The organism is Methylobacterium sp. WSM2598, from assembly GCF_000379105.1.
In the GTDB taxonomy this organism is placed as follows: Bacteria; Pseudomonadota; Alphaproteobacteria; order Rhizobiales; family Beijerinckiaceae; genus Methylobacterium.
This window is the reverse complement of record NZ_KB900609.1, coordinates 1358723-1415010: the sequence shown is the minus strand read 5'-3', so window position 1 is coordinate 1415010 and position 56288 is coordinate 1358723. Positions and strand designations below refer to the sequence as shown.

Genomic DNA, 56288 nt, shown 5'->3' with positions numbered 1-56288 from the left:
TAGAGGCTGTGATGGAGCGCGGACGGGCGTGGCGTCGCGTCGGCGACGTCCGGCCCGCCGGGAGGCCCGCTTCCGGCTGCTCTCGGCCCCTGCCCGGCGCTCAACCCGGGCCCGCACAACACCTGTCTGCGCTCCATCACAGCCTCTCAGCATCATTCCGCCGGCCGGGACCGGCCGGTGCCGAAGCGGTCACCGCTTCGGCGGCGAAAATCGATGCGAAACCAAGAGACCAAGCGGAAGTGCCCCTTGCAAGTCTGCCTAGAGCATTTTCCGACGAAGTGGATGCCGGTTCGTCGCGGAAAATGCGGCAAGATCTAGAGCGGCACCCGGTTGCAACGTGATCGGGTGCCGCTCTAGCGCCGAGGCAGGCGGGCGTGGTCCTGGGGCTGCGCGTCCGGCCCGCGGAGATAGAGGGGGCGCGGCAGCGCGTGCTCCGGATCGGCGACGAGGCCGAGCGAGGCGACCCAGGCGATCTCCGGGGCGATGTGCCCCTCCGGCACGACCGCCCGGCCGCCCGCCGCGTTGGCGGCCGCCGCGAGGGCGGGCGCCGCCGAGCCGGCGAGCGCCGCCGGGCCGACCAGGTGCTGCGCCGCCTCGGCGGCCGGGATCAGGGCCGGCGGCACCACGATGCCGCCGTCCGGGCTCAGGGCCTGGAAGTAGACCTGGCCGTGGCGGGCGTCGATCGCGGCGGCGAGGAGGTAGCCCTGGCCGAGGAAATCCTCGGGCGAGGCGAGGAGCGGCGCCAGCAGGGCCGAGAGCGTGGTGACGCCGACCACCGGCACCCCGCAGGCGAGGCCCACCGCCCGCGCCGCCGCGAGCCCGACGCGCAGGCCCGTATAGCTGCCCGGGCCGACCGTGACGGCGACCCGGTCGAGGCTCGCGAAGCCGCCCTCGACCCGGGCCACCACCCGCTCGACCAGGGGCAGCAGCGCCTCGGCATGGCCGCGCAGCAGCGCGAGGCTCTCCTGCGCCAGGGGCTCGGCCTCCTCGTCCGAGGAGATGCAGGCCGCGCAGGTTTCGAGCGCCGTGTCGATGGCCAGGATACGCAAGGATCGCCGACTCCGCTGCCGGGCGGGGCCCTTCCGCCGCCCGACGTTGCGCGCACACTCTACCTCATGCGCCCGGCCCCGTCAGCGCGAAGCGTGGCCGCTGTGGACAGGGCCTCAGACGGCCTGGACCTCCCGCACCTCGGGCAGGAAGTGCCGGAACAGGTTCTGCACGCCCTGGCGCAGGGTGGCGGTGGAGGACGGGCAGCCCGAGCAGGCGCCCTTCATCTCCAGGTAGACGACGCCCTCCCGGTAGCCCCGGAAGGTGATGTCGCCGCCGTCGCCCGCCACCGCCGGGCGCACCCGGGTCTCGAGCAGGTCCTTGATGGTCGCGACCGTGTCGGCATCCGCCTCGGCGAAGAACTCCTCGGCGGGGGCCGCGGGCGCGGCGCCGGCGTCGAGCACGGGCGCTCCCGACAGGAAATGCTCCATGATGGCGCCGAGCACGGCCGGCTTCACCTGCGGCCATTCCGAACCGTCCTCGGCCTTGGTGACCGAGATGAAGTCGTGGCCGAAATAGACGCCGGCCACGCCCGGCACCGCGAAGAGGGCGCGGGCGAGGGGCGAGGGCGCCGCCTGGTCGGGGGAGCGCGCCTCGAAGGTGCCGTCCGTGAGCACGACCTTCCCGGGCAGGAACTTCAGGGTGGCGGGGTTCGGCGTCGCTTCGGTCTGGATGAACATGCGGGTTCCTCGGGTTCTCAGCGCCGGTTCAAGGCCGGCCGGGAACGGCGCGTGGCGCCACGGCTGATGTGGACCCGGGCGGCGAAAACCGCAACGCCGAAGGGGCCTCAGCCGGCGAGCGCGGTGATCTCGGCCTCGGTCAGCGCCCCCGGCACGATCACCACGGGCACCGGGAAGGATCCGGCGGCCCGGCCGGCGATGCTCGCCACGAGCGGCCCCGGCCCGTCCGTGCCGGTCGCCGCGGCGAGGACCAGGAAACCGATATCCTCGTCCTCGCGGATCAGGCGCAGGATCTCGTCGGCGCGCTCGCCCGTGCGCACGAGGCATTCCGGATCGACCCCGGCGGCGTGGCGTGCGCCGGCCGCGAGGGCGTCGAGGCGCTCCCGGATCTCGGCCTCGGCCTCTTCCCGCATCGCGTCCCCGACGCCGAGCCACTCGAAACTCTCGGGCGGCTCGGCCACCGCCAGCATCACCACCCGGGCATTGAGCCGCGCGGCCCGCCGCACGGCGAAGTGCAGCGCGCGGTCGCATTCGGGCGTCCCGTCGACGAGGACCAGGAACTTGAGCCGGTGACCCGGCTCGAAGGACCGGCGCCGCTTGATCTCGGCCATGATGGGACGCGCTCCGCCGCCCGGATGCTGCCGTCCCGCGGCCCGGGCCGCAAGGCCGCCTCACCCATCGACAAGGCCCGTGCCATCCTGTAGAGAGCCGGCCAACTCACAACAGGACGCCGAAATCCTGCGTCGGACCGCATCCCGCGGCGAGGCGTGACGGCAGGAGCTTGACCCATGAACATCATCCAGCAGCTTGAGCAGGAAGAGATCGCCAAGCTCAACAAGACCATTCCGGACTTCGAGCCGGGCGACACGGTCATCGTCAACGTCAAGGTGAAGGAAGGCGAGCGCACCCGCGTGCAGGCCTACGAGGGCGTCTGCATCGGCCGGTCCGGCTCGGGCCTCAACGAGAACTTCACCGTCCGCAAGATCTCGTACGGCGAGGGCGTCGAGCGCGTCTTCCCGATCTACTCGCCGATGATCGACTCGATCAAGGTGACCCGCCGCGGCAAGGTGCGTCGCGCCAAGCTCTACTACCTGCGCGACCGGCGCGGGAAGTCCGCCCGCATCGCCGAGCGGGCCGAGCGCGGCGGCGACAAGGGCAAGGCCGCGCCGGCCGCCGCCGAGTGAGCGCCCCGCGCCGCTGACGACCAGGACCCCTCCCCTCCCGGGCGAGGGGTTTTTCGTGTCGGGAGCGCGCCCGAGACCCGCCTCATGCCACATCCGCTTGATCCCTTCGGGATGGCGGATGGGGGCTTCGCTCAGGCGCCGCGCGGGCTCCTGATCCGCTTGATCCCTTCGGGATGGCGGATGGGGACCTCGCTCACGCGCCGCGCGGGCGCGGGCTCCTGATCCGCTTGGATCGACCGGATCCCGGATCAGGCCCGCACCAGCCCCTCGCGCGCCGCGAAGGTCCAGAGCTTGTTGCCGGAGAAGTTCCAGAACACCACCAGCCCCGTGGTGACGACCTGCGCGGGCAGGTAGGTCAGGCCGGCCCAGCGGATGAGCAGCGCCATCAGGACCCAGGTCAGGACGAGGCCGCACCCCGCCACGACCACGAAGCGCCACAGCGCTTCCCCGTGCGGCCGGTCGCTCGCGTAAGTGTGGCGGCGGTTGAGCGTGTAGGACACGAACCCGCCCGCCACGTAGCCGAGGATCGCCGCCGGCACCGGGTCGACCCGGCCGAGTTCGACCAGCAGCACCAGAAGGCCGTAATGCACCGCGAGGGCGCCGAAGCCGATCGTCACGTAGGTGGTGAATTGCCGCGCCAGCGCCACGAGCGGGTGCTGGCGCAGGCGCGCCAGCGCCGTGCGAAGATCCTGATCCGTGCCCACGCGGTCCATCCGTCGCGACGCCCGTCGCCCTGCCCTCCTATCTAGCGCGGATCACTGAACCGAAGATGACCCGGGCACGCGCTGCATGCGGCCCGCGAGCTTGCGGGCGAGCCGGCGCGGCAGCAGGCGCAGGAGCGCCACCGTCGCGCGGTTGCCGGCCCCCGGCACCACCACGGCATCCCCGCGCAGGTAGGCCTCCACCGCGAGGCGGGCGACCGCCTCGGCCGCCATGCCGGGCCCGTTGAAGCGCTTCGTGCCCTCGACATCGGCCCGGGCCGGGAACTCGGTGTCGGTCACGCCCGGGCAGACGGCCGTGACGGTGACGCCGAAGGGCCGCGCCTCCTCGTGGAGCGCCTCCGACAGGGAGAGCAGGTAGGCCTTGCTGGCGTAGTAGGCGGCCATCTTCGGCCCCGCCACGTAGGCCCCCACCGAGGCGACGTTGAGGATGCCGCCCCGGCGGCGCGCGATCAGCCCGGGCAGCACGCCGCGCGCCAGCGCGGTCGGCGCCGCCACGTTGACGGCCAGCATCGCCGAGAGATCCTCGGCCGGCAGGGTGGCGAAGCGCCCGCGCAGGCCGAACCCCGCATTGTTGACGAGGCCGTGCAGGACGATGCCGCGCGCCTCGACGGCCGCGAGCAGCTGCGCGGGCGCCTCCGGCCGGGCGAGGTCGGCCGGGATCACCGCGACGGGCACGCGTCCGGCGAGGTCCGCGGCGAGGGCCCGCAGCCGCTCCTCCCGGCGGGCCGTGAGGACGAGGGCGTGGCCCCGGCCCGCGAAGGCGCGCGCCAGGGCGGCGCCGATGCCGCTCGACGCCCCCGTGACCAGGGTCCAGTCGGGCGCCCCGCTCAAGCCTGATGCGCGCGGACCCGCCGCGGCCTTTCATTCTTCCGCCAGCGCGTGTTACACGCGCCCGAGATCCATCCCCCCGCGCCCGGCCTGCCCAGCCCGCCTCCGCGCCCGAGCGGTGCGACGCGGACGAGGCCGGACGCGCGCTGCGAGAGTCCGACGCGTCCGATGCCCAAGCGCACCGATATCTCCTCCATCCTCATCATCGGCGCGGGTCCGATCGTCATCGGGCAGGCTTGCGAGTTCGATTATTCGGGCACGCAGGCCTGCAAGGCGCTGCGTCAGGAAGGCTACCGGATCATCCTGGTCAATTCCAACCCGGCCACGATCATGACCGATCCGGAGCTGGCGGACGCGACCTACGTCGAGCCGATCACGCCCGAGATCGTCGCCAAGATCATCGCCAAGGAGCGCCCCGACGCGCTGCTGCCGACCATGGGCGGGCAGACCGCGCTGAACTGCGCCCTCTCGCTCAAGCGCATGGGCGTGCTCGACGAGTTCGGCGTGCAGATGATCGGCGCCACCGCGGAGGCGATCGACAAGGCCGAGGACCGGCACCTCTTCCGCGACGCGATGACGAAGATCGGCCTGGAGACGCCGCGCTCGGCGCTGGCCAACGCCTCGGCGGCCAAGAAGGCCGACCGCGAGAAGTACCTCGCCGAGGTCGCCCGGATCGAGGCGGCGACTCCCGATCCGGAGGCGCGCAGGGCCGCCCTCGCGGCCTTCGAGAAGAAGTGGGCCGCCGGCGAGGCGGACCGGCGCAAGCGCTACGGCGAGCACGCCCTCGGCCAGGCGCTGATCGCGCTCGCCGAGATCGGCCTGCCGGCGATCATTCGCCCCTCCTTCACCCTCGGCGGCACGGGCGGCGGCATCGCCTACAACCGCGAGGAATTTCTCGACATCGTCGAGCGCGGCATCGACGCCTCGCCGACCAACGAGGTGCTGATCGAGGAATCGGTGCTCGGCTGGAAGGAGTACGAGATGGAGGTGGTCCGCGACAGGGCGGACAACTGCATCATCGTCTGCTCGATCGAGAACATCGACCCGATGGGCGTGCACACGGGCGATTCGATCACCGTCGCCCCGGCGCTGACGCTCACCGACAAGGAATACCAGGTGATGCGCGACGCCTCGCTGGCGGTCCTGCGCGAGATCGGCGTCGAGACCGGCGGCTCGAACGTGCAATTCGCCATCGACCCGGAGACGGGCCGCATGGTGGTGATCGAGATGAACCCGCGCGTCTCGCGCTCCTCGGCCCTGGCCTCGAAGGCGACCGGCTTCCCGATCGCCAAGGTCGCGGCGAAGCTCGCGGTCGGCTACACGCTCGACGAGATCGCCAACGACATCACGGGCGGGGCGACGCCGGCCTCCTTCGAGCCGACGATCGACTACGTCGTCACCAAGATCCCCCGCTTCGCCTTCGAGAAGTTCCCGGGCGCCGAGCCGACCCTGACGACCTCGATGAAGTCGGTGGGCGAGGCGATGGCGATCGGGCGCTGCTTCGCCGAGTCGCTGCAGAAGGCCCTGCGCTCCCTCGAGACCGGGCTCACCGGCCTCGACGACGTCGAGATCGAGGGGCTCGGCAAGGGCGACGACCGCAACGCCATCAAGGCGGCCCTCGGCACGCCGACCCCGGACCGGCTGCTCAAGGTGGCCCAGGCCCTGCGGCTCGGCGTCAGCCACGCCGACGTGCACGCCTCCTGCCGGATCGACCCCTGGTTCCTGGAGCAGCTCCAGGCGATCATCGACCTTGAGACCAAGGTGAAGCGGTTCGGCCTGCCGCGCAGCCCGGGCGCCTTCCGGCAGCTCAAGGCGGCGGGCTTCTCGGACGCGCGGCTCGCGGTGCTGGCCGGCACCGACGAGGCGAGCGTGCGCGCCGCCCGCCGGGCCCTGGCGGTGCGCCCGGTCTTCAAGCGCATCGACACCTGCGCGGCCGAGTTCGCCTCGCCCACCGCCTACATGTACTCGACCTACGTGGCGCCCTTCGCCGGCACCGTCGCGGACGAGGCCCAGCCCTCCGGCGCCCGCAAGGTGATCATCCTGGGCGGCGGCCCCAACCGCATCGGCCAGGGCATCGAGTTCGACTATTGCTGCTGCCACGCCTGCTTCGCGCTGAGCGAGGCCGGCTTCGAGACGATCATGGTCAACTGCAACCCGGAGACGGTGTCGACCGACTACGACACGTCGGACCGGCTCTACTTCGAGCCGCTGACCGCCGAGGATGTGCTGGAGATCGTCGAGACCGAGCGGCAGGCCGGCACCCTGCACGGGGTCATCGTGCAGTTCGGCGGCCAGACGCCGCTCAAGCTCGCCCGCGCCCTGGAGGAGGCGGGGGTGCCGATCCTCGGCACCTCGCCCGACGCGATCGACCTCGCGGAGGACCGCGACCAGTTCAAGCGGCTCCTCGACAAGCTCCACCTCAAGCAGCCGAAGAACGGCATCGCCTTCTCGGTCGAGCAGAGCCGGCTCGTCGCGGCCGATCTCGGCCTGCCCTTCGTGGTGCGGCCCTCCTACGTGCTCGGCGGGCGGGCCATGGCGATCATCCGGGACGAGACGCAGTTCGCCGACTACCTCCTCGACACGCTGCCGAGCCTGATCCCCTCGGACGTCAAGGCCCGCTACCCGAACGACAAGACCGGGCAGATCAACACGGTGCTGGGCAAGAACCCGCTCCTGTTCGACCGCTACCTGACCGACGCGACCGAGGTCGACGTCGACGCGGTGGCGGACGGCGCGGACGTCTTCATCGCCGGCATCATGGAGCACATCGAGGAGGCGGGCATCCACTCGGGCGATTCCGCCTGCACGCTGCCGCCGCGCTCGCTCTCGCCGGAGACGATCGCGGAACTGGAGCGCCAGACCCGCGACCTCGCGCTCGCCCTCAAGGTCGGCGGGCTGATGAACGTGCAGTACGCGATCAAGGACGGCACGATCTACGTGCTGGAGGTGAACCCGCGCGCCTCGCGCACGGTGCCCTTCGTCGCCAAGGTGATCGGCGAGCCGATCGCCAAGATCGCCGCCCACGTGATGGCCGGCGAGCCTCTGGCGCAGTTCGGGCTCGAGCCCAAGACCCTGCCGCATATCGGCGTGAAGGAGGCGGTCTTCCCCTTCGCGCGCTTCCCCGGGGTCGACGTGCTGCTCGGCCCGGAGATGCGCTCGACCGGCGAGGTGATCGGCCTCGACCGCAGCTTCGGCGTCGCCTTCGCCAAGAGCCAGCTCGGCTCCGGCACCCAGGTGCCGCGGGCCGGCACGGTCTTCGTCTCGGTGCGGGACGCCGACAAGGCCCGCATCCTGCCGGCGGTGCGCATGCTGGCCGAGATCGGCTTCGCGATCCTGGCCACCGGGGGCACGCAGCGCTTCCTGGCCGAGAACGGGGTCGCGGCCACCCGCATCAACAAGGTGCTGGAGGGACGCCCCCACGTCGTCGACGCGATCAAGAACGGCGAGATCCACCTCGTCTTCAACACGACCGAGGGGGCGGGCGCCCTCTCCGACTCGCGCTCGCTGCGCCGGGCGGCCCTCTTGCATAAAGTGCCGTACTACACCACTCTCGCGGGCGCGATGGCGGCCGCGGAAGGGATCAGGGCCTATCTCGGCGATGACCTCGAAGTGCGCGCCCTGCAGGAATACTTCGCGGCCTGACGCGCGGCCGTTGCGGCGCGGTCCGCGCGCCTAATCCTCGCCTTGCGCGAGACGGTGAGACCAGGCCCGGTGGAGCGTGTGATCACGTTTTGCCGGGCCGATTGCTATGGTGTGAGACGAGCACGATGGACAAGGTTCCGATCACGATCCGGGGGTACGCGGCGCTGGAGGAGGAGCTCAAGCACCGCCAGCAGGTGGAGCGCCCGCGGATCATCCAGGCGATCGCCGAGGCCCGGGCGCTCGGCGATCTCTCGGAGAATGCCGAGTATCACGCCGCCAAGGAGGCGCAGTCCCTCAACGAGGGCCGCGTGCTCGAACTGGAGAGCCTGATCTCCCGGGCGGAGATCATCGACGTCTCGAAGCTCTCGGGCACGAAGGTGAAGTTCGGCGCCACGGTCCAGCTCATCGACGAGGACACCGAGGAGGAGAAGACCTACCAGATCGTCGGCGAGCCGGAGGCGGACGTGCGCTCGGGCCGCGTCTCGATCACCTCGCCGGTGGCGCGCGCGCTGATCGGCAAGGGCGTCGGCGACACGGTCGAGGTGACGACCCCCGGCGGCGGCAAGTCCTACGAGATCGTCGGCATCCGGTACGTCGGCTGAGCGCGCCGCGCCCCGCCCGCGTCGGGCCGAGGGGTGCTGCGCGTCGGCGGGAGGCGGGGCATGCGTCCATGGATCACGGCCCTGGCGGTCGCGCTCGCCGCCCCGGCGGCGGCGGCGCCCCTCGACGGGGGGACCCGGTTCTCGGCGGTGCGGGTCGATGTCGAGACGTTGCGGGCGCGCGGGCTCGGCGGCTTCGCCGACGCGGTGGCGCGCGACCTGCAGGGCGCGCTCGCCCGCAGCCTCGCGGACCGGCTCGGCGGTCCGGGGCCGGTCCTGGTCGTGCGGGTCTCGGGCGTGTCCCTGACCGCCTTCGCGGGCGGCGGCGGGCGCCGCGCCGGGCGCGCCACCGACACCGACTACCTCGACGGCGAGGCCCTGGTAGTGGGGCGCGGCGGCGAGGTGCTGGCGCGCCATCCCCAGCTCTCGGCAGTGCCGGCGAGTTCGGGCGGCGCGTGGTACGACCCGGATTCCGAGCGGCGCCGGGTCACGGCGCTCGCCGAGCACTACGCGTGGTGGCTCAGGCGGGGGCTCGGGCTGGAGTGAGGGCGGGACCGGCCGGGAGGCGCCGCCCCGCCCGGGTCGCTCAGAGCGCGAGCAGCTCCCGCACCTCGGCCGGCCAGCCCGCGAGGTCGAGCCCGTGCGTGGCGAACAGGGCCACCGCGAGCCGGTCGATGCCGAAGGCGACGCAGCCCGTGTGGGCCGGCTCGCCGGACGCGTCGCGCAGGTTCCAGGTCGTCCCGAAATGCTCGCGGTGGTAGTTGAAGCTCATGCAGGCCGTCGCCGGCCCGTCGCCGCGCAGCGGCACCAGCAGCTCGAATTTCAGCGCCTGTTCCAGCTGGTTGAGGGCCATCAGCTGGCCGACGCGGCCGAAGAACGGGTCGCTCGCCTGCGCCACCTCGTAGGTCAGGCCGAGCCGGTCGGCCAGGGCCGTCGCCTTGTCGAGCCAGCGCTGGCGGAAGGCCTGGATCTGCTCCGGCGTGCCCACGCAGACGTATTCCCGCATCCGGAAGGATTGCAGCCGGTCGAGGTCCTTGGACGGCTCGCGGCGGAAGCAGTCGCAGGCGACGTCGAAGCGGTAGCCCTCCGCCGGCACCGCCCCGCGGGCCGCCGCGATCGGGTAGACCGGGTAGCAGGCCGCCGGCGTCAGCACGAGGTCGGCGGAGTCGAGCGCCTCGGTCCAGTCGCCGCCGGCGTAGTGCCGGTCGACGGCGCCGCGGATCTCCGCCTCGCTGCCCTCCAGGCAGGAGACGCAGCCGAGCAGGTTCGGGAAGCTCTTGAGGTAGCCGTGGGTCTCGATCTGGCGCCGGCTCATCACCGGCGGGAAGCGGAAGACCTCCGTCCCCTCCTCCCGCTGGCGCGAGACCAGGGCCTGCAGGGCCTCCGCCACCGCCTCGTAGCGGCCGGTGCGGGCATAGACCCCGTCCGCGCCCATCGGGCGGAACAGCCCGTCGAACAGCCGGTCGAGGGCATCCACCGCCGGCGGGGCCGGCTTCTTCCAACGCATGTTCATGGCGTCACCGCGCGTGTCGAATCGGGTCGGGGGGCGGGGGTCAGTCCCGGAGCGAGGCCGGAACCGTCGAGAGCAGGGCCGTCGCCGCGAGATTCGCGGTGATGCGGTCGTTGTGGATCATGATCGGCGCCGACAGGATGTCGCGCAGCGCCCGGCCGATGCTGAACGGCCCGTCCTGGCGGTAGCCCGCGAGGCCGCAGGCCCGCATGGCGCTCGACACCGCCGCGAGCGCGAGTTCCGAGGTGTCGACCTTCAGCATCGTGATGGCGGTCTGGAAATCGAGGCTGCCGAGGCTGCCGGCCTCGCCGGCGGCCGCGTAGCGGGCGATGCCCTCGGTGATCAGGGCGCGCAGGCTGCGCAGCGAGGCCGCCGCCCGGCCGTAATGCGCCGCCCCCGGCGGCATCTGCCCGCCGGCCCCGCGGGCCGCCTGGCGCGTGAAGGCCTGCGCCCGCTCCACTGCCCCGGCGGCGATGCCGGCCCAGGCGCTCGACCACAGGATGTGCGAGACCGGCGTCATCGACTCGGCGTGGATGCGCGCGTAGGGCACCGCCAGGATCTGGTCCGCCCCCCCGCGCGCCCGCAGCCGGAAGCCGATGCTGCTGGTGCCGCGCATGCCGAGCGTCTCCCAGCCGCTCAGGCGCTCCAGGGTGTAATCCTCCTTCAGGAAGACCGCGAGCACCTGGTCGGAGGCGGCCGCGTCCGGGGCGCGCCGGGCCGTGGTCACGATCCCGTCCGCCTCGGCCCCGTAGGAGATCACGGTCGCGGCCCGGTCGAGGGTGACCGCGTCCCCGTCCCGCTCGATGGCGGCGGCGCTGGAGCGGACGTTGCCGCCGCCCTGCCCCTCGGTGGTCGAGGAGGCGAGGAGCAGCTGCTCGGCGCAGAGGCGGCGCAGCAGCCCCTCCTGCCAGGGCTGGCCGCGCCCGTGATCGACGATGCAGGCGACCTTGGTCAGGTGCATCGCGTAGATCATCGCCGTCGAGGCGCAGGCGCGGCCGAGCGCGTAGCAGACATCCGCGGCCGCCGCGAGGCTCGCGCCCTCGCCGCCCAGCTCCCGCGGCACGGTCAGCCCCAGCAGCCGCTGCTGCTTGGCCGCCGCCATCGCCTCGGCCGGGTAGCGGGCGTCGCGGTCCACCGCCTCCGCGTGGGCGGCGGCGATGCCCGCCACCACGAGGGCGCGCAGGCCCGGCTCGACCGAGGCGGCCGCCTCCGCCGCGGAGGCGGCCGCCTGCGCGGCGAGCGCGCCGCCGGCCGGGATGCTCTGGATGGTCATGCACAACCCCTCTGGTTCGATGCTGCGGGCGCCGCGTCCGCTCTCCCGGCGGATCGCCGCGCCTCTCCTCTGCGGCAGGACAAGTACCGGCGAAAACCTAAGACATCCTGAGCGCCGAGCACGAGATCACGCCGCCCACTTGGCCTGCGAACGGAAATGCAAAGATCATTAAGTCTAATTTTGCGGAAATCCTTGGACCGCCATCCGACGGGAATGCGTGCACCAAGTCGTAAGGCGGGTGCCGCATCCTGGCGCCCGATACCGCTCAGCGCACCGGAGGATCGTCGATGACCGCATTCCCGCCGACCGACATCGCGGCCCGCACGGCCGGCCTCGTCCAGGGCATCCTGGCCCAGAAGGGCATCGAGAGCCGGCCCGCGCCCGACACCTTCCTGACCGAGGCGGGTCTCACCTCCCTCGACCTCGTCAACCTGATGCTGGCGATCGAGGCCGAATTCGACATCACGATCCCGGCGAGCCATCTCAACCCGGCGAGCTTCCGCACCCTCGCCTCGATCAGCGAGATGGTGCGCGCCGTCGGGGCCGGGTCGGTGGCGGCCTGAGGCGAAGCGGGTCGGCGCGCCGCTCGGGCCGGCCTCCGGGACCCGCCCCCACCCGCCCACTCGCCGCACCTGGCTCATTCCGACCCCTCCGCGCAGGGTGCCCCGGGAACCCGTCCCGCTCCGGTCCGGCCGGCCGCGCCGGCTGTCCCGCGATGGCGCGAAACGGCTGCCGCGGCAGCGCCTGTCGCCGCTACCCTGCAAGTGTGGGCCCACCCGCAAGGGCGGGCCCCCCCGGACCGGCCCGTTGCGCCGCGGCGGCGCCCGCGGCGCCGCGCGGCCGGACCCGGAGCGTGGGCGGTCCCGAAATGGACCAGTTTCCTTTCCGGCGGGACGGCCGGCGACCGGTTTTCGTTCCTAACCCTACGGAATGAGTGCCGGAACACGACATTTTCCGGCATCCCGACTTGGTTTCCAATTTGCTGCGATCGGGGCACGGGGAGCCGGCGAGGCTCCCGGAAGGGTCGCCCCGATGCCCGCTTCCTCGATGCCCAGTCCGTTTTCCGCGCCGCTCGGAGCCGCTCCGCGGCGGCCCGGCGGCGGTCGCCGAGCGCGGGGAACCGGGATGCGCGTCGACCTCCTCGGCCTCTCCGTGGACCTCCTCGGGCGCGACGAGACCCTGGCGCGGGCCCTCGCCGCCATGGCGGGCGAGGCGCCGCCGCTGCGCCACGCGGCCCTCGACGTCGCGACCCTGGTGGCGGCGCGCCGCGACGCGGTGCTCGCCCGCGACCTGCGGGAGAGCGACCTCGTGAGCGTGGCCGGGAGCGGGATCGCCCTCGCGCTCTGGCTCGCCGGCCGCGGCGCGCGCCCGCGCGTGGCGGGGATCGACCTGTTCGACGGGGTCCTGGAGGGCTGCGAGCGGCGCGGCCTGCGGCCCTTCCTGCTGGGGGAGGCGCCGGACGTCGTCGCGGACGCGGCCCGCGCCCTGCGGCGGCGCCACCCGCGCCTGCGCCTCGCGGGCCGCCACCACGGCCATTTCCGCCCCGACCAGGAACCGGAGATCTGCCGCCGGATCGCGGCGAGCGGCGCGGACGGACTCGTCCTGTCGCTGCCCGCCGGCCTGCGCCACGGCTTCCTGCGCCGCAACCGGGAGCGCCTCGCCGTGCCGCTCGTGCTGAGCGCGGAGGGGGCCTTCGCGCTCACCGCCGGGCGGATGCACCGGGCGCCCCCCCTCGTCCGGCGCGTCGGGGCCGAATGGGCCTACCGGGCGGCCCAGGATCCGCGCCGGCTCGCCGGGCGGGCGCTGCGCAGCAACGCCGCCTTCGCCGGGCTCCTGCTCGCGGCGCTCCTGCGCCGCGTCGCCGATCCCCGCCTCCCGGCGGGGTCGGGCCTGCGGGCCTGAAGCCCGCCCCCGCCCCTTCCCGTGACCCGCCGACAGGAGACCACCGTGATCGCCCTCGACGTCGCCACCGGCGCCCTCGAACGCCTGCCCCACGGCGCCCGGGACCGGTTCGCCCGCGCGTGGCGCAGCCTGCCGGCCGGCCTGCGCTACGGGCGGGCCTACGGGCGCTGGCGCGCCCGCATCCGGCGCGCCGCGGCGGATCCGGCCTTCGCGTGCGCGGCGCAGGACGAAGCCCTCGCGGCCCTGGTCGCGCGGGCGCGCGCCGACAGCCCGGCCCATCGCGAGCGCCTCGACCCCGTCCTGGGCGCCGGCGCCCTCGACGGCGCGGCGCTGCGCGCCGTCTGGCCGCGGATCCCGATCCTCACCCGCGAGGAACTCGCCCGGGACGCGACCCGCTTCTGCACCACGGATCCCGGGCGGCTGCGCGACTGCATCCTGGTCGACCGCAGCGGGCAGAGCGCGCGGATCTTCCTCGATCGCGGCCTCGACCCGGTAGCGCTGGCCTTCCGGCACGAGGCATGGGCGCGGGCCGGCTTCACGCCGCAGGCGATGCGGGCGGTGTTCCGGGGGCTCGATCTCGGCGCGCCGAGCTACATGCAGGAGGCGCCCGGCGAGGGCGAGCTGCGCTGCTCGGTCCTGCATCTCTCGGACGCGGTCATGGCGGGCTACCTGGAGGCGATCCGGCGCTGGGGCATCGCCTTCCTGCAGGGGCTGCCCTCGGCGCTCTGCGTCTTCGCCGCCCACGTGCTGCGCGAGGAGGGGCCGCTCCCGCAGGTCACCGGGGTGCTGCCGACCTCCGAACCGCTCTCGGGCCCGTCGCGGGCGACCCTGGAACGGGCCTTTCCCCGGGCCCGCCTCGTCCCGGTCTACGGGCTGCGCGAGCAGGTCGCCTTCGCGGCCGAACGGCCCGGGGCGCCGGATTGCTACGTCTTCGACCCGCTCCACGGCCTCGCCGAGATCGTCGACGGCTCCGGTCGGCCCCTGACCCGGCCCGGCGCGCGCGGGCGGCTGGTCGCGACGGGGCTCCTCGGCGCGGGGATGCCGCTGATCCGCTACGAAACCGGGGACGAGGCCGAACTCGTCGAGGCGCCGGACGACCGCAACGGGCGGCGCCTCACCGTCCGGCGGATCCGCCCCCGCAGCGCGCCCGAGACGCTGCTCGGCCGCTCCGGGCTCAAGGTGCCGCTCGCGGACATGATCCAGCTCGATCCGGCGCTCCTCGGCGTCGGGGCCTTCCAGTTCGTGCAGGAGGAGCCCGGCCAAGTGACCCTGCGCGTCGTCCCGAGCACCGGGCCGCTGCCCGACTTCACCGGCTTCCTGCTGCGGATGGGGCGCCGGCTCGCGGGGGAGCTCGACCTCACCCTGGAGATCGTCGACCGGCTCCCCACCTCCCTGGCCGGCAAGCGCCCGATCGTCGCGCGATGCCTGCGGGCCGATCCCGCCGGGCCGCGCGCCGCGGCGCAGGCGCGGCTCCCGGCCTGAGGCGCGCCCGGGCGCGGCTTGTCACCCGCGCGTCGCGCGTGCTCAATCTCCCGATGTCCCCGCCCCTCGACATGGCCGACCCGCCCGCCGCGCCGGAGGCGCCCCCGCGCCAGACCAGGCGCTACGCCCAGAAGCGGGATGCGATCCTGCAGGCCGCCGTCGCGCTCTTCAACGAGGCGGGGGTCAAGGGCGCGACCCTCTCTGAGGTCGCCCGGCGGGTCGGCCTGATGACGAACAGCGTCACCTACTATTTCCGCCGCAAGGAGGATCTGGCGGCCGCCTGCTTCCTGCACACGATCGCGGTCCTCGACGCGCTGGTGGCCGAGGCCGAGGCGGCGCCCGACCCGGCGGCGCGGCTGCGCCGCCTCCTCGACCTCACCCTCGCCAAGCGCGCCGCGGTCGCCACCGGCGCCGAGCCGGACACCGCGGTCCTCAACGACGTGCGCGCCCTGCCCGAGCCGCAGGCCGAGGCGGTGTTCTCGGCCTACGCCGACCTGTTCCGGCGCCTGCGCGGGCTGTTCGACGAGGCCGGGCTCGACCGCGCCGAGCGCAACGCGCGCACCCACCTGCTCCTCTGCGTGATCCACTCGACCCGCCTGTGGATCGACCGCTACGAGCCGCGCGACTACGGCCGGGTCGCCGCCCTGGTGAGCGACCTGCTGCTGGGCGGCCTCGCCGGCCCGGCCGCCGCCTGGTCCCCGGCGATCCTGCCCGAGCCGGCGCGCCCGCCCGAGAGCGAGGTCTCCCCCGAGGCGTTCCTGCGCGCCGCCACCATCCTGATCAACCAGCAGGGCTACCGGGGCGCCTCGGTGGAGAAGATCTCGGGGCTGCTCAAGGTCACCAAGGGCTCGTTCTACCACCACAACGACAACAAGGACGACCTCGTCGCCCATTGCTTCTCGCGCAGCTTCGCGCAGATCCGCGCCGTGCAGGACGCCGCCGACGCGGCGGGCGGCAGCGGCTGGGCGCGGCTCTGCACCGTCTCGGCGACGCTGGTGCGGCGCCAGCTCGGCCCGGCCGGGCCGCTCCTGCGCGTCACCGCCTTCAGCGCCCTGCCGGAGGCCCTGCGCACGCAGACCCGCCTGACCATGAACCGCCTCGCCGAGCGCTTCACCTTCTGCCTCGTCGAGGGCATGGCGGACGGGTCGGTGCGGGCCCACGACCCCGGCATCGCCGCGCAGCTCGTCAGCAGCATGATCAACGGGGCCGCCGAACTGCCCGCCTGGGTGCCCGGCGTGACGCCCGAGACCGCCGCCGACCTCTACGCCAGGCCGCTCTTCCTCGGCCTCTTCGCGCCGCCCGCGTAGAAAGAGCGGTACGCCGCCCCCGCCCGGGGTCTGCCCCCGACGGGCCGCGCTTTCGAAAACCGGGTTCTGCGCGCAGGGTTTTCCCGCCGCGGGACTCGGCGCTAGGGTGTGGGACGATGCCGGGGCGCTCCGACCCCGGCCCGGGAGGAGCACGCCGATGGACTTCACCCTCTCCGAGCGGCAGCGGCACTGGCGCGACCGGGTCGTCGCCTTCATGGACGAGCACGTCCGGCCGAACGTCCCGACCTACAAGGCCGAGATGGAGGGGTTCGGCAGCGACCGCTGGCAGCCGGTGCCGGTGATCGAGCGCCTGAAGCCCCTCGCCCGCGCGGCCGGCCTCTGGAACCTGTTCCTGCCGCCCTCCCCGGCGCACGACACGCCCGAGTATCGCGGCGCGGGCCTCACCAACCTCGACTACGCGCTCTGCGCCGAGGAGATGGGCCGCGTGCCCTGGGCCTCCGAGGTGTTCAACTGCTCGGCGCCCGACACCGGCAACATGGAGGTGCTGCACCGCTACGGCTCCCCGGCCCAGAAGGCGCGCTGGCTCGCGCCCCTGATGGCGGGCGAGATCCGCTCGGCCTTCCTGATGACCGAGCCCGACGTCGCCTCCTCGGACGCCACCAACATCGAGACCCGGATCCGCCGCGACGGCGACCATTACGTGCTCAGCGGGCGCAAATGGTGGTCCTCGGGCGTGGGCGACCCGCGCTGCGCCGTCGCCATCGTGATGGGCAAGACCGACACCGACGCCCCCCTGCACCAGCAGCAATCGCAGATCCTCGTGCCCCTCGACGCGCCCGGAATCAGGGTGGTGCGGATGCTGCCGGTCTTCGGCTACGACGACGCGCCGCACGGCCACGCCGAGGTGATCCTCGAGGAGGTGCGGGTGCCGGCCGAGAACCTGATCCTCGGCGAGGGCCGCGGCTTCGAGATCGCGCAGGGCCGGCTCGGGCCGGGGCGGATCCACCATTGCATGCGCACGATCGGCGTCGCCGAGGAGGCGCTCGCGGCGATGTGCCGGCGGCTCCTCTCGCGTGTCGCCTTCGGCAAGCGCATCGCCGACCACTCGGTCTGGGAGCAGCGCATCGCCGAGGCCCGCATCGACATCGAGATGACGCGGCTGCTCTGCCTGAAGGCCGCCGACATGATGGACAAGGTCGGCAACAAGGGCGCCAAGCTCGAGATCGCCATGATCAAGGTCGCGGCGCCCCGCATCGCCCTCAAGGTCATCGACGACGCCATCCAGGCCTTCGGCGGCGCGGGCGTCAGCAGCGACGCGGGCCTCGCCTACGCCTACGCGCGGATCCGCACGCTGCGCCTCGCGGACGGGCCGGACGAGGTCCACAACCGCTCGATCGCCCGGCTGGAGCTGGCGCAGTACGGCAACCGCGAGCGGGCCAAGGCCTGAGAGAAGGGCCCGATCAGCCGGCGAAGCCGCAGGCGGCGAGGCCGGCCCGCATGTGCGGCGGGACCGGGGCCTCGGCGGTGACGGGCGGCTTCCTCGGGTAGAGCGGCAGGCTCAGGCTGCGGGCGTGCAGCTGCAGGCCGGGCCCGCCGCGGCGGGGCGCCGCCCCGTAGACGGCGTCGCCCCGGATCGGCCAGCCCATGGCGGCGCAGTGGACCCGCAGCTGGTGGGTGCGGCCCGTGACCGGCTCCAGTTCGAGCCACGCGCCGCCCTCCGGGGAGCGCCCGCGCAGGCGCCAGCGGGTCAGGGCCGGGTCGCCGGCCGGGTCCGCCCGCATCCACCAGCTGCGCGGATCCTCCGAGCGGCGCGCGAGGGCGAGGTCGATCTCCCCCTCCTCGGCGGCGGGCGCGCCGTCGACGAGCGCCCAGTAGGTCTTGCGGGCATGCCCCTGCGCGAAGAGCTGACCGAGCCGGGCCAGCGCCTTGGCGTGCCGGCCGAGGGCGAGGCAGCCCGAGGTGTCGCGGTCGAGGCGGTGGGCCGCCTCCGGCCGGCGCGGCAGGCCGAAGCGCAGCGCGTCGAGGTGCTGGACCAGGGTCTCGCCCCCCTTCGGCCCCGGATGCACCGGCAGACCCGCCGGCTTGTCGATGACGAGCACCAGGGCATCGCGGTAGAGCACCCGCGAGACTATGTCTTCGACGATCATGGCAGCGCGTTCGCCGTGGTTGGGGTTCAGGAGGTCCGGTCGCATCGTCCGGACGGTGTGGAGCAGGCGCGGATGAGCGACAACACCAAGCCGGGCTGGTTCGGGCGCCTGTTCGGACGCCGGGGCGAGGCCAGGGAGGCGCCGGAGGCGCCGCCGACCGTCACGCCGTCCGAGGGCGAACCCGATTATGCCGGGGCGGCGCAGAGCCCGCCCGCGGCCCCGCCGACCATCACCGAGGCCTCCCCCGACACGGAGCCGGAGCGCGACCTCGCGCCGGAGCTCGCGGGCGCCGACCTGCAGCCGATCGACGGCGCCCCCGAGGCGCCCCCGGCCGGCACCGCCGGGCAGGAGCCGGCGACGCCGGAGGAGCCCGACGGCGGCGTCGAGCCCGAGGCGTCCGGTCCGCGCGGCTGGGAGACGAGCGCCCTCGCCCATCCCGGGGCCGACCTCGCCGGGGCCGACCTCGCCGGGGCCGACCTCGCCGAGCCAGACCTCGCCGAGCCCGAGACCGACGAGCCCGATCTCGCCGAGCCCGAGACCGCGCCGCCTCCGGAGGCGCCGGGCGAGAAGCGCGGCTGGTGGAGCCGGCTCACCGGCGGCCTGCGCCGCACCTCCTCGGCCCTGTCCGAGCGGGTCACCGGGCTCTTCACCAAGCGCAAGCTCGACGCGACGACCCTGGAGGAGCTGGAGGACGCGCTGATCCAGGCGGATTTCGGCGTCGAGACGGCGACGCGGATCGCCGAGGCGGTGGGCAAGGGCCGCTACGAGAAGGGGATCTCGCCCGACGAGGTGCGGGCGATCCTGGCCGCCGAGGTCGAGCGGGCGCTGGAGCCGGTGGCGCGGCCGCTCGCGCTCGAGGGCGCTGCCAAGCCCTTCGTGCTGCTGATGGTGGGCGTGAACGGGGCCGGCAAGACGACGACGATCGGCAAGCTCGCCCAGAAGTTCCGGGCGCAGGGGCGCAGCGTGATGCTCGCCGCCGGCGACACGTTCCGGGCCGCGGCGATCGAGCAGCTCAAGGTCTGGGGCGAGCGCACCGGCGCGCCGGTCCTCAGCCGCCCGCAGGGGGCGGACGCGGCCGGCCTCGCCTTCGACGCCCTCCAGGCCGCCCGCGAGGCCGGCACCGACGTGCTGATGATCGACACGGCCGGCCGGCTCCAGAACAAGGCCGGGCTGATGGCCGAGCTGGAGAAGATCGTCCGGGTGATCCGCAAGCTCGACGAGACGGCGCCGCACGCGGTGCTGCTCGTCCTCGACGCCACGGTCGGCCAGAACGCGATCAGCCAGGTCGAGCTGTTCCAGAAGACCGCGGGCGTGAGCGGGCTGGTGATGACGAAACTCGACGGCACCGCCCGCGGTGGTATCCTGGTGGCGCTCGCGGCGAAGTTCGGCCTGCCGGTCCACTTCATCGGCGTCGGCGAGGGGGTGGACGACCTCGAACCCTTCACGGCCCGGGACTTCGCCCGCGCCATCGCCGGCCTGGACAAGGACGGCTGAGCCCCGGGGGAGCGCGGGGGCTTCGGCCCCTCGCGGCAGGGATGCGGCGGCGGCGCGGACGGTCTAATGCTCGGGCGGCGCGAGCGCGACGTTCCGCGCGCTCCGCGGCCGCAAGGCTCTGGACTAGACCCCGCCCATGATCACCGAACCCGTCCCGCCCAAGGCCCACCTGCCGCCGCTCGTCAAGCTCGCCCTGGAACTCGGCCCGCTCGGCCTGTTCTTCCTCGGCAACGCCTACGCGGATCGCTTCGGCGTCGCCGCCGACAAGAAGCTCTTCGCGGCGACCGGCCTGTTCATCGCCGCGACCCTGGTGGCGCTCGCCGTGCACTACCTGCTGGTGCGGCGCCTGCCGATCATGCCGCTCGTCTCCGGCGTCGTGGTGGTGGTGTTCGGCGGGCTGACCCTGGTGCTCCAGGACGAACTCTTCATCAAGCTGAAGCCCACCATCGTGAACAGCCTGTTCGGGGCCGTCCTGCTCGGCGGGCTCGCCGTCGGCAAGCCGCTGCTCTCCCTCGTCCTCGACAGCGTCTTCGACCTCGACGACGAGGGCTGGCGCAAGCTGACCTTCCGGTGGGGCCTGTTCTTCTTCGTGCTGGCGGCGCTGAACGAGGTGGTCTGGCGCACCCAGAGCACCGATTTCTGGGTGAGCTTCAAGGTCTTCGGGATCATGCCGCTCACCATCGCCTTCGCGCTGGCCCAGACCCCGCTCCTCCTGCGCCACGAGCGCAAGACCGCCGACGAGACCTGACCGGCGGGAACCGGCGGGCGGGACAGCGGATTCCCGCCCTCATGAGCCAGACCCTGCCCGAGACAGCGCTCGTCATCCATCGCCGGCTCTGCGCGGCCTATGGCTGCCCGATCGCGTATTTCCACGACCTCGACCCCTTGAGCGAACTCGTCTCCTCGCTCCTCTCCCACCGCACCCGCAACGCGGAATCCGGCCGCGCCTTCAAGGCGCTGCGCGCCCGCTACCCGGACTGGGCGGAACTGATCGCGGCGCCGGTCGCGGAGGTCGAGGCGGTGATCGCGGGCGTGACCTGGCCCGAGCAGAAGGCGCCCCGCCTGCAAGCGGTGCTGCGGGCGGTGCGCGAGCGGCACGGGAGCCTGAGCCTCGACTTCCTGCGCGACCTCGACGTCGCTTCCGCCCGCGCCTGGCTCGAGGCCATCCCGGGGATCGGGCCGAAGACGAGCGCGGCGGTGCTCAGCTTCTCGACCCTGCGCAGGCCGGCCCTGCCGGTCGACAGCCACCACCACCGGGTCGCGCAGCGCCTGGGGCTGATCGGGCCGAAGGTCGATGTCGGACCCGCCCACGCCATCCTGCGCGCCCAGCTGCCGGAAGCGTGGAGCGCGCAGGACCTCTACGACAATCACGAGGTCATGATGCTGCACGGGCAGCGCTGCTGCTTCCACCGCGCCCCGGCCTGCGGGACCTGCGTGCTCCTCGACCTCTGCCCGACCGGCCAGGGCCGGCGGGCCGCGTCCCCCGCCCGCGCGACCGAGCCGGCCTGACCGCCGCCGCGATGCCGCGGCCCCGACGCCTTGACCCGCCCGAAGCCTTGGGTCAGAACGCCGCGCCCGTCGGGCCGCCCGCCCTTCCGGATTCCGTCCCCCGGCCCGCCACGAGACGCTGATGCCCGCGTTCCAGGAACTCGTCTTCTCCGGCGTCCAGCCGACCGGAAACCTGCACCTCGGCAATTACCTCGGCGCGATCAAGCGCTTCGTCGCCCTGCAGCCGACCTACGCGACCTGCCTCTACTGCGTGGTCGACCTCCACGCGATCACCGTGTGGCAGAACCCGACCGAGCTGACGAACCAGATCCGCGAGGTCACGGCGGCCTTCCTGGCCGCCGGCATCGACCCGGCGCGCTCCGTCGTCTTCAACCAGAGCCAAGTGCCCCAGCACGCGGAGCTGGCCTGGATCTTCAACTGCGTGGCCCGGCTCGGCTGGCTCAACCGGATGACGCAGTTCAAGGAGAAGGCCGGCAAGGACCGCGAGAACGCGAGCATCGGCCTCTACGATTACCCGGTCCTGATGGCGGCCGACATCCTGGCCTACCGGGCGACCCACGTCCCGGTCGGCGAGGACCAGAAGCAGCACCTCGAACTCACCCGCGACATCGCCCAGAAGTTCAACACCGACTTCGCGGCCTCGATCGCGGCGCGGGGGCACGGCGAGGCCTTCTTCCCGCTCACCGAGCCGCTGATCGGCGGGCCGGCGGCCCGGGTCATGTCGCTGCGCGACGGCACCAAGAAGATGTCGAAGTCGGACCCCTCCGACTATTCGCGCATCAACCTCACGGACGATGCCGACGCCATCGCCCAGAAGGTGCGCAAGGCCAAGACCGACGCCGAGCCCCTCCCCTCCGAGGTCGCGGGCCTGGCCGGCCGGCCCGAGGCGGACAACCTCGTGGGCATTTTCGCGGCCCTGCGCGACGTCAGCCGCGAGGACGTGCTGCGCGATTTCGGCGGCGCCCAGTTCTCGGCCTTCAAGGGCGCGCTGGTCGACCTCGCGGTCGAGACGCTCGGGCCGATCGGCGGCGAGATGAAGCGCCGCGTCGCCGACCCGGCCCATATCGACCGCGTGCTCGCGGAGGGCGCCGCCCGGGCCGAGGCCATCGCCGCGCCGAACCTCGCGGCCGTCAAGGACATCGTGGGCTTCGTGCGGACGCGGTGAGGGCCCGGGAGAGCCCGGCGGGAGGGAGCGGGATGGCCGTCCAGGCGCTGATCTTCGACGTGTTCGGCACCCTGCTCGACTGGCACGGCGGGGTCGCCCGCGAGGCCGAGCGCCTGCTGAGGCCGCTCCGCCCGGACCTCGACGGGAGTGCCTTCGCGCGGGCGTGGCGGGCGCGCTACCAGCCCGGCATGGAGCCGATCCGGCAGGGAACGCGCCCCTTCGCGGATCTCGACGCGCTCCACGCCGAGAGCCTGGAGGATCTGCTCGCCGCCGAGGGCCTCGCCGGCATCCCGTCCGAGACCAAGCGCGCGCTCGTCCTCGCCTGGCACCGCCTCGACGCGTGGCCCGACGTGGCCGAGGGGCTCGCCCGCCTGCGGCCGCACTTCCTGCTCGCCCCCTGCTCGAACGCCCATATCCGGCTCGCCATCGCGCATGCGCGCCGCAACCGCCTGCCCTGGGACGCCGTGCTCGGGGCCGAACTCGCGCGCGACTACAAGCCGAAGCCGGCCGTGTACCTCGCCGCCGCGCAGGCGCTGCGCCTCGCGCCGGAGGAGGTCGTGATGGTGGCGGCCCATTCCTCGGACCTCGCCGCCGCGGCCGCCTGCGGGCTCGGGACCGCGCACATCGCCCGTCCCGACGAGACGGGACCGGGCGGCGGCGAGGCCGGGCCGAGCGTGCCGGTGGACGTCTCCGCGGCGGATCTCGGCGACCTCGCCCGCCAGCTCGGCTGCTGAGGCGGGGGCACCGGCCAGCCCTCAGCCCTCGCCGCGCAGGACCCGGGCGGTGTCATACGAAATCCGGCTGATTGCTTCGCCATGCGGATTTCGGCCTCGCTCACGCGCCGCGCGGGCGTGTCATCCGCTGTCCGGACGTAATCGTCCGGACAGCGGGTCATATCGACGGTCATGTCTCATGACCCCTGGTTCCATTCTCGCATTCTCGTCAAGCCATTCTGTGTCAAGCCATAGGGTTGCCTCGAAGTCGCGAGGCGATCCGCCGTGGCGAGAGAGGGAATCGGGAAGGCGGAGATCGCCCGCCGGCTCGGGATCGGCCGGGCGAGCGTCGGCCGGTCGCCGGTGAAGGGCGCGCCCTCCGATGTGAAGAATCGGACATTTACGTCCGAATCCGGTTGACCATCGGACGGACGCGTCCGATATTGCCTTCGCCGCAACGGAGACGGAGGGATGAAGCGGGACGACCTGATCCGGGACCTTCGCCGATATGCTCGAAAGAACGGACTTGACTTCGAGGTGGATAAGCGAGGCGGGACCGGCTCCCACTACAAAATCAGGGTCGGAGACAAGTTCACGATCCTGCAGAGCGGAGAGCTGGATCCCTACAAAGTCCAAAGGATCTGCAAGCAACTCAGCATCGATCCCACGCGGATCTAGGACTGGGTCACCCGCTTCTGACCCGAGAGGCCTCACGGAGAGTCGACACGATGGAGCATGGATGGATTTACGGCTACGTGGTGCGGCAGGAGGAGGGCGCCTTCCATGCCTACTCCTCGGCAGCGCCGGATGCGGTCGCATGGGGTGAGACCTACGACGACGCGATGCGCCAGATGGAGCAGGGTCTCGTCGCGGTCGTCGAGGGGCGCATGAAGTTCGGTCTCGACCTCTCACCGCCTGCCCCGCCCGCGGCCGACGAACCGGAGCGGTTTCTTCTGCCCGCGTCGGTCGCCGTCAAGGCGGCCGTCTATGCGGCCTGGAAGGCGTCAGGCCTATCGAAGGTCGCGTTGGCGGCCCGCCTCGGCTGCGCCGAGAAGGAAGTGCGGCGCATCCTCGACCCCTACTATCCGACCGGACTCGCGCGGATGGAGCAGGCAGCGCGCGCGCTCGGCGTCGCTCTCGTGATCGGCGCGCGACCGGCGCCCACGGCGGAGGCGGCCTGAGGGGCCCCTGTTAGGAAAGAGTTAACCTATAGTTATCGATGCGGGAAGCCTGCCGATGGAGGCCACGGGCATCGCACCCGCCGCGATCTGGAGACGCGTCTCGTGATCTGTCTTGAGGCGGCAAGAGCCCGTGAGAACATCGATGCTCTGCTCAACCGGCACTGCTTCGGGAGAAGAACGACGCCTTTCGATCCAAGAATTACTTCAATCGAGCGATTCAGACCGACTGAACACTAGCGATGAACGGTGCCTTGTCGCCGCCGTCAACTACGACCGGCTCAACGCGGGGTTAGAGACGTACCAGGCGATTGACCACCGTCACGCCTCCCTCCTGATCCCGAACATCGGCAGGCGTCGCCGTGACAGCCGGCAGGCGCCCTCCGCTGTCCACCGCCGCGTGCCGCGTGCGGCCGTGCAGGGCTCCCCCTCCGTGTTCCGATCGGGCCGCGTCGCGGCGGGCCTGCGGGCATGAAAAAGGCCGGCCCCGCGGGGGGCCGGCCGGTGCGAGGCGCGCGGGGCGCGGCTCAGTTCTTGGTCTTGTCGACCAGCGCCTTCTCCTTGATCCACGGCATCATGCCGCGCAGCCGCTCGCCGACCTCCTCGATCGGGTGGGCGGCGTTGCGGGCGCGCGTCGCCTTGAACGAGGTCTGGTTGACCTTGTTCTCCAGCATCCAGTTGCGCGTGAAGGTGCCCGACTGGATGTCGGTCAGCACCCGCTTCATCTCGGCTTTGGTCTCGGGCGTGATGATGCGCGGGCCGGTGACGTACTCGCCGTACTCGGCGGTGTTCGAGATCGAGTAGTTCATGTTGGCGATGCCGCCCTCGTAGATGAGGTCGACGATCAGCTTCACCTCGTGGAGGCACTCGAAATAGGCCATCTCGGGGGCGTAGCCCGCCTCGACCAGGGTCTCGAAGCCGGCCTTGATCAGCTCGACGAGGCCGCCGCAGAGCACGACCTGCTCGCCGAAGAGGTCGGTCTCGCACTCCTCCTTGAAGGTGGTCTCGATGATGCCGGCGCGGCCGCCGCCATTCGCCGAGGCGTAGGACAGGCCGAGGTCGTGCGCGTTGCCGGACGCGTCCTGCGCGATGGCGATCAGGGTCGGCACGCCGCCGCCGCGCAGGTACTCCGAGCGCACGGTGTGGCCGGGCCCCTTCGGGGCGACCATCAGCACGTCGAGATCCTTGCGCGGCTCGATCAGGTTGAAGTGCACGTTCAGGCCGTGCGCGAAGAGCAGGGCCGCGCCCTGCTTCATCTGGCCGTGCAGGGACTCGCGGTAGATGTCGCCCTGCAGCTCGTCCGGCGTCAGCATCATGACGACGTCGGCCTGCGCGGCCGCCTCGGCGACCTCCATGACCTTGAAGCCCTCGGCCTCGGCCTTCTTGGCGCTGGCCGAGCCCTTGCGCAGCGCGATGACGATGTCCTTGACGCCGGAATCGCGCAGGTTGAGGGCGTGGGCGTGCCCCTGGCTCCCGTAGCCGACGATGACGACCTTCTTGCCCTTGATCAGATTGATGTCAGCGTCGCGATCGTAATAGACCCGCATGGCGGCTCCCCCTGTGCGAGTTGGTGGAGGTGATGGGACGCTCCGGGCGCTGGAGCGGCCGTGCGATGCGGCGGCTTTTAGCCGGGCGGTCCGCGACAGGGAATAGGCATTGCGGCGGGGCCGGCGCGCAGCGGATGCGCGCGCGGCGAAGACCGGAGGGGACACGGTGCGCGCAGGGCCGGTGGATCCGGGCGACGTGGTGGCGTTCTGGCGCGAGGCCGGCGAGGCGCGCTGGTTCACGGCGGAGCCGCGCTTCGACGCCGCCTACACCCGCTTTCGCGCCGCGCACGAGGCCGCCGCCCGGGGCGAATGCGCGGCCTGGGAGGCGGATGCGGAGGGCGCCCTCGCCCTCGTCCTGCTCCTCGACCAGTTCCCGCGCAACCTGTTCCGGGGGACGCCGCGCGCCTACGCCACCGACGCGGCGGCGCTCGCCGCGGCCGAGCGGGCGCTCGCCCGCGGCCACGACCGGGCGATCGCGCCGGAGCTGCGCGCCTTCCTGTACATGCCCTTCATGCATGCCGAGGACGCGGCCCTGCAGGATCGCAGCCTCGCGCTCTTCGCGGCGCTCGGCCTGCACCGCCACCTCGCCGCGGCGCGGGAGCACCGCGACCTCATCCGCCGCTTCGGCCGCTTCCCGCACCGCAACCCGATCCTCGGCCGGGCCGAGACGCCGCAGGAGCGGGCCTACCTCGCGGGCGAGGACGCGTTCCGGGGCTGAGGCCGGCGGCCCGGGATGCCGAGGCGCCGCGCCGATCCCGGGCAGGCCCGCGCCCCGGCCCTGAGGCGTGGCCGCCACGGACGCGCGCATCCGAAGGCCTTACACGGCCCCCATGCTGCAACTGCGCGACTATCAGCGGGCGAGCCTCGACGCGCTCCGGGCCGCCTGGGAGGGGGCGAGGGGGCCGGCCCTGCGCGACGGCCTGATCGTGCTGCCGACCGGGGCCGGCAAGGCCCTGGTGATCGCGGCCCTCGCCCGGGAGAGTCTGGGCCGCGACCCCGCCGCCCGCATCGCCATCGTCACCCACAGCCGCGAACTGATCGCCCAGAACCACCGCGAACTCACCGGATACTGGCCCGAGGCCCCGGCCGGGATCTTCTCCGCCGGGCTCGCGCGCCGCGAGGCCGCGGCGCCGGTGCTGGTCTGCGGGATCCAGTCGGTCTGGGACAAGCTCGACCTGATCGGCCCCCGCGACCTCGTGATCGTCGACGAGGCGCACCTGATCCCCCGCGCCGCCGAGACGCGCTACGGCCGCTTCCTCGCGGGCTTGCGCGCGGTGCGGCCGGGGATGCGCGTCGTCGGCTTCACGGCGACGCCCTACCGGCTCGACAGCGGGCGCCTCGACGAGGGCGAGGGCCGCCTGTTCGAGCGCATCGTGCACGAGGTCACGGTCGGCGACCTGATCCAGCGCGGCACCCTGGCGCCCCTGGTGTCCAAGGCGACGCTCACCGCCCTCGACGTGAGCGGCGTCGGCCGGCGCGGCGGCGACTACATCCCGAGCCAGCTCGAGGCGGCGGTCAACCAGGACTGGATCACCCGCGCGGCCGTGGAGGAGATGGTGGAGTACGGCCGCGCCCGCCGGGCCTGGCTCGCCTTCTGCGCCGGGATCGCGCATGCGCGGGCCGTGCGCGACGCGGTGCGGGCGGCCGGCTTCTCCTGCGAGGCGGTCTCCGGCGACACGCCGCGGCGCGAGCGCGACCGCATCGTGCGGGATTTCCGGGAGGGGCGCGTCCGCTGCCTGACCTCGGTCGGGGTGCTGACGACGGGCTTCAACGTGCCCGAGGTCGACCTCGTCGCGCTGCTGCGCCCGACCCAGAGCACCGGGCTCTACGTGCAGCAGGTCGGGCGGGCCCTGCGCCGCGCGCCGGGCAAGGAGGACGCGCTGATCCTCGATTACGCGGGGCTCGTGCGCCTGCACGGGCCGGTCGACAGCGTCACCTCCCGCACCGCCGCCGTGCGCGGCCGGGAGACGGAGGTGCGGGCGAAGGCCTGCCCGGGCTGCGGGGCGCTGATCGCGCTCAACGCCTCGACTTGCGAGGCCTGCTGGGTCGAGCCCGCGGCGGAGCCGGGCGAGGAGGCGAGGCACGAGGCGCGCGCCGAGGACACCCTGCCGATCCTGTCCGAGCGGGTGATGGCGGCCCTGCGGGCCGAGGGGGCGTGGCGGGAGGTGCGGGGCTGGCAGGTCGCGCCGGCCCCGGGCGGCCTCGACGTGGTGCTGGACGCCGCGGACGGCCCCCACCGGATCCGGCTCGCGCTCGAAGGGCGCGGCTACGCGCGGGAGAAGGCGGTGGCGTGGTGGCGCGGGCTCGGCGGCGGGCGCGAGGCCCCGCTCTGCGCCGAGGAGGCGCTCGCGCGCCGGGACGAGCTCGCCCGGCCGGCGATGCTGCGGGTGCGCGCGAGCGGCCGCCTCAGCGCGGAGGTCAGCCTGCGCTTCCCCGACGGGCGCCTGTTCACCGACAGGCACCGCGAGGACGGGGCCGGCTGAGCCCGGGCCCGGACGGGGCCGCCCCGCCGGCTCTCAGGCGCCGCCTCGCCCCGCCGCCTCGCCGGGGCGGAAGAACAGGCCGGCCTTCAGGCTGTCGCCGATCCGGTGCGCCCGCTCGACCAGGACGGAGGCGATCTCGGGCGCGAAATGCGCCGCCGCACTCTCCTCGAACAGGGCGAGCCAGCGGGCGAAGTGGTCCGGGCCGAGCCCGGCGAGCGCGAGGTGCTTGCCGAAGGGATTGCCCTTGTAGCGCCCCGTCCGGAACAGCACCGAGGACCAGAAGGCCCGGATCGTCTCCATGTGGCGGGGCCAGCCGGGATCGGGAATCGCCGCCGCGAAGACCGGGCCGACGAGCGGGTCCGCGCGCAGGCGGGCGTAGAAGGCGTCGAGGAAGCGGCCGAGGCTGGCCTCGTCGAGGATCTGCGCGGGCATTGCCCCTCAGATGACGACGACCGGCCGCCGCATCAAGGGGCGCCGCCCCGCGCCCGGGCCGCGCTCAGATGTACTTGTCGAGCACCGTCATCTGGGGCTTGTCGGTGACGCTGGAGGTCCCGAGCCCGGTCGGCTCGGCCGAGAACATGTAGTCGCCCCACCACGGGCCGCCCGCCCAGTAGGTGGCGCCCTGCCAGGCGCCGGTGTGCTGGCTCATGTAGCCCAGCATGGCGTCCATCGCCGCCAGGCTCGTCTGATCCTGGGCCACCCCGAACTCGCCGAGGAACAGCCGGTTGTGGGTGCTCTCGGCCCATTGCGTGGCCGCCTGGAGGCGCTCGACGCCGATGCTCGTCGAGGCGACGCCCGCGTGCGTGCCGGACCCGTCGCCGTCGAGGTACTGATGCACCTCGAAGGCGTAGTTGTTCGACGGGTCGACCACGCCGCCGCCCAGCACGGCCGCGTTGTCCGAGGTCGTCCAGGTCCAGGCCCCGTCCCAGTAGGTCCCCGGGACCAGGATCTCCTGCGCGGTGGCGCCGGCCCCGCGGATGGCCTGGATCGCCGCGTTGACGTCGCCGAGCCACTCGGTGGCGGTGGATTGCTGCGGCTCGTTCATCAGGCCGAACAGCACGTTCGGGTTGGACGCGAAGTGCCCCGCCATCCTGCCCCAGAAATCCGCGAAGGCGCCGACCGGGGTGGCCGCGCTGCCGACGGGGGAGCCGTAACCCGAGCCGTAATTGTGCATGTCGAGAACGACCTTCATGCCCTTGGCGTTCGCGTAGCTCACGACGTCGTCGATGTAGGCGAGATCGCTGCTGCTCAGGGCGCCGCCCTGGACGGGCTGCAGGCGCTCCCACAGGAAGGGCAGGCGGATGACGTTCAGGCCCTTGCCGGCGTAGTAGTCGATCTCCGCGTGGTTGGGGTAGATGTAGTCGGTCCCGTACCGGCCGGGCACCGCGCTGCCGAACTCGCCGCCCGCGAGGTTGATGCCGAGCAGGGAGAGCTGGCCCGCCGGGGGAACCGGCGCGCCGCCGAGGGTGAAGCTCTGCGTGGTGGTCTGGCCCGCATTGCCGGCGGCGTCCTGCACCCGCGCCGAGGCGGATCCGCTCGCCCAGCCGGCGGCCGGCTTGGCCACCTGCAGCGAGAAGCTGGTGCCCGAGAGGCTGGCCTGCGGCACCGTGTAGGTCGCCCCGGCCACGGTCAGCAGCAGGCTCTCCGCCGGGGCGAGCGCGGCCGAGAGCGTGCCCGAGACCGTGACGGTGCCGGCCGCCTGCTCGCCGGCGTCGATCACGTTGTCGCCCGCGACGAGCAGCTGGGTGATGGTCTCGGTGGGCGCGACGGTGTCGATGATGACGGACTTCGCGGAGGAGCGCACCGAGGTGTTCCCGGCCGCGTCCGTGGCCGTGGCCACGAAGCTGTGGGTGCCGTCGATCAGCCTGCTCGCCTCCGTGTAGGACCACGCACCCGTCGCGTCGGCCGTCACGATGGCCTGGGCGGTCGCGGCACCATCCATGTAGATGGCGACCTTGGCGCCCTTCTCGGCCGTCCCGGCCAGGGTCGGCGTCGCGTTGTTCGTGGAGGCGGCCGGGAAATCCCTGAGGATCGGCGCCGGCGGGGGCGTCGTGTCGATGGTGACGGTGAGGGCGGGCGAGGGTGCGCTCGTGCTCCTGGGCCCGCTCTGCGCGACGGCCGTGAAGGCGTACACGCCGTCGGACAGGCTGGTCGTGGCGACGCTCCAGGCCCCCGAGGCGTCCACGGTCACGGCCGGCATGGTGCCGGAGACGCGCTTACCGGCCGCCGTCGTTCCGGTGTAGCTCACCAGGATCGCCGTACCGGGCGCGCCCGTTCCGTCCAGCTTCAGGCTCCGGAAGCTGGTCAGGTTGTCGCCGAGCGCACCGCTGTCCGTCGATGCGTCCAGCCATGGCGCCGGGGGGGCCGCGATCTGCGTGGCTGGGTTGCTGCTCTTGAGGGCCATCGGACACCCGGAAACAATTGAATCAAGGCTGCCGCAGGAATAGCTCGCCTGCCTTGTGCGAAGCTGGACTCGTGCGATGGTGTCGTTGCAGTGCGTTTCGATTGGTCAAACGCGAATTGTGGTCAGCCGATCTGCTTCCGGTCCGTCATTCACGCGGCGTGAGCGGCCGCTTCAGGGAAGCTCCCGCGCCCGGGATGCCGGCATCGGCCGGCCCGCCTCCTGGCCCCCTCAGGAGACCGCCCCATGACCACGCGCATCGCGTCCCTCGCCCGCCTCGCGCTCGCCGCCGTCGCGGCGCCGGAGCACGCGCAGCAGGAGGGCGCCCAGCGAAGCGTCCAGGCCCTGGGGCCATGCGTTCCAGGCGCCGGGCGGGGCCGTCCCGGCGGTCGCCCCGCGCCGCCCCGCCCCCGCTCGCGGCCGCCCCCGCGGCCCCGTCAGCGGAGGGCGGACACCACGTGCGCCCGCATCCGCGCGCCGCAGACCGGATCGCCGAACCGGGAAGTGATCGCCGCGGCGGCGGCCCGGGTCGCCTCGTCGAGGCTCACCGCGCCGCGCGCCTCGATCTCGCCGCGCAGCGGCGTGCCCTGGCACATTCCTGCCGCCGCCCGCGCCGGGACGCCGTCGCTGACCTGCGGCACGGTCTCGACCGTGACCGAAGAAAAGCCGGCAGCGAGCAGGTCCCCCCGCACCGCCTCCGGATCGTGCAACCCGTAGGGGGTGCGGGCCAGGAAGGCCGGCGGGTCGGCCGGGAACAGGGCGGCGAGGGCCTGCGTGACCGTGGCGGCGAGGTCGTTCTCGGCGAGGCGGTCCCAGACGGTCAGGACGAAGCGTCCCCCCGGCCGCAGCACGCGGCGGGCCTGCGCGAAGGCGGCCCGCCGATCGGGGAAGAACATCGCGCCGAACTGGCAGACCACCGCGTCGAAAGCCGCGTCCGGCACGGGCAGGGCCTGCGCGTCGGCCTGGCGCCAGGTCACGCCGGCCGCGCCGGGCTGCGCCGCCGCGTGGTCCAGCATGGCCTGGTTGAGGTCGGTGGCCAGGACCGGCGTGCCGGGGGGCAGGGCCGCCACGAGGGCGCGGGTGACGATGCCGGTGCCGGCCGCGGTCTCCAGCACCGACGCGGGCGCGAAGGCGGCGACCCGGGCCGCGACGTCGCGCGCGTAGGGGGCGAACAGCACCGGGCCGAGACCGCCGTCGTAGAGGGCCGGGATCGACCCGGTGAAGACGGCGTCCGCGTCCCGCATGATCGCCCTCCCGCGCTCGCGGCCGGGGCGGAAGCTTACGGGAACGCGCGCGAGGTTCAATCCGCCGGCGAGGCGGCGGGCGCGGGGGCCGGGCGGCGCTCCGCCAGGGCGAGGGCCGTGGCGGCGAGCAGGACCGCCATGCCGAGGGCCTCGGGCCGGCCGATCACCTCGCCCCCCGCCGCCACGCCGACCGCCACCGCCACCGCCGGGCTCACGAAGGCGTAGAGCCCGGCCCGGAAGGCGCCCCAGGCCCGCACCAGCCAGAGATAGATCGTGAAGGCGGCGAGCGACCCGCCCAGGACCATGAGGCCGAGCCCGAAGGCGACGCGCGGGTCGGCGAGGCCCGCGAGCCGGCCCGGATCGTAGCCCTCGGCCAGGAGCGCCACCGGCACGAGGCCGAGGGCCCCGAGGCTCGTCTCCCAGAAGGCGAGCGCGACCGGATGCATGCGCCGCATCAGCGGGCGGCTCGCCACCGCGCCCCAGGCGTAGCTGAGCGTGCCGGCCGCGACCGCCGCGAGGCCGAGCCCCGCCTCGTCGGACCCGCCGCCGCGCCGCCCCTGATAGAGGAGGAGGAGGCCCGCGAGGCCGAGCCCGATCGCCCCGAGCCGCCGCCCGGTGATCCGCTCCTCCCCGTAGAGCGCCCCGACGAGCACGATGAAGATCGGCATCAGCCCGAGATTCACCACCGCCGAGAGCCCGGTCGGTGCCCGGGCGACGCCCCAGAACAGGAGGCCGTAGGAGCCGGTGGTGATGAGGAGCGAGGCGAGCAGGATCCGGCCCGGCTGCTCCATCCGCAGCGGCAGGCGCAGGGCGAGGACGAGGTAGCCGAGCCCCGCGAGGGTGAAGCGGAAGAGCGCCAGGGTGACGGGCGGCACCACCTCCGCGGCGAGCTTCGTCGGCAGCCACGTGAGGCCCCAGATCAGCGCCATCAGCAGGAAGGCCGCGACGCGGCCCCCCTCCCCGCCCGTCCTCACCGCGCCGCCCGGGTCACGGCAGGGTCGGGGCGCAGGCCGGCCCCGCCGGCGCGTGCCGGCGCAGGCTCGCCAGCAGGATGGCGCCCGCCGCCTGGAAGGACAGGAACGCCGCCATCAGGTCGAGGCCGCAATCGACCCAGCTCGCCGAGGCCAGGAACGAGCCGAAGCTCACCGCGCCGATCAGGGCGTTCGAGACGGCGTCGTTGCGGGCGTTGAGCCAGGTCGCCTCGATCAGCGGGTTCGGGTCGTCGCGGAACCGCGACAGGGCGGCCGCCGCGAGGGCGGAGACCGACAGGCTGCTGGCGAGCGAGAGGGCGACGAGCCCGGTGCTGGTCTTGTCGGGCGAGGTCAGGTCCCGCCAGCCGTCGAGCAGGGATTGCGCCCCCGACGCGGCCATGATCGCCGCGACGAGGAGGGCGGAGAGCCGCTCCACCCGCTCGCCCCGGCCGAAGACCAGGGCGGCGACCGCGTTGAGCACGATGTCGAAGCCGAAGCCGCGGGACTCGTCCAGCAGGCTGTCCGAGCCGATCGCCAGCGCGTAGGCGCCCTGCGCGACCGCGACCGCGAGGGTGCCGATCGCGATGACCCACACCGTGCGCGTGTAGGCGCGGCGCGAGCCGGGCCGGTGACTCTCGACGGGGCCGGATCTCACCATGGACGATGCTCCGCGCGGGGCCGGAAGGCCCCTGGTTTCTCCACTGTTTCCGAATCTGGACCGTAAAGACCGATCTTGACCTGAGTAAGGCTCGCCTGAGCTTCACCGAACCGCAGATCTCTCCAACAAACCCCGCGGGCGGGGCCGACGGGCTACTCCTCGTAGGCGGTCTCGGGCCGCTCGTCCCCGCTCTCCGGGGCGGGTCCCGGCTTGGCACGGTGGCGCCCGCGCCAGAGCGGCGCGGCGGGATCGGCCCGCGCGACGGCCTGGAGCCGGCTCATCTCGTAATGGTCGTGGTAGCTCGCGTTCAGGTAGTACATCCCTCCCGCGACGATCGACAGGACCGCCGCGAGGCATGCGAGGGAGCCGAGGACCGGGCTGCCTTGGGGAAGCGTCGTCATACGGGACCTGGGAGCGGCGGAGGGCCGGGCGGGGGGGCGGAGGGACCGGCGCGAAACAACTCCGAAACGTAGCGCGCGAGGCGGACAACCGCCTATGCCCGCCGCGCCACAGGCCGGAACTTCCGGCCTGCCCGGGGCCGGGCGGCGCGCGGCGCAGCGGGGGGCGGCCCGGCCCCGGGCAAGATCGGGGGCAAGATCGGGGGCAAGATCAGGGACAGATCGTCCGGCCCGCCCGGACTCGGATCGACTTTCCGCCCTCTCGGGAAAGTCTTCGCCGGCAGAGACCGCCGTCTTGGCGGCCGACGCAGCGTTCGCCGCACCATGATCGCCGGTTCCGCGCGGGCCGAAGACTATCCTCCGGCCCCGCTCGTCCGATGCGGGATCGGTGGACCGGGCCGGAATCGGTCTCGGGACCGGATTGCCAGCGGCGGCGGATCAGATAATGTATTCAAAATTCGTAATGCCGTTCGGCCCAGCCCGGACGGCGGAGCCCGCCGCACCAAGACGGCGGCCCGAAACCTGGACGCGCCGGGTCTCCCGCCCGCCGCCTCCATCGCGGAGTGAGACGCCCATGCCGGCAAGGGTCAAGGCGACGACCAGTGTCCTCCTGATGCTGTGCCTGATGTACTTCATCACCTACATCGACCGGGTGAACATCGGCACGGCGGCGAGCCACATCAAACAGGATCTCGGGCTGACGAACACGCAGCTCGGGCTGATTTTCTCGGCCTTCGCGTATCCCTACGCGGTGTTCCAGGTGATCGGCGGCTCGGTCGGCGACCGGTTCGGGGCGCGGCGCACGCTGCTGATCTGCGGCGTGATCTGGGCCGCCGCGACCGTGCTGACGGGCTTCGCCGGGAGCATGGCCTCGCTCTTCCTGGCCCGCGTGATGCTGGGCTTCGGGGAGGGCGCCACCTTCCCGACCGCGACGCGCGCCATGCAGAACTGGACGGTGCCCGGCCGGCGCGGCTTCGCGCAAGGCATCACCCACGCCTTCGCGCGGCTCGGCAACGCGGTCGCCCCGCCGATCGTCGCCCTGCTGATCGCGCTGGTCGGCTGGCGCTACGGCTTCGTGGTGCTGGGAGTGGCGAGCTTCGTCTGGGTGGTGGCGTGGTACGTCACGTTCCGCGACGATCCCCGCGACCACGCCCGCATCACGCCCGAGGAACTCGCCGCCCTGCCGCCCGCCCGGGTCCCGGGCCAGCGCAGCGCGGTGCCGTGGGGCCGCCTCACCCGCCGGATGCTGCCGGTGACGCTGACCTATTTCTGCTACGGCTGGACGCTGTGGCTCTTCCTCAACTGGCTGCCGTCCTTCTTCAAGGAGGGGTACGGGCTCGACCTCAAGAACTCGGCCCTGTTCGCGTCCGGCGTGTTCTTCGCGGGCGTGGTCGGCGACACGCTCGGCGGCGTCCTGTCGGACCACATCCTGCAGCGGACCGGCAACCTGAAGCTCGCGCGGCTCAGCATCATCCTGCTCGGGATGCTGGGGGCGGCCGCCAGCCTGGTCGGGGTGTTCTTCACCCGCGACCTCACGGCGATCGCGGTGCTGCTCTCGGCCGGCTTCTTCTTCCTCGAACTCGTCATCGGGCCGATCTGGTCGGTGCCGATGGACATCGCCCCGCAATATTCCGGCACCGCGAGCGGGCTGATGAATACCGGGTCGGCGGTGGCCGCGATCGTCTCGCCGCTCGCCTTCGGCTGGATCGTCGACCTGACCGGCAACTGGATCCTGCCCTTCGCGGGCTCGATCGGCCTGCTGCTCGCCGGGGCGGCGCTCGCCTTCACGATGCATCCCGAGCGGCGCTTCGCGGAGGCGCCGGGGGCGGAGGGCGCCGCGCTCGCTCCGGCCGCGGCGGAGTAAGGGCGCCATGACCCGGCAGGGCCCGCTCACGGGCGTGAAGGTGGTCGAGCTCGCCCACATCATGGCGGGCCCGGTCTGCGGCCTGATGCTCGCCGACATGGGGGCGGAGGTCATCAAGGTCGAGAAGAGCGAGGGCGGGGACGACACGCGGCGCATGGTGCCCCCGACCGTGGCGGGCGAGAGCGCCGCCTACATGATGATGAACCGCGGCAAGCGCGGCCTCGCCCTCGACCTGAAGCACCCGGACGGGAAGGCGGTGCTGCGCCGCCTGCTGCGGGACGCCGACGTGCTGATCGAGAACTACCGGGCAGGGACGATGGAGCGGCTCGGCTTCGGCTACGCCGCCCTGCGCCGGGACAATCCGGGGCTGATCTACTGCTCGCTCTCCGGCTTCGGCCGCACCGGGCCCTACGCGGACCGGGCGGGGTTCGACCTCGTGGCCCAGGGCATGAGCGGCCTGATGAGCATCACCGGCGAGGGGCCGGGCCGGCCGCCGGTGAAGAGCGGGGCGCCGGTCACCGACATCACGGCGGGGATCGTGGCGGCGATGGGCGTGCTCGCGGCCTACGTGCACCGGCTGAAGACCGGCGAGGGTCAGGAGGTCGACACCTCCCTGTTCGAGGCGGGCATCGTCCAGACCTACTGGCAATCGGCGATCGCGCTCGCGACCGGGATCGCGCCGGGCCCGATGGGCTCGGCCCACCCGCTCAACGCGCCCTACGAGGCCTTCCCGACCGCCGACGGCTGGATCACCGTCGGGGCCGCCAACCAGACGAACTGGCTGCGGCTCCTCGCGGTGCTGGGGGCCGAAGCCCTGGCGGAGGATCCGCGCTTCCGCGAGAATCGCGGCCGGATGGAGCACCGCGCCGCCCTCGCGGCCGCGCTCTCGGCCTATTTCCGCGAGGCGAGTTCCGCCGAGTGGCTGGATCGGCTGGAAGCCGGGGGCGTGCCGGCGGGCCCGGTCCTCGACGTGGCGGCGATGCACCGCGACCCGCAGACGCTGGCGCGCGAGATGGTCGTGGAGGTGGCGCATCCCCGCGCCGGGCCGATGCGCACGCTCGGCCTGCCGGTGAAGTTCTCGGCGACGCCCGGACGCGTGCACGGCCCGGCCCCGCTGCTGGGCGAGCACAGCCGCGCGATCCTGGCGGCCCACGGCTACGATGCGGCGGCGATCGACGACCTGATCGGGCGCGGCGTGGTGCGCGAGAGCGCGGCCTGAGCGCCGCCCTGCCGCGCCGCGCCCGCACCCGGCCTAGTCTGGACGACCGGGCCTAGGCGAGATGACCGGGCCCAGTCGCTTCGTCGCGGGGCGGCTCCTGCTTCACCTTCCGCTAAGGAATGGAGAATAGATTGCGCTGAAACTATGCCCCGCTCGAACATTGGGATGATGCGGAAATGGGCCGTTCCTCTGAAGCATCCGGTCTGCTCGACCGTGTCCCGATCCGGCTGCAACTCGCCTTCGGCTTTGCGCCGATCCTGATCCTGATGCTGCTGGTCGCGGTGAGCGGCCTGTGGGGGGTCAACCGGGTGGCACAAGCCGTAGGCCAGCAGGAGGCCATGGTCCGGGAGCGCGACACCGCGCTCGCGGTCTCGAACGCGATCGGCGCGCTCGGCATCGCCGTGACCAGCTTCGCTCAGACGAACGACTTCGAGCATGTCCGGCGCGGCATGAACCTGGTCGTGGTCATCCGGAAGGAGGCCGAGCGCATCAAGGATGAGGGCAAGAAGCAAGCCATCCTCGACCTCACCGCGAGCTACTCGAAGAATTTCGGCCGGATGGCGGATCTGAGCATCGCCCGGCAGACGGCGACGGCCGAGGCGACGCGGCAGGGCCTCCAGCGCGAGATCGACGCGATCCTGAACAACGAACTCTCCATTGGCTCGCGCCAGATCGCGACGGCCACCAAGCAGATCCAGGCCGACGCGCAGGTCCAGCTCGCCGGCAGCATCGATACGACGCGGCGCACCCTGACGTCCTCGACCTGGCTCGCCGGCGGGCTGTCCCTCGCCGCGCTGCTGCTCGGCGCGGGGCTGGCGCTCGTCATCGGCCAGGGCATCGCGACGCCGATCCGCGGGCTGACGCAGGTGGTCGGGAGCCTCGCGGAGCGCCGCTGGGAGGTCCAGATCCCGTTCTCGCAGCGGGGCGACGAGATCGGGGCGATGTCGCGCGCCGTGGCGGTGCTGCGCGATGCGGGGCGGGAGAACGAGCGGCTCCAGGCCGAGGCGCTCGATGCGAGCCGGGCCCGCGACGCGCGCAACCGCCTGATCGAGCACCTGATCGCCGAGTTCGAGGCCGGTGCGGGCGGGCTCCTCGAAGCCGTGGGCCGCGCGGGCGCCACCCTGAAGGCGACGGCCGGGGAACTCCGGACGGTGGCGGAGCATACGCGCGGCCGGGCGGCCTCGGTGTCGCAGGCCACCGCCCGCTCGACCGAGAACGCCCAGACCGTGGCCTCCGCCTCCGAGGAGCTGACCGCCTCGATCGGCGAGATCGGCAGCCAGGTCGTCCGCGCCGACGCCTTCGTCACCTCGACCGTCGCGCAGGCCACCTCCGCCGATCGCTGCATCCGCGACCTGACCGACATGACCCGGCAGATCGGCGAGATCGTCGGCATCATCAAGGCCATCGCCGACCAGACCAACCTGCTCGCCCTCAACGCCACGATCGAGGCGGCCCGGGCCGGGCCCGCCGGCAAGGGTTTCGCCGTCGTCGCGGCCGAGGTGAAGCAGCTCGCCGAGCAGACCTCGAAGGCGACCGATTCGATCACCGCCCAGATCAACTCCATCCAGCAGGCGACCGACCGCAGCGCCAGCGCGATCGGGGACGTCGCCACCGCGATCCGCAGCATGGGCGAACTCACGGCCAACATCGCCGCCGCGGTCGAGGAGCAGGGCGCCGCGACGGCCGAGATCACCTCCAACATCCAGCGGATCGCCGACAGTTCCTTCACGATCACGGCCGACGTCGACGGGCTGAACCAGGCCGTGGCGCGGACCGGATCGGTGTCCGAGGAGGTCCACGGCGCCTCGCTGTCGATGAACGAGACGGCGAACCAGCTGCGGTCCACGATCTCGGATTTCCTGCACAAGGTGGCGCGCGCCTGACCCGGCGCGCCCGCCCCCTCCCCCACCACCCGGACATCATCCGAGGAGCGCCTTGGCGATGAAGCGGACCCTTTCCCTGGCCGCGATGGCGGCGGCGGCGATGCTCGCCGCCAGCGCCGCGTCGGCGGCATCGTTGAAGATCCTGGACCACGGCAGCCGCGGCGCCGCCGAACTCGACGCCATCGCGGCCCAGGTCGCGGCCTGGAACCGATCGCACCCGGACATCCCGGCCGAACTCGTGACCCTGCCCAAGCCGATCGAGAACCAGACGGTTCAGGCGAAGGCCCTGGCCGGTACCTGGCCGGACATCCTCGACTTCGACCGGCCGAGCTTCGCGAACGCGGCCTGGGCCGGCCTGCTGGCGCCCCTCGACGACCTGCTCCCGCCCGACCTGATGCGCGCCCTGCTGCCGTCGATCCGCGCACAGGGCCTCTACGCCCCGGACGGCAAGATCTACGCCCTCGGCCAGTTCGATTCCGGGCTCGGACTCTGGGCCTCCCGCTCGGCCCTGCGCCAGGCCGGGATCCGGATCCCCAGCGGCCTCGACGATGCCTGGACCGGCGAGGAATTCGAGGCCGCGCTCGCCGCCCTCAAGCGCGCCGGCTACCCGACGCCCCTCGACATGAAGCTGAATTACGGCGTCGGCGAGTGGTACACCTACGGCTTCGCGCCGATCCTGCAATCGTACGGCGGGGATCTGATCAACCGCACGACCTGGCAGGCTGAAGGGACGATCAATTCCGAGGCGTCGATCGCGGCGTTGGGCCGGATCCAGTCCTGGATGAAGGCCGGGTACATCGTGCCCGCCTCGGAAGGCGACGACGCCTTCTACGGCAAGCGGAGCGCGGCCCTGGCTTTGGTCGGGCACTGGATGTGGCCGACCCACAGCGCCGCCCTCGGCTCCGACCTGGTGCTGCTGCCGATGCCGCGCTTCGGCGCGCGCCACGTCACCGGGATGGGGAGCTGGAACTGGGGGATCTGGTCGGGCTCCCCGAACAAGGAGGCGGCCGCCAAGTTCCTGGAATTCCTGATGTCCGAGCCGGCGATGGAGGCGGTGGCCGGGGCGGCGGGCGCGATCCCGTCGCGCCAGGCGGCGGCGGAGCGCAACCCGCTCTTCCGCCAGGGCGGGCCGATGGCGCTCTACCGCGAGCAGCTGACCCGCATCGCGGTGCCCCGCCCGCCGCATCCGGCCTACCCGGTGATCTCGCGGGCCTTCGCCGCCGCGGTCAATTCGGTCATGAAGGGCGAGGATCCGAAGCGGGCGCTCGACCGGGCGGCGGCGGCGATCGACCAGGAGATCGAGCAGACCAACGGCTACAAGCCCTTCGGCGGCTGAGCGGCAGCGGGTGCCGACGAGCCGGGAGCGGAGGGGCGGCCTCCTCCGATCGGGGCGGCCGGATGCGGACGCATCCCGGGCCGTCGGGACCGGAGGCTGAGCCGGACTCGTTCGTTCCCGTCGTGCAGGACGTGCGATCCTGTTGTCTGGCCGTTCATTCCGCGCAGAAGCGGCAATCGATCGATTTCTCATGCGCGTTCCGGACGGTCACTTCCGGAACGCGCATGACCAGCCCGCGCGGCGCTTGAGCGAAGCCGACATGCCAAGCCCGCGCGGCGCCTGAGCGAAGCCGCCATCCGCATGGCGACGCAATCCGTCGGATGTCGGATCAGCCTGTCAGGCGAGCAGCGCCTCGACCTCGTCCGCCCGCGGCAGGTCGGCGCCGGCGCGGGAGCAGGTCAGGGCCGCCGCGGCCGCCCCATAGGCGAGGAGGTCGGCCAGGGCCTCCTGCGTCAGGGCGCCCAGGGCCTGCCGCGTCAGCAGCCCGCCGCGGGACAGCCGGGCGAGGAGCGCGGCGTGGAACGTGTCGCCGGCCCCGACCGTGTCGCGGACCGCGACCGCGCGCCCGGGCACGCTCGCCGAGACGCGCTCCGAATAGGCGACGGCGCCGTCCTTGCCCCGGGTGATCACCACCAGGGCCGCGCCCAGAGCCAGGAACATCCGCGCGGCCGCCTCGGGCGAGAGCCCGAAGGCCAGGGCGACGTCCTCGTCGCTCGCCTTCACGATGTCGGCGACCCGGAAGAAGCGCTCGGCGGCGGCCCGCCAGCCGGCGAGATCGCCCACCACGGCGGGGCGCAGGTTGGGATCGACGCTGATCAGCCGCCGGCCCGCCTCCCGCGCGGCGAGCGCCGCGTAGGTCGAGGCGACCGGCTCGACCGCCAGCGTGTAGGAGCCGAAGGCGAGGGCGCGCACGGCATCCGGCAGGGCGGGCGGCAGGGAGGCGGGCGCGACCATGCGGTCGGCGGCCTCGGCCCCGTGGAACGTGTAGGCCGGCTGGCCGTCCGGCCCCCGCGCCACCACCGCCAGGGGCGTCGGGTGGTCGGAGCGCGGCGCGAAGCGCGCCTCCACCCCCTCGCGCGCCAGAACCCCGGCGAGGTGCTCGCCGAAGCGGTCCCGCGACAGGCCGCCGAAGAAGGCCACCGCCTCGCCGAGCCGGGCGAGGCCGACGGCGACGTTGAAGGGCGACCCGCCGGGAAGGGCCCGCGCCGGGATCGCGGCGCCGTCGGCCGGATCGAGCAGGAGGTCGATGAGGGCTTCGCCGCAGACGAGGATCATGGGAATCGGTCCGGATCGCGCGCCGGGGGGGCCGGCACGCCGGGAGGGGGCGCCCCGGGGCCGGGGCGCGGCGGGGCGCCGCGAGCGGCGCCGGGGGCCTCATCCGCCGTCCGGTTGATGGCGTCGCCATCTCCGATTTCGGCCATGCGGATGTCGGCGTCGCTCAGGCGCCGCGCGGGCTCGCGATCCGGGATCCGCTGCGATCACGCGGATCCCGGATCAGGCGGCGCCGAGATCGGGGAAGCAGGAGGCGAGCATCTGGCGCACCGCCTCCGCCGAGTCGAGGTTCAGCGCCGCCTCGGCCACCGCGCGGCACTGGTCGGCGTCGAGGTTGCGCACCACGGCCTTGATATCGGCGATCGCGCCCGCCGAGGCCGAGAGTTCGGTCACGCCGAGGCCGATCAGGAGCGGCGCCGCGAGGGGCGAGGAGGCGAGGTTGCCGCACACGCCCACCCAGCGGCCATGCGCCCGCGCGCCCTCCGCGGCGAGCCCGACGAGGCGCAGCACCGCGGGATGGAACGGGTCGAGCTGCTGGGCGAGGCGCGCGTTGCAGCGGTCCATGGCCAGCGTGTACTGGGTGAGGTCGTTGGTCCCGACCGAGAAGAAATCCGCCTCCCGGGCGAATTGCCGGGCGATCAGGGCCACCGAGGGCACCTCCACCATGATGCCGACCTCGATCGGGGCGTCGCGGCCGAGGGCCTGCGCCTCCGCGTCGATCACCGCCCGCACGGTGCGCAGATCCGCCACGGTGGCGATCATCGGCAGCAGGATCCTGCACTGGCCGTAGGGCCTCACCCGCAGGATCGCCCGCACCTGCGTGCGCAGCAGGTCCGGCTTCCACAGGCCGAGCCGCACGCCGCGCAGGCCCAGGGCGGGGTTCTCCTCCTGCGGCAGCTGGGCGTAGGGCACGTCCTTGTCGGCGCCGGCATCGAGGGTGCGGATGATCAGCGGCCGCCCGTCGAGGGCGTCGGCGATCGCCTGGTACTCGGCGTGCTGCTCGTCCTCCCCGGGCGCGGTCTCGCGGTGGAGGAACAGGAACTCGCTGCGCAGCAGGCCGCATCCCTCGGCCCCGGCCGCCAGGGCCGGCGCGACCTCCGCGAGGGCGCCGAGATTGGCGACCACCTCGATCCGCGTCCCGTCCGCCATCCGGCAGGTCTCGGCGGCCGCGCGCCGCTGCGTCTCCTGGCGGGCGCCGCGCTCGGCGAGGCGCGCGCGTCTCGCTCACCTGCTCCTGCGGCGGATTGACGGAGACCTCGCCCCGGTCCGCGTCGAGAACGACCACCTGCCCGTCCGGCACGCGCAGGATGTCCGGCCCCGCCGCCACCACGGCCGCGATCCCGTGCGAGGCGGACAGGATGGCGACGTGGGAGGTCGGGCCGCTCGCCGCGAGGCAGATCCCGGCGACCCGGTCGAGGTCGAGTTCGGCGAATTGCGAGGGCAGCAGGTCGTCGGCGAACAGGATGGCGCGCTCGGGCAGGGCGACCGGGGCCTCGCTGCGGCCGCACAGGACGAGGAGCACCCGCCGCTGAATGTCGACGAGATCGGCCGCGCGCTCGGCCAGGACCTCGTTGCCGAGCTGGCGCAGGGCCGCGACCTGCGCGTCCACCGCCGATCTCCACGCGAAGGCGGCGCTCCTGCCCTCCGCGATCAGCGCGTCGGCGGCGGCCTGCAGCTGCGGGTCCTCCAGGAAGGACAGGTGCGCGCCCAGGATCTCGGCCTGCTGCGGCCCATGGCTGCCGTGCTCCGCCCCGGCGCCGAGGCCGTGGATCGCCCGCTCGAGGGCCGCGCGGGTGCGCGCCAGCGCGTTGGCCAGGGCGGCGCGCTCGCGCTCGGCGCCTTCCCCCTCCTCGCGGATGTCGAGATCCTCGCGCAGCAGCCGGTGCGAGCGGCCGAGGGCGAGGCCGGGCGCCGCCGGGACGCCCGCGAGGAGGCGGCGGACGTCCGGGCCGTCGAGGGGGACGGACGCCGCGGCGGTGGGGAGGCGCGGCGCCCCGCCCTCGGGCCGCGCCGCCCGGGGGGCGCCGGTGCCGGCCGCACCGACGAGGGCGGCGACGGCGCGCGCATCCTCCTCCGCGCCGGGCCCGACCGCCTCGACCGTCAGCACGGCGCCGGCCTGGGCGCCGAGGAGCATGATGGCGACGGAGCTGCGCGCGTCGGCGCGGCGCCCGCCGTGGAAGAGGGTCACCTGCGAGCGGGCCGTCTTGGCACGCGCCGCGATGGTGCCGGCCGGCCGGGCGTGGAGGCCGAAGGGGTCGCGGACCTCGGCGGTGCAGCGGAACTCGGTCCGGTCGGCGGGCGCCTCGGGCGCGACGGAGGCGGGCGCGGAGGCCGAGGCGATCTCGCAGCAGGGGGCGCCGCGCGCCACGCGGCCGGGCGCCGCGCGGGCGCGCAGCCCGAAGGCGTCGCCGTTCGTGAGCACGACCGGGATCATCAGCGAGGGCACGGCGGGGCCGATGCGGGCGGCGTCGAAGGAGATCAAGCGGTCGCCCGCCGCGACCTCCTGGCCCTCGCGCACGTGCGCGACGAAGCCGTTCCCGGCGAGCCCCACCGTCTCGATGCCGATATGCATCAGCACTTCGGCCCCGTTGCGGGCCCGCAGCGTCACCGCGTGGCGCGTCGGCGGCAGGCTCACGACCTCGCCCGCGAAGGGCGCGCGCAGCACCTCGCCGTCGGGGTCGATGGCGAAGCCGTCGCCGAGCACGCGCCCCGAGAAGACCGGGTCGGGCACGGCGTCGAGGGGCACGAGCAGCCCGTCGACCGGCGCGAGCACCGCCACGGCCGCGTCGGCCGGCGGGACCTCCACCCGCGCGCTCGCCCCGGCCCGGTACAGACGGCTGAGAAAACCCATGGTCCACCTCCCCTCGCGGCGCTCCCCGGCCGCGGCCCGTGTCCACACCCGGGCGGGCCGCCAGGGGCCCGTCCCCGAGAAGCCCGTCACAGCGTCCAGCGATCCAGCCGGTCGAGGGTGAAGGCCCCCTCCGCCCGCACCCCGATCCCGTCCGCGCCGGGGCTCGGGAAGATGCGCGCGCTCAGCACCACGGCGCCGCCGCCGGCGAAGACCTCGACGGAGCTGCGATCGACGAAGATGCGCAGGTCCTCGATCGTCCCGCCCTCCGGGAAGGGCGCGGCGCCGAGCGGCACCGCCACCCCGTCCGCCCGGACCGTGTCCAGGCGCAGGCGGCGTCCGGAGCAATCCACCGTGAGGGTGGTGCGCTCGACGCCCCGCACGCGCATGTCCACGGCGAAGCTCCCGCCGTCCCGCGCGCGCCACGCCAGGGCGAGCTCGAACGCGTCCGACCGGGCGGCGGTGAGGTCCTGCGCGGCCGAGAGGTCGAGGTCGAAGATGGCGAGGTGCGCCTTGCGCAGGGCCGCGAGCTCCCGGGCGGGCACCTGGCACAGGCGCCCGTCCCGGACGTGCAGCTCCCGCGGCAGGGTGAGGCAGTGCATCCAGCCGAAGGCGGTCGAGGGCGCGTCGCCCTGCTCGGGCAGGCCCATCCAGGCGAACATCAGCCGGCGCCCGTCGGGCGCCTCGAAGGTCTGCGGCGCGTAGAAGTCGCGCCCGTGGTCGAGGCGGCGGAAGGCCGCCGCGTCGGCGGTTCCCGAGAGGTCGCCCGGCACGTAGCCGGCGACGTCGCCCCCCTGCTCCGGGCCGTGCTGCGCGCACAGGATCAGGAACGCCTCCCCGCCGATGCGGAAGAAGTCCGGGCACTCGCACATGTGGCCGAAGGCGCCGGGGCGCAGCAATTCGCGCACCGGCGACCAGCAGCGCAGGTCCGGCGAGCGCAGGAGCAGCACCGTCCCCTCCCCGGCAGCGGTCTGGGCACCGAGCACCATCAGCCAGGCATCGCCCTCCCGCCACACCTTGGGATCGCGGAAATGCGCCGTGTAGCCCGGCAGCGGCCCCGACAGGACGGGGCCAAGCTTCTCGAAGCGGATCCCGTCCGTGGAGCGGGCGAGGCACTGGTAGGTCTGCCGCTCGCCCCCGGCGCTGCGGACGTTGCCGTTGTAGATGAGGAGGAGTTCCTCGCCGTTCGCGACCGCGGACCCGGAATAGCAGCCGTGGCTGTCGAAGACGTCGACGGGCGCCAGGGCCACCGGCAGCTCCTCCCAGCGGACGAGATCGGGGCTGACGAGGTGGGCCCAGTTCTTGTTCGCATGGGAGCAGCCATGCGGGTTCCACTGGTAGAACAGGTGGTACGCCCCGTCCCAGTAGACGAGGCCGTTCGGGTCGTTGAGGAGACCCGTCCGGGGCGCGATGTGGAAGGTCGGGCGCCAGGGATCGACGGCGTGCTTGGTCATGGGAGGATCCGGTCCGCGCTCGGGAGGGCGGCCGCAGGCCGCGAGGTCGTCAGGCCCGCTCCGCCCGGAGGCCCACGGCGAAGGCCGCCGCGAACGCCACCCCGAAGGCGAGGGCGAGCCCGATCAGGTAGTCGAGGATGCTGCCCGGCGCCGTGATGGCGATGCCGGGCAGGCCGGTGACGCCCACCGCGGTCATGCTCACCTTCGCGGCCGCCACGTAGGCCCCGCCCACCGCGCCGCCGAGCGCGGCGGCCAGCAAGGGCCGCACGAAGCGCAGGTTGACGCCGAAGATGGCGGCCTCCGTGATGCCGAGCAGGCAGGACAGGGCCGCCGGCACGGCGACCTGCTTCACCTTGGCGTCGTCGCTGCGCAGGGCCACGGCGAGCGCCGCGCCGCCCTGGGCCACGTTGGCGGCCGCCCAGATCGGCAGCAGGAAATTCGCGGCGATCGCCGGGTTGGCGAGGAGCCCGGCCTCGATGGCGTGGAAGCTGTGGTGCACGCCGGTGATGACGATCGCCGAGTAGAGCCCGCCGAAGGCGAAGCCGGCGAGCGGACCGCCCTGCGCGTAGAGCTGCTGCAGGCCCATCGAGATGCCGTCGCCCAGGAGGCGGCCGGCCGGCCCGAGCACCGTGAGGGCGAAGAACGCCGAGACGAGGAGCGTGAGGAAGGGCGTCAGGACGATGTCGAGCATGTCGGGCACGACCCGGCGCAGGCCGCGCTCCACGAGGGCCATCACCCAGACGGCGACGAGGACCGGCAGCACCGTGCCCTGGTAGCCGAGCTGCGCCACCGGCAGGCCGAACAGGTCCCAGTAGGCCTTGATGCCGGTTCCGGCCGTCCAGGCGTTCTGGAGGACCGGGTGGATCATGACGCCGCCCAGCGCCGCGCCCATGAACGGGCTCGATCCGAATTCCCGCGCGGCCGAGAACCCGACCAGGATCGGCAGGAAGATGAAGGCGGTGCTGGAGACGAGGTCGAGCAGCTGGATCGGCGCCGAGGTCGCGGGGAGCCAGCCCATCGTCCTGATCGTGCCGAGCGTGCCCATCAGCAGGCCGCAGGCGACGATGACCGGGATGATCGGCACGAAGATGTTGGAGAGGAGCCGGGCGAAGCGCTGGGGCGCCGAGAGCCGGACCGAGGCATCCTCCTTCGCCTGCGCGGCGGACACCGCCGTGAGGCCGCCCGCCCGCACCAGGGCCTCGTGGAGCCGCGCGACGCGCCCCTGCCCGATGATGATCTGGAACTGGCCGCCGTTGAGGAAGGTGCCCTTGACCGCCTCGACCGCTTCCAGGCCGGCCTTGTCGACCTTCGCCACATCCGCCAGGACGAGGCGCAGGCGCGTGGCGCAGTGTGCGGCGCTGACGACGTTGCCCGCCCCGCCCACAAGGGCGAGGATCCGCTCGGCGGCGAGCTGGTCGGCATTCGGCGTGTAGGTCATGTCTCCTCCCGGACGACCGCGACATCGATTGTGGTATCGATTTCACACACGAATAGCGCAGGAGTCCGGCTGACGCAACGGAAATGTGACGCGGCGCGGGGCGCCGGCCGGCGCGGCGACCGCTCAGGCGCGCGCCTTGCGGTCCGCCACGCTGTCCCGGACACGCAGTTCGAACGGCATGACCTGCGCGGCGGGCGCGATCCGCTCGCCGCGCAGCATCGCCACCAGGGTCCGCGCCGCGACCGTCCCGGTGCCGAAATAGTCGAACCGCACGGTGGTGAGCTTGGGATTGTAGACGGCGGCGACGTCGATGTCGCCGATCCCGGCCACCGACACCTCACGCGGCACGTCGATGCGCAGATCGACGAGGCGGCTCACCGCGCCGATCGCCAGCCGGTCCGTGACCGCCAGGATCGCCGTCGGGCGCTCGGGCTCGGTAGCGGCGACGAGCCGGTCGGCTCCCGCGGCGCCGTCCCGCAGGTCGAAGCCGCCGAGGGCGATCCAGGAGGGCGGCGGCGCGATCCCGGCGGCGGCGAGCGCCTCGACGTAGCCGCCCTTGCGCTCGCACCCGACCTGGATGTCCCATTCCGCGACGCCGATCAGGCCGATGCGCCGGTGGCCGCTGCGGATCAGCAGGTCGGTGATCTGGCGGGTGGCGCGGCGCTCGTCCTGAATCACCGACGCGAAGCCGGAGGCGCTCGCGTCCTGCCCGATCACCACCACGGGCACGCCGATCTCGGTCAGGCTGGCCAGCAGCGGCCCGGTCAGCTGCGTCGCCAGGATGAGGACCCCGTCCACGCGCTGACGCCGGAACGTCTCGACATAGGCGAGCTCGTTCTCCGGGCGGTTGGCCGAACTCCCGAGGATCGGGATGTAGCCCGCCTCGGCCAGGGTCGCCGAGATCCCGGCGGTGATCTCGCTCGACGCGAAGGAGTTGATCCGCGGGATGACGACGCCGACCATGGTCGACGTGCTCCGCTTCAGGTTAGTCGCGATCCCGCTCGGAACGTAGCCGGTCTCGGCGATGACCCGCTCGATGCGGGCCCGCACCTCGGCCCTGACGTAACCGGAATCGTTCAGCACCCGCGACACGGTGGAGGCGGAGACGCCGGCGCGCGCCGCGACCTCCCGGATGGTGAGCGTGGCCCGCCGCGCCGCCCGCTCGGTGGCTGTCGTGCTCTCGTCCCGCGCCATGAGTCTCCCGTTCCGAGATCGGCGTCCGGGGGGCCCCGGATGCTGTCTACGACCTTGGGCTTAGGCCAAAACAATCCCTGACGTAGGGTCATTCGCGCCTTGCCCGCGCCGCTCGTCCCCGTCTACCATGTGGTATCGATACCATAATAAATGTCGAGGGAGATGCGGGTGAGCGCGACGCCGCCCCTGACCGGACAACCGGTTCCGGCCTACGCCGTACGGTAAGCCAAGCTCCACCCAGGCAACATGCGATCGCGCAAGTCGCAACTTGCGGTGAAACGCCTGCACCTGAGCCTGCGACGCAAGGTCAGCTACGCACAAGCCAACGCAAGCAGGGTCATGATCCGTTCTGGCGCGGATCGAGGATGAGCTCTGCGCATATAACATTACGTCAGACGGGAGAAACACGTGCCGAGGTCGACCACACCCGATCGCCCCGCCCGCCGCAGGGCCGCCGCAGCCGCCATGATTCTGCTGGCCTCCACCTCCGCCGCCCGGGCCGGGGACGCCTCCGGCACGCCGGAGGCGATCCTGAAGCGGCTCGAGGCCCTGGAGGCGCGGGTCGCCGACGCCGAGCGGCGCGCCCGGACCTCGGAGCAGCGCGCGGCGCGCGCCGAGAGCGAACTCAACGCCGTCCGGGCGAGCAGCGGCTCCCAGGAGGCGCGCCTCAAGAAGATCGAGACGACGACGGAGATCCAGAAGGCCGAGCTCTCGAAGACGCAGAGCGCCCTCGCCGGGCAGGGCCGGGTCGTCAAGGGGGACGCCGCGGCGCTGCTGGCGCAGGCCGCCGACCCCTCCGCCTTCGAGTTCAAGGGCTACGCGCGGTCCGGATTCCTGTCCCGCGGCAGCAAGGGCGTGTGGCACAACTATCCGGGCGCGTTCCTCACGCCGGCCGGCGCCGTCGACGGGGCGGTCGGGCGCCTGGGCATCGAGTCCAATCACTACCTCGAGCTGAACTTCGGCAAGAAGTGGACCTTCGAGGACGGCTCCTGGGCGCGCTTCCGGGCCATGCTGGCGGACGGCGTCGAGAGTCAGAACGACTGGACCGGCGGCAATAACGGGATCAACTTCCGCCAGGTCTACACTGAATTCGGCAATCTGAAAGATATGCCGTCCTGGTTGTCCGGCGCCACCTTCTGGGCCGGCAAGCGCTTTGACCGCGACAACTTCGATATCCACTTCTTCGATTCGGACATCGTCTTCCTGGCCGGCACCGGCGTCGGCGTCTACGACGCGGCCATCGCCGACGGCTGGAAGAGCAATTTCTCGGTCTATTCCCGCAATTTCGGCAATGTCGGCGTCTACAACACGCCGATCGTCGACGACTACATCTTCACGTCGAACAACAAGTTCGGCAACTGGCAGCTGATGCTGAACGGGTTCGCGGCGGCGAAGAACGGCCAGTACGCCAACCTGCCGTGGTCGGCGGCGACGCTGGCCTCCTCGGCCCTGGCGGGCACGACGCAGCGCGCCGAGACCGGGATGCTGGCGATGCTCGCCTACGGGGACACGAGCTTCTACGGTATCGCCCCGGGCGTGTCGAAGACGGCGCTCCAGTTCGGCTGGGGTCTCGGCGCGGAGGCCCGCGTCCTCGGGGCGGACGGCAACCTCGCCCACGACGCCAAGACCGTGCGCCTGGCCACCTACGGCGTCACCGACCTCGCCCCCGACCTGCACTTCGCGCCGGCCGTGATGGCTCAGATCTCGCAGGACCGCTACGTCGACGGCGACAGCTACAAGTTCATCACGCTGAACGGCCGCCTGATGCAGGACATCACGCGCAGCTTCGCGATGCAGTACGAGCTGACCTACCAATACGCCGACCTCGCGCCGAATGGCTACACCGCCTACGGGCTCCGCACCGGCCAGCACGTCAACGGCAGCATCGGCAAGGTGACGATCGCGCCGACCTTCTACCTCGATCAGCTCGGCCTCGGGTTGATGACCCGACCGCAGCTGCGGGTGTTCGGCTCCTACATCATGTGGGACAAGAAGCTGAACAATTTCAGCCTGAGCGACGCGTTCGGGCCGCAATCCGGCTCCTACCTGACCAACGTGCGGCTGAGCGACAAGGCGAGCAGCTTCCTGTTCGGCGGCCAGATGGAGATCTGGTACTGAGGCGGGCGCCGCGCCGGATCCGCGCCCGAGGGGGCGCGAGAAGGAAGGGGGGCCGCCCGGAGGGCGGCCCGAAGTCGAGGAGGAAACGCCCTTCGGGGCATGTCCGGCGGCGGCATCGCCGCGCCCGGCCCGGCAGGTCTCGCGCGTTGCGGCCGTGCTCGCGCTGATCTGAATCAACGCCCGCGCTCGTTCTCGGCGAAGGTCGGCGGCCGGCCCGCCCGCGAGGCGATCGGCCACCGCCGCCGGGTTCCTCGACCCCGAGCCGCTCGACGGCCTCTCGGGCGTGCTCGGTCCCGAACAGGGCGTCAGCATCATCCATCCCGGCCTCGTCCCCCGCGCCCTGCGCCCGCCCGGGCGGATCGAGGTCCACCTCGCGCGAACGACGCGCACCGGCGCCCTCGTGGACGCCGCCCGCGCGCATCTCCGGCGCCGCGTCGGCGAGGGTCCCGACCGCCTCGTCCGGCTGGTCCGGAGCCCGGCCCGGACGGCGGCGCCCCTGAACGGCTCCGGCAGAATCGGCCGACGGGACGTCCCGCACGAAACGCCATCGGCGCGCGGCGTCGGGGGACCTCGGTCCCCGGCCGCGGCCGCAGAGGAATGCCGTCCGCGGGGAACGAGGATCCCGCTTGGTTTCCACGTGGCACGGAACATGCTGGCACGGAACATGCTGGCTTGGCACGGAACATGCTGGATGACCCCGAGGATGGCGATTCCATGACGCTTCTACACTTGCGCTGGCGCAGGGATGTCGTTGTTGAATTGTGCGGCAACGCGTGCCGGAGAGCGTCGGCACCCAGGTGAGGGCTGCAGAATGGGAGCGTCACCGTCGCTTCGGAATGTCTCCGCGCTCGATGGGTTGTTCCGTGAGCACAGTCATTGGCTGCTGCGTTGGCTGAGCAAGCAGCGCTGGACCGTCACTTCGCCGGAGGATCTCACCTCCGACGTGTTCCTGGCGCTGCTGCAGATCCCCGATCTCGGCGCGGTCCGTCAGCCGCGCGCGATGATGACCACGATCGCTCGGCGGCTGATCTGCGACGCGCGTCGGCGCGACGATCTCCGCCGCGCCTACGAGAACGAGCTGGCGGCCCTGCCCGAGGCGTTCGAGATTTCCGCAGAGGAACGCCTCATCCTTGTGCAGGCGCTCCAGGCCATCGACGCGATGCTCGCGGGCCTCTCGCGGAAGGCGCGCGCGGCCTTCCTGATGAGCCAGATCGACGGCATGCCCTACGCGGAGATCGCGGCCGAACTGAACGTCTCGGTCAGCATGGTGCGCAAATACGTTGCGCAGGGTCTGCGCGCGGCCGTAAAAGCGCGGAACGTCGCGGGCTGACGGGGCGGGGATCTGTCATGGCTGGGTCTGCCGAGCGCGACGAGCAGCCGGTCGAGGCCGCGATCGGCTGGATGGTCGAACTCAGTTCCGGCGCGGTCACCGAGCGCCAGAGGCGCGCCTTCGAGGCCTGGCTCGCCGCCGATCCGGGCCACGAAGCGGCGTGGCTCGGGTTGCAGGAGAGCCTGATGCCCTGCGGCGTCGCCGCCCGCCAGAGATTGCCGCCGGGCCGGCTGACGCAGCGGCTCCTCGCGCGCCAGCCCAACCGGCGCGCCGTGCTGACGGGCGTCGCGGCCGTGCTCGGCCTCGGAGCGGCCGGCAGCCTGGTGGCGGACCGGTTCGTGCCGCTCGACGGCCTGCTCGCCGACCACGTGACGCGGACCGCCGAGCAGAACCGCCTGCGCCTCGACGACGGCAGCGAGGTCGTGCTCGCGCCCCGCACGGCCATCGACGTGGATTACGCCCTCGGCCGGCGGGCCATCCGCCTGATCGAGGGCGAGGTTCTCGTGCGCGTCGCGGCGCGGTCCGCCCCGTTCCGGCTCGATGCCGGCGTCCTGAACCTCACGGCGGAATCCGGCAGCTTCCTGGTCGAGAAGCGCGCCGAGGTGCTGGCGGCGACCGGCCTCCAGGGAACGGGACGGCTCGTGGTCGGGGCCGCCGCCGCGGCGATCGGGCGCGGCGAGCGGCTCGGCCTGGAGGACGGCCGCCTGCGTCGGCAGGCGGTCGACGAGGTCGAGCATGTCACGGCCTGGCTCGACGGAGTTCTGGTGGCGAAGAACCGCTCGGTCGCCTCGATCGTCCGCGCCCTGCGCCCCTACTTCCCCGGCGTCATCCGCGTGGATCCGGCCGTGGCGGAGATCCGGGCCACCGGCGTGTTCCCGCTGCGGCACCCGGGCGAGGCCCTCGACATTCTGGGCGCGTCGCTCGGCCTATCGATCACCCGCGTGGCGCATTACTGGGTGGCTATCGGGCCGGATGCGGCTGCGGCGACCCGGTCCGGGTGATCGCCACGCGGGGCCGGGGCGCCCCCGTCCAAGACGGCGCGGGCCCGGGTCTTCGACGTGACCCGCGTCCTCGTCGGGGAATGGGTCCATCCCCCCGGGCGGGGTTCGCACCGGGGCGCCCGGAGCCTCGGCGGCGCCGGTCCGGCCGAAGACTTGGCCCGGCGAGGATTTGGCCCGGCGAGCACTCGGCCCGGCGAGCACTCGGCCCGGCGAGCACTCGGCCCGGCGAGCACTCGGCCCGGCGAGCACTCGGCCCGGCGAGGACTCGGCCCCGAAGACGGCCTCGGTCGCGGAGGGGATGGTCACGGGGCCTGCTCCCGCGCGTCGTTCGGCCCACCGAGGACGAGCCGGTGGGTGTGGAATGCGTCGAGCACGTCGGAATGCGCGATGCTGATCAGGGTGAGGTCCGGCAGGGATTCGAGGAGCAGCGCGTACATGGCGCGCGCGTTCGGCGGATCGAGCGCGCTCGTCGCCTCGTCGAGCAGGATCAGCGCCGGGCGCAGCAGCAGGGGACGCAGAAAGGCGAGGCGCTGCTGCTCCCCGGGCGAGAGGTGCTGGTCCCACTCGGCGGCCCGGTCGAGATCCGCTGCCCGCTCCGCGAGGCCGACGCGCCCGAGAAGGTCGCGCAGCACCGCGTCCGGCACCGATTCCCGCGACGGGTAGGTGATGGCGTCCCGCAGCGGGCCGACCGGCAGGTAGGGCGTCTGCGGCATGAACAAGGTCGTCTCGCGGGCCGGCATCGTCAGCCGGCCAGCGACTTCCGGCCAGATCCCGGCCAGCGCGCGCAGCAGCGTGCTCTTGCCGATGCCCGAGGGGCCTCGGATGAGCCAGCGCTGCCCTCGCTCCACCCGCCAGGCCGGCAGGGTCAGGAGAGTCGCGCCGCCGGGACGGGCCACGGACAGGGTCCCGACCGCGACCATCGTCGCCGCGTCGGTGGGCCGCTCGGAAGCGGGCGGGACCGGGACGGCGTCGATCATCGCGTCGAAGGCGCGCAGGCGGCGGATCGTGCCGCGCAGGGTCTGGAGCGCGGTGGCGGATTGGGCAAAATACGCGATCGTGCCGTTGTACTGGCCCATCGATCGCTGCGCCTGAAACATCTCGCCGAGCGACGACCCACCCGCGAGGTAGCGCGGCATCACGAGCAGCAGCAGGAAGAGCTCCTCGACCGTCCCGACCGTGGCATTGGTGACGGCGATCCTCACCGCCTGGACGATCTGGGCGTAGACGTTGGTGCGGATGGCCGAGAAGCGATCGGTCAGGGCGGCAGCCTCGGCCGCCTCGCCGCGCAGGAGCGCGACCTGCTCGGCGGCGCGCCGGACCTGGATCAGCTTGAAGCGGAAATCCGCCCCGACCCGCTGCCCCGCCGCGACGAGGCGCGGCAGCTTGCGCCCGACCCAGATCACCAGGGCGGTGTGGAGGACCGCCCAGATCGTGGTGACCCAGAGCAGCAGGCCGGGAACCTGGACCGTCGCCCGGCCGATCGTGACCCTGCCGTCGCCGGAAGCGTCCCACAGGATGATCCCGAAGGTGATGCCCATCGACGCAACCTGGAATATCGCGAAGGCATTGGTCACGGCGGCGTGGGTGAACGCATCGACATCCTCGGCGATGCGCTGGTCGGGATTGTCGAGGAGATCGCGGCGCTGGCCCTCGTAATAGGCGCGGCCGTGCAGCCAGCGCGCGACGTATCGGCCGGTGAGCCACTGGCGCCACTCCAACGCGATAGCGGTGGGCACCGAGAACGCGACCGCCGCCTGCACGATGCTGGCGCCCAGCACGACGGCGAGCAGGGCCATGACCGCGGGCAGCCGGTCGAGCGCCCGCTCGGCCAGCATGTCGTAGAGCGCCTTGGTGTAGCGGGTGCTCAGGACGCTCGTGTAGACGGCCGCGCTCAGGGAGGCGAGGTTGAGGGCCACCAGCGCCCAGGCGCGGCCGGCACTCCGCGTGATCCAGAACCCGCCGGCCAGCCGGATGAAGTGCCTCAGCTTCGCGTCGGTCGGCGCCGCGCTCCCGTCCGCGTCGTCGCGTGCCGGCGCGGGGGCGCGAGCCCCGTGGTGGCTGGGCGCCATGGCAGCCTCGTCCCTCGTGATCACGCGTCAGGCCGGAGAGGAACCAGGCGGCGTCGCCGCCTCGATCGGGGCCGGGCAGATCCGCGCGGCCTCCGCGGCCGCGCCGGAATGGGCCTCGGCGAAGGCGGCACGGCCGGCGGGGGCTGCTGCGACCGGCCCCGCTCGCCCCGGCTTGGTCGATCGTGCCGGCGGCGAGCGGCGCCTCGAAGCCTGCGTGGCGGATGGCGCGGCGCCGCGGAGCGCCGCCGAAGGCGAGTCGCAGCGCCGGGTGGGGAACGGGCATGAGAGGCCTCGAATCGCTGGGCGGGCGCGGGACGGGACTTGCCGCGGTGACCCTCGCCGGGCGCACGGCGCGGCACCGCCCTGCCCGAATCATCCGAAATCCGTCGGATTGCGTCGCCATGCGAATGTCGGCTTCGCTCAAGCGCCGCGCGGGCTTGTCAGGCGCTGTCCGGACGTGATCGTCCGGACAGCGTCTCAGAAGGTGACCCGGGCCTGCGCCAGGATCCGACGTCCTTCCCCGATCGGGACGAACATCGGAGTCTGGGTCGGTTGATAATAATACTGATTGAGCAGATTCTTCACGTTCAACGAAATCGTCATGTTGTCTTTCGTATACGATAACATCGCGTCGAGAGTGACGTGGCCTGGAAGTTTGTAGTTGTCGTTCTTCGAGCCAAAGGACGTGTAGGTGCTCGGGATGCCCTCGGCGCCGCCGCCGATCTGCAGACCTTTCAGCGGGCCGTCGGTGAAGCTGTACACCGCGTAGAGCTTGCCGGTGTAGGATGGGATTCCGGGATAGACATCGCCCGGCTGACGGCGGGGGTACTGAATGATGGTCCGCCCGACGCTGCCGATCAGGCTCAGGTTCTCCGTCACCTGTCCCTGGAAGTCCAATTCGAAACCTTTGCTCGTAGTGCCCGGTCCAAGAACGCTTGCGCGCAAATCGGGTCGATATATAAGTGTATTACTGTAAGAAATTTCGAAATGCGAAGCCGTGATCATGAAGCTGTCATTGAGCAGGTTAAACTTCAGACCATATTCGTTCGAGTCGTTATATTGAGGAGCAGGAGTTTTGCCATCGGCAAGAACGCCCCGGTTCGGAATAAATCCGGTGCCGATCGTGCCATAGATGCTCATCCATTTCGTAATATCATAGACCCCGCCGGCGCTATATGTCAGCGCGCCATAATCGGTCAGACTATGGCTGCTCTTGC

The 56288-nt window shown here is 72.8% G+C and carries 46 protein-coding genes and 2 pseudogenes (1 of these 48 cut by a window edge); 25 read left to right on the top strand and 23 right to left on the bottom strand.

From position 1 onward, the window contains the following. Positions 1–353: 353 nt before the first annotated feature. From tsaB to MET2598_RS0106660, 3 genes are all read right to left on the bottom strand, one after another. Entirely contained in the window at positions 354–1049 is a 696-nt protein-coding gene (tsaB, locus tag MET2598_RS0106670) for a tRNA (adenosine(37)-N6)-threonylcarbamoyltransferase complex dimerization subunit type 1 TsaB (RefSeq protein ID WP_012333182.1), read from the bottom strand. A gap of 114 nt (positions 1050–1163) precedes the next feature. Next, entirely contained in the window at positions 1164–1727 is a 564-nt protein-coding gene (locus tag MET2598_RS0106665) for a NifU family protein (protein WP_012333183.1), read from the bottom strand. Between the two features lie 107 nt (positions 1728–1834). After that, complete coding sequence (locus tag MET2598_RS0106660; RefSeq protein ID WP_012333184.1) at positions 1835–2338, bottom strand: universal stress protein; 504 nt, start codon at positions 2336–2338, stop codon at positions 1835–1837. A 177-nt stretch (positions 2339–2515) separates the two neighbouring features. Between MET2598_RS0106660 and rplS the strand changes: the two genes are divergently transcribed. Then, entirely contained in the window at positions 2516–2911 is a 396-nt protein-coding gene (rplS, locus tag MET2598_RS0106655) for a 50S ribosomal protein L19 (RefSeq protein WP_018260302.1), read from the top strand. Between the two features lie 248 nt (positions 2912–3159). Here rplS and MET2598_RS0106645 read toward each other — a convergent pair whose 3' ends face one another. Then, positions 3160–3624: a GtrA family protein gene (locus MET2598_RS0106645; RefSeq protein WP_018260300.1), complete on the bottom strand. Its 465-nt coding sequence runs from the start codon at positions 3622–3624 to the stop codon at positions 3160–3162. Positions 3625–3666: 42 nt separating this feature from the next. Beyond that, a complete protein-coding gene (locus tag MET2598_RS0106640; RefSeq protein ID WP_018260299.1) occupies positions 3667–4464 on the bottom strand; it encodes an SDR family NAD(P)-dependent oxidoreductase in 798 nt (265 codons plus the stop codon). 165 nt (positions 4465–4629) lie between these two features. Here MET2598_RS0106640 and carB point away from each other — a divergent pair, with 165 nt between their 5' ends. The 3 genes from carB to MET2598_RS0106625 all read left to right on the top strand — a co-directional run bounded on the left by carB (position 4630) and on the right by MET2598_RS0106625 (position 9248). Further along, on the top strand, positions 4630–8103 hold the full coding sequence (carB, locus tag MET2598_RS0106635) for a carbamoyl-phosphate synthase large subunit (protein ID WP_018260298.1): 3474 nt from the start codon (positions 4630–4632) through the stop codon (positions 8101–8103). 125 nt (positions 8104–8228) lie between these two features. Next, positions 8229–8705, top strand: a complete 477-nt coding sequence (gene greA / locus MET2598_RS0106630; protein WP_012333189.1) for a transcription elongation factor GreA — start codon at positions 8229–8231, stop codon at positions 8703–8705. Positions 8706–8765: 60 nt separating this feature from the next. Then, entirely contained in the window at positions 8766–9248 is a 483-nt protein-coding gene (locus MET2598_RS0106625; protein ID WP_012333190.1) for a hypothetical protein, read from the top strand. Between the two features lie 40 nt (positions 9249–9288). On the opposite strand, the gene MET2598_RS0106620 is transcribed toward MET2598_RS0106625, so the two are convergent. Next, the gene (locus MET2598_RS0106620; RefSeq protein WP_012333191.1) at positions 9289–10215 is read right to left on the bottom strand and encodes an amino acid--[acyl-carrier-protein] ligase; all 927 of its coding nucleotides are present in this window, start codon (positions 10213–10215) and stop codon (positions 9289–9291) included. A gap of 40 nt (positions 10216–10255) precedes the next feature. Further along, positions 10256–11485, bottom strand: coding sequence for an acyl-CoA dehydrogenase family protein (locus MET2598_RS0106615; protein ID WP_018260297.1), 1230 nt, complete (start codon positions 11483–11485; stop codon positions 10256–10258). Positions 11486–11772: 287 nt separating this feature from the next. On the opposite strand from MET2598_RS0106615, the gene MET2598_RS0106610 reads away from it, so the two are divergent. From MET2598_RS0106610 to MET2598_RS0106590, 5 genes are all read left to right on the top strand, one after another. Next, positions 11773–12048 carry a phosphopantetheine-binding protein gene (locus tag MET2598_RS0106610; RefSeq protein WP_012333193.1) on the top strand — a complete coding sequence of 92 codons (276 nt, stop codon included), beginning with the start codon at positions 11773–11775 and terminating at the stop codon, positions 12046–12048. Between the two features lie 562 nt (positions 12049–12610). Next, the gene (locus tag MET2598_RS0106605) at positions 12611–13387 is read left to right on the top strand and encodes a WecB/TagA/CpsF family glycosyltransferase (RefSeq protein WP_018260296.1); all 777 of its coding nucleotides are present in this window, start codon (positions 12611–12613) and stop codon (positions 13385–13387) included. A gap of 45 nt (positions 13388–13432) precedes the next feature. Next, positions 13433–14869: a coenzyme F390 synthetase gene (locus tag MET2598_RS0106600; RefSeq protein WP_018260295.1), complete on the top strand. Its 1437-nt coding sequence runs from the start codon at positions 13433–13435 to the stop codon at positions 14867–14869. A 53-nt stretch (positions 14870–14922) separates the two neighbouring features. Next, complete coding sequence (locus MET2598_RS0106595) at positions 14923–16176, top strand: TetR/AcrR family transcriptional regulator (protein ID WP_236728670.1); 1254 nt, start codon at positions 14923–14925, stop codon at positions 16174–16176. Positions 16177–16333: 157 nt separating this feature from the next. Further along, entirely contained in the window at positions 16334–17584 is a 1251-nt protein-coding gene (locus tag MET2598_RS0106590) for an acyl-CoA dehydrogenase family protein (protein WP_012333197.1), read from the top strand. A gap of 13 nt (positions 17585–17597) precedes the next feature. Here MET2598_RS0106590 and MET2598_RS0106585 read toward each other — a convergent pair whose 3' ends face one another. Next, a complete protein-coding gene (locus MET2598_RS0106585; RefSeq protein WP_012333198.1) occupies positions 17598–18284 on the bottom strand; it encodes an RluA family pseudouridine synthase in 687 nt (228 codons plus the stop codon). A gap of 72 nt (positions 18285–18356) precedes the next feature. Between MET2598_RS0106585 and ftsY the strand changes: the two genes are divergently transcribed. From ftsY to MET2598_RS36055, 7 genes are all read left to right on the top strand, one after another. Beyond that, a complete protein-coding gene (ftsY, locus tag MET2598_RS0106580) occupies positions 18357–19778 on the top strand; it encodes a signal recognition particle-docking protein FtsY (protein WP_026190558.1) in 1422 nt (473 codons plus the stop codon). A gap of 136 nt (positions 19779–19914) precedes the next feature. Next, the gene (locus MET2598_RS0106575; RefSeq protein ID WP_012333200.1) at positions 19915–20526 is read left to right on the top strand and encodes a septation protein A; all 612 of its coding nucleotides are present in this window, start codon (positions 19915–19917) and stop codon (positions 20524–20526) included. Between the two features lie 41 nt (positions 20527–20567). Beyond that, positions 20568–21287 (top strand): endonuclease III domain-containing protein, encoded by a 720-nt coding sequence (locus tag MET2598_RS0106570; RefSeq protein WP_018260292.1) that lies wholly within the window; start codon positions 20568–20570, stop codon positions 21285–21287. 121 nt (positions 21288–21408) lie between these two features. Beyond that, a complete protein-coding gene (gene trpS, locus MET2598_RS0106565) occupies positions 21409–22452 on the top strand; it encodes a tryptophan--tRNA ligase (protein WP_018260291.1) in 1044 nt (347 codons plus the stop codon). A gap of 32 nt (positions 22453–22484) precedes the next feature. Beyond that, positions 22485–23186 (top strand): haloacid dehalogenase type II, encoded by a 702-nt coding sequence (locus tag MET2598_RS0106560; protein WP_018260290.1) that lies wholly within the window; start codon positions 22485–22487, stop codon positions 23184–23186. A 450-nt stretch (positions 23187–23636) separates the two neighbouring features. After that, entirely contained in the window at positions 23637–23843 is a 207-nt protein-coding gene (locus MET2598_RS0106555; RefSeq protein WP_018260289.1) for a hypothetical protein, read from the top strand. A 50-nt stretch (positions 23844–23893) separates the two neighbouring features. Next, positions 23894–24346 carry a type II toxin-antitoxin system HicB family antitoxin gene (locus tag MET2598_RS36055; protein WP_018260288.1) on the top strand — a complete coding sequence of 151 codons (453 nt, stop codon included), beginning with the start codon at positions 23894–23896 and terminating at the stop codon, positions 24344–24346. A gap of 524 nt (positions 24347–24870) precedes the next feature. Here MET2598_RS36055 and ilvC read toward each other — a convergent pair. Further along, positions 24871–25890, bottom strand: a complete 1020-nt coding sequence (ilvC, locus tag MET2598_RS0106545) for a ketol-acid reductoisomerase (protein WP_012333204.1) — start codon at positions 25888–25890, stop codon at positions 24871–24873. A 166-nt stretch (positions 25891–26056) separates the two neighbouring features. Between ilvC and MET2598_RS0106540 the strand changes: the two genes are divergently transcribed. Together MET2598_RS0106540 and MET2598_RS0106535 are read left to right on the top strand one after the other, a co-directional pair. Next, positions 26057–26608 carry a DUF924 family protein gene (locus MET2598_RS0106540; RefSeq protein ID WP_084673777.1) on the top strand — a complete coding sequence of 184 codons (552 nt, stop codon included), beginning with the start codon at positions 26057–26059 and terminating at the stop codon, positions 26606–26608. A 112-nt stretch (positions 26609–26720) separates the two neighbouring features. Beyond that, a complete protein-coding gene (locus tag MET2598_RS0106535) occupies positions 26721–28373 on the top strand; it encodes a DEAD/DEAH box helicase (protein ID WP_018260286.1) in 1653 nt (550 codons plus the stop codon). Between the two features lie 33 nt (positions 28374–28406). Here the strand turns inward: MET2598_RS0106535 and MET2598_RS0106530 are convergent, their stop codons facing one another. From MET2598_RS0106530 to MET2598_RS0106505, 6 genes are all read right to left on the bottom strand, one after another. Next, entirely contained in the window at positions 28407–28805 is a 399-nt protein-coding gene (locus MET2598_RS0106530; protein ID WP_018260285.1) for a group III truncated hemoglobin, read from the bottom strand. Positions 28806–28869: 64 nt separating this feature from the next. Further along, positions 28870–30777, bottom strand: a complete 1908-nt coding sequence (locus MET2598_RS0106525; RefSeq protein ID WP_012333208.1) for a cellulase family glycosylhydrolase — start codon at positions 30775–30777, stop codon at positions 28870–28872. 434 nt (positions 30778–31211) lie between these two features. Further along, positions 31212–32018, bottom strand: coding sequence for a class I SAM-dependent methyltransferase (locus MET2598_RS0106520; RefSeq protein ID WP_018260284.1), 807 nt, complete (start codon positions 32016–32018; stop codon positions 31212–31214). Positions 32019–32074: 56 nt separating this feature from the next. After that, on the bottom strand, positions 32075–32992 hold the full coding sequence (locus MET2598_RS0106515; protein ID WP_018260283.1) for a DMT family transporter: 918 nt from the start codon (positions 32990–32992) through the stop codon (positions 32075–32077). Between the two features lie 13 nt (positions 32993–33005). Next, positions 33006–33647 (bottom strand): cation transporter, encoded by a 642-nt coding sequence (locus tag MET2598_RS0106510; protein WP_018260282.1) that lies wholly within the window; start codon positions 33645–33647, stop codon positions 33006–33008. A 152-nt stretch (positions 33648–33799) separates the two neighbouring features. Then, positions 33800–34048, bottom strand: coding sequence for a hypothetical protein (locus MET2598_RS0106505; protein WP_018260281.1), 249 nt, complete (start codon positions 34046–34048; stop codon positions 33800–33802). A 571-nt stretch (positions 34049–34619) separates the two neighbouring features. Here MET2598_RS0106505 and MET2598_RS0106500 point away from each other — a divergent pair. The 4 genes from MET2598_RS0106500 (at position 34620) to MET2598_RS0106485 (ending at position 40347) form a co-directional block, all read left to right on the top strand. Further along, a complete protein-coding gene (locus tag MET2598_RS0106500) occupies positions 34620–35909 on the top strand; it encodes an MFS transporter (RefSeq protein WP_012333212.1) in 1290 nt (429 codons plus the stop codon). Positions 35910–35916: 7 nt separating this feature from the next. Then, positions 35917–37128 (top strand): CaiB/BaiF CoA transferase family protein, encoded by a 1212-nt coding sequence (locus MET2598_RS0106495; protein WP_018260280.1) that lies wholly within the window; start codon positions 35917–35919, stop codon positions 37126–37128. A 176-nt stretch (positions 37129–37304) separates the two neighbouring features. Beyond that, positions 37305–39011, top strand: a complete 1707-nt coding sequence (locus tag MET2598_RS0106490) for a methyl-accepting chemotaxis protein (protein WP_012333214.1) — start codon at positions 37305–37307, stop codon at positions 39009–39011. A 58-nt stretch (positions 39012–39069) separates the two neighbouring features. Next, positions 39070–40347 carry an extracellular solute-binding protein gene (locus MET2598_RS0106485; protein ID WP_018260279.1) on the top strand — a complete coding sequence of 426 codons (1278 nt, stop codon included), beginning with the start codon at positions 39070–39072 and terminating at the stop codon, positions 40345–40347. A gap of 336 nt (positions 40348–40683) precedes the next feature. On the opposite strand, the gene MET2598_RS0106480 is transcribed toward MET2598_RS0106485, so the two are convergent. From MET2598_RS0106480 to MET2598_RS0106460, 6 genes and pseudogenes are all read right to left on the bottom strand, one after another. Further along, positions 40684–41622, bottom strand: coding sequence for a carbohydrate kinase family protein (locus MET2598_RS0106480; RefSeq protein ID WP_018260278.1), 939 nt, complete (start codon positions 41620–41622; stop codon positions 40684–40686). A gap of 219 nt (positions 41623–41841) precedes the next feature. Beyond that, positions 41842–42780: pseudogene (locus MET2598_RS42055) on the bottom strand (phosphoenolpyruvate--protein phosphotransferase); the annotation flags it as partial. 109 nt (positions 42781–42889) lie between these two features. Then, positions 42890–44470, bottom strand: a pseudogene (locus tag MET2598_RS43680) (glucose PTS transporter subunit IIA); the annotation flags it as partial. An 86-nt stretch (positions 44471–44556) separates the two neighbouring features. Then, positions 44557–45921 (bottom strand): glycoside hydrolase family 32 protein, encoded by a 1365-nt coding sequence (locus tag MET2598_RS0106470; protein WP_018260275.1) that lies wholly within the window; start codon positions 45919–45921, stop codon positions 44557–44559. A gap of 49 nt (positions 45922–45970) precedes the next feature. Then, positions 45971–47359: a sucrose-specific PTS transporter subunit IIBC gene (locus MET2598_RS0106465; RefSeq protein ID WP_018260274.1), complete on the bottom strand. Its 1389-nt coding sequence runs from the start codon at positions 47357–47359 to the stop codon at positions 45971–45973. Between the two features lie 123 nt (positions 47360–47482). Then, positions 47483–48553: a LacI family DNA-binding transcriptional regulator gene (locus tag MET2598_RS0106460; protein ID WP_018260273.1), complete on the bottom strand. Its 1071-nt coding sequence runs from the start codon at positions 48551–48553 to the stop codon at positions 47483–47485. 465 nt (positions 48554–49018) lie between these two features. Between MET2598_RS0106460 and MET2598_RS0106455 the strand changes: the two genes are divergently transcribed. From MET2598_RS0106455 to MET2598_RS0106445, 3 genes are all read left to right on the top strand, one after another. After that, positions 49019–50671: a carbohydrate porin gene (locus MET2598_RS0106455; protein WP_018260272.1), complete on the top strand. Its 1653-nt coding sequence runs from the start codon at positions 49019–49021 to the stop codon at positions 50669–50671. Positions 50672–51527: 856 nt separating this feature from the next. Further along, positions 51528–52001 carry a sigma-70 family RNA polymerase sigma factor gene (locus MET2598_RS0106450; RefSeq protein ID WP_018260271.1) on the top strand — a complete coding sequence of 158 codons (474 nt, stop codon included), beginning with the start codon at positions 51528–51530 and terminating at the stop codon, positions 51999–52001. A gap of 17 nt (positions 52002–52018) precedes the next feature. Beyond that, positions 52019–53002: a DUF4880 domain-containing protein gene (locus tag MET2598_RS0106445; RefSeq protein WP_018260270.1), complete on the top strand. Its 984-nt coding sequence runs from the start codon at positions 52019–52021 to the stop codon at positions 53000–53002. Between the two features lie 302 nt (positions 53003–53304). On the opposite strand, the gene MET2598_RS0106440 is transcribed toward MET2598_RS0106445, so the two are convergent. Together MET2598_RS0106440 and MET2598_RS0106435 are read right to left on the bottom strand one after the other, a co-directional pair. After that, complete coding sequence (locus MET2598_RS0106440) at positions 53305–55071, bottom strand: ABC transporter ATP-binding protein/permease (protein WP_018260269.1); 1767 nt, start codon at positions 55069–55071, stop codon at positions 53305–53307. A 477-nt stretch (positions 55072–55548) separates the two neighbouring features. Then, positions 55549–56288, bottom strand: the end of a protein-coding gene (locus MET2598_RS0106435; protein WP_018260268.1) for a TonB-dependent siderophore receptor. 1744 nt of this gene lie beyond the right edge of the window; the window shows 740 of its 2484 coding nt (coding positions 1745–2484); the start codon falls outside the window, past its right edge; its stop codon occupies positions 55549–55551.

What these genes read in the sequence shown, in the direction of transcription:
- trpS (WP_018260291.1), top strand. Translation starts at nt 21,409, where the DNA reads ATGCCCGCGTTCCAGGAACTCGTCTTCTCCGGCGTCCAGCCGACCGGA.
- MET2598_RS0106490 (WP_012333214.1), top strand. Translation starts at nt 37,305, where the DNA reads ATGGGCCGTTCCTCTGAAGCATCCGGTCTGCTCGACCGTGTCCCGATC.
- MET2598_RS0106605 (WP_018260296.1), top strand. Translation starts at nt 12,611, where the DNA reads ATGCGCGTCGACCTCCTCGGCCTCTCCGTGGACCTCCTCGGGCGCGAC.
- ilvC (WP_012333204.1), bottom strand. Translation starts at nt 25,890, where the DNA reads ATGCGGGTCTATTACGATCGCGACGCTGACATCAATCTGATCAAGGGC.
- MET2598_RS0106460 (WP_018260273.1), bottom strand. Translation starts at nt 48,553, where the DNA reads ATGGCGCGGGACGAGAGCACGACAGCCACCGAGCGGGCGGCGCGGCGG.
- MET2598_RS36055 (WP_018260288.1), top strand. Translation starts at nt 23,894, where the DNA reads ATGGAGCATGGATGGATTTACGGCTACGTGGTGCGGCAGGAGGAGGGC.
- MET2598_RS0106525 (WP_012333208.1), bottom strand. Translation starts at nt 30,777, where the DNA reads ATGGCCCTCAAGAGCAGCAACCCAGCCACGCAGATCGCGGCCCCCCCG.
- MET2598_RS0106520 (WP_018260284.1), bottom strand. Translation starts at nt 32,018, where the DNA reads ATGCGGGACGCGGACGCCGTCTTCACCGGGTCGATCCCGGCCCTCTAC.
- MET2598_RS0106470 (WP_018260275.1), bottom strand. Translation starts at nt 45,921, where the DNA reads ATGACCAAGCACGCCGTCGATCCCTGGCGCCCGACCTTCCACATCGCG.
- MET2598_RS0106615 (WP_018260297.1), bottom strand. Translation starts at nt 11,485, where the DNA reads ATGACCATCCAGAGCATCCCGGCCGGCGGCGCGCTCGCCGCGCAGGCG.
- MET2598_RS0106485 (WP_018260279.1), top strand. Translation starts at nt 39,070, where the DNA reads ATGAAGCGGACCCTTTCCCTGGCCGCGATGGCGGCGGCGGCGATGCTC.
- MET2598_RS0106440 (WP_018260269.1), bottom strand. Translation starts at nt 55,071, where the DNA reads ATGGCGCCCAGCCACCACGGGGCTCGCGCCCCCGCGCCGGCACGCGAC.
- MET2598_RS0106585 (WP_012333198.1), bottom strand. Translation starts at nt 18,284, where the DNA reads ATGATCGTCGAAGACATAGTCTCGCGGGTGCTCTACCGCGATGCCCTG.
- MET2598_RS0106445 (WP_018260270.1), top strand. Translation starts at nt 52,019, where the DNA reads ATGGCTGGGTCTGCCGAGCGCGACGAGCAGCCGGTCGAGGCCGCGATC.
- MET2598_RS0106625 (WP_012333190.1), top strand. Translation starts at nt 8,766, where the DNA reads ATGCGTCCATGGATCACGGCCCTGGCGGTCGCGCTCGCCGCCCCGGCG.
- ftsY (WP_026190558.1), top strand. Translation starts at nt 18,357, where the DNA reads ATGAGCGACAACACCAAGCCGGGCTGGTTCGGGCGCCTGTTCGGACGC.
- MET2598_RS0106570 (WP_018260292.1), top strand. Translation starts at nt 20,568, where the DNA reads ATGAGCCAGACCCTGCCCGAGACAGCGCTCGTCATCCATCGCCGGCTC.
- MET2598_RS0106505 (WP_018260281.1), bottom strand. Translation starts at nt 34,048, where the DNA reads ATGACGACGCTTCCCCAAGGCAGCCCGGTCCTCGGCTCCCTCGCATGC.
- MET2598_RS0106575 (WP_012333200.1), top strand. Translation starts at nt 19,915, where the DNA reads ATGATCACCGAACCCGTCCCGCCCAAGGCCCACCTGCCGCCGCTCGTC.
- MET2598_RS0106665 (WP_012333183.1), bottom strand. Translation starts at nt 1,727, where the DNA reads ATGTTCATCCAGACCGAAGCGACGCCGAACCCCGCCACCCTGAAGTTC.
- MET2598_RS0106595 (WP_236728670.1), top strand. Translation starts at nt 14,923, where the DNA reads ATGTCCCCGCCCCTCGACATGGCCGACCCGCCCGCCGCGCCGGAGGCG.
- MET2598_RS0106590 (WP_012333197.1), top strand. Translation starts at nt 16,334, where the DNA reads ATGGACTTCACCCTCTCCGAGCGGCAGCGGCACTGGCGCGACCGGGTC.
- MET2598_RS0106560 (WP_018260290.1), top strand. Translation starts at nt 22,485, where the DNA reads ATGGCCGTCCAGGCGCTGATCTTCGACGTGTTCGGCACCCTGCTCGAC.
- MET2598_RS0106610 (WP_012333193.1), top strand. Translation starts at nt 11,773, where the DNA reads ATGACCGCATTCCCGCCGACCGACATCGCGGCCCGCACGGCCGGCCTC.
- MET2598_RS0106645 (WP_018260300.1), bottom strand. Translation starts at nt 3,624, where the DNA reads ATGGACCGCGTGGGCACGGATCAGGATCTTCGCACGGCGCTGGCGCGC.
- MET2598_RS0106465 (WP_018260274.1), bottom strand. Translation starts at nt 47,359, where the DNA reads ATGACCTACACGCCGAATGCCGACCAGCTCGCCGCCGAGCGGATCCTC.
- greA (WP_012333189.1), top strand. Translation starts at nt 8,229, where the DNA reads ATGGACAAGGTTCCGATCACGATCCGGGGGTACGCGGCGCTGGAGGAG.
- MET2598_RS0106555 (WP_018260289.1), top strand. Translation starts at nt 23,637, where the DNA reads ATGAAGCGGGACGACCTGATCCGGGACCTTCGCCGATATGCTCGAAAG.
- MET2598_RS0106455 (WP_018260272.1), top strand. Translation starts at nt 49,019, where the DNA reads ATGATTCTGCTGGCCTCCACCTCCGCCGCCCGGGCCGGGGACGCCTCC.
- MET2598_RS0106500 (WP_012333212.1), top strand. Translation starts at nt 34,620, where the DNA reads ATGCCGGCAAGGGTCAAGGCGACGACCAGTGTCCTCCTGATGCTGTGC.
- MET2598_RS0106510 (WP_018260282.1), bottom strand. Translation starts at nt 33,647, where the DNA reads ATGGTGAGATCCGGCCCCGTCGAGAGTCACCGGCCCGGCTCGCGCCGC.
- MET2598_RS0106530 (WP_018260285.1), bottom strand. Translation starts at nt 28,805, where the DNA reads ATGCCCGCGCAGATCCTCGACGAGGCCAGCCTCGGCCGCTTCCTCGAC.
- rplS (WP_018260302.1), top strand. Translation starts at nt 2,516, where the DNA reads ATGAACATCATCCAGCAGCTTGAGCAGGAAGAGATCGCCAAGCTCAAC.
- MET2598_RS0106660 (WP_012333184.1), bottom strand. Translation starts at nt 2,338, where the DNA reads ATGGCCGAGATCAAGCGGCGCCGGTCCTTCGAGCCGGGTCACCGGCTC.
- carB (WP_018260298.1), top strand. Translation starts at nt 4,630, where the DNA reads ATGCCCAAGCGCACCGATATCTCCTCCATCCTCATCATCGGCGCGGGT.
- MET2598_RS0106535 (WP_018260286.1), top strand. Translation starts at nt 26,721, where the DNA reads ATGCTGCAACTGCGCGACTATCAGCGGGCGAGCCTCGACGCGCTCCGG.
- MET2598_RS0106495 (WP_018260280.1), top strand. Translation starts at nt 35,917, where the DNA reads ATGACCCGGCAGGGCCCGCTCACGGGCGTGAAGGTGGTCGAGCTCGCC.
- MET2598_RS0106620 (WP_012333191.1), bottom strand. Translation starts at nt 10,215, where the DNA reads ATGAACATGCGTTGGAAGAAGCCGGCCCCGCCGGCGGTGGATGCCCTC.
- MET2598_RS0106480 (WP_018260278.1), bottom strand. Translation starts at nt 41,622, where the DNA reads ATGATCCTCGTCTGCGGCGAAGCCCTCATCGACCTCCTGCTCGATCCG.